This is a genomic window from Streptomyces sp. NPDC003943, from assembly GCF_053605265.1.
Map to the genome: position 1 here is coordinate 1 of NZ_JBSGIW010000067.1, position 45,720 is coordinate 45,720.

Below are 45,720 nucleotides of genomic sequence, written 5' to 3' on the forward strand. Positions count from 1 at the left end.
AGGGCTGCCCCGCGCGCGCGGCCCCGGCCCACCGCCGGGGGCGGGCGCACCGCGCAACTCACACGTACACGCATACGAACACGTACACCGGAGGTTCGGGGACGATGCCCCGCCGCAACCCGCTCTCGCGCGCGGCCGCCCGGACGGCGCCGCTTCTCGTCGCGGCCGGCGTCCTGGCCGGTCTGACCGCGTGTTCCGGCCCGACCGGCCCCACCGTGTCGTCCGGCCCGACCGCCGCCCCGGCGCAGGACGGGCTTCCGCAGCGCCCCGCCCCCACCGCCACGGTCCCGGTCACCTCCGCGATGCCCGCGGACGTCGCGGACATGGTGCTTCCGACGACGGGCGCGCAGACCCGCTGGACGCAGGGGCTCGACGCGTTCGGGCGCCTGGCCGCGGACACGGCCGTACGGGACTGCCTGGCCGAGCAGGAGACGCCCGCCCCGCCGCACGAGCCGCCGGCCTTCGTGCGCTTCTCCGACATCCCCGACCTGCCGTTCATCGCGCGCAACGGATTCAACGGCGTGATCGTCCCCGGCGCGGCCGACGGCTCGAAGGACCGCCCCGCCGAGGGCTCCGGGCAGAAGGTCCAGGAGCGCTGCATGCGGACCGGCATGGCCGTGGACCAGAGCCTGCGGTCGCTGTACCTGAAGGTGCAGGGCCAGTGGTTCCAGGAGGAGTCGTCGCTGCGCAGCAACCCCCGGGTCGTCGCCGCGCTCCGGAGCTTCGGCCCGTGCCTGGCCGCGCACAAGGTCGAAGCACGGGACGAGAACGCCTTCTTCGCGCTCGTCGACCGGCGCCTGCAGGCGGGCGACACCGCAGGCGAGCACGCCCTGGCCGGCACGTACGCGGTCTGCATGAAGCCGGTCGAGGACCTCCGAGCCGAGCTGCGCAAGCCCCTCGCCGCGCGCTTCCGCGCCGCCCACCGCGAGGACATCGCGGCGCTGAACACCACGCTGCCCGCCAGGATCCACGAGCTGGAGCGGCGCTACTCCGTCCGGATCTCCTTCCCCGCGCTCTGACGCGTGGCCCTCCGGTGCGGGTCAAGGGCGTTGCGCCGGATCGGCGAGGCCGCTGCACCGGGGCCCGCCCGGCCCGTGGGATCCGGCCCGCGGGCCTGGCCCGTGGGTCAGCCCTCGACGCCCGTGGCCGAGTGGGCCGAGCCGACGGGCTTGGACTCCGGGGAGCCGCGCTGTCGGAGGTAGACGGACAGGATGGCCATGGCGCACACCGCCAGGAGTTCGGACTGCCAGTTCTGCAGCGAACGGTTCCAGAAGTCGGCGGAGGCGAGATAGGCGCCCCAGTCGATCGGGGCCTGGAGCTGACGCAGCCGCAGGTCGTTGTAGGCGGAGACGCCGGAGACGGACTGCGCGAACCAGGACAGCACGAAGAAGACGGCCATGGTGAGGCCGAGCGAGCGGGAGTAGACGGCCTGCCGCCAGTCCTTCGTCCCCGCCCAGTGGGGCGACTCGGGCTGGGCGTGATCGCCCATCCGCTGCTCGCGCTCGGTCTCCACGCCCGCGTTGTCCAGGGGCTTCGACTCGGGCGAGCCGCGCTGGAGGAGATGGACGGTCCCGAAGATGTAGAGGAAGAACTGCAGGAACTCGGACTGCCAGTTCTCGGTGACGTCCACCGCGAAGTCGGAGGACATGAGGTAGTCGCCGAGGCCGATCTGCTGGAGGCCCTGGACGGCGAGCTGCTCGTTGAACTCCGCCCGGCCGGAGACCGCCTGGGCGGCGAGCACGATCAGGAAGGCCGCCCCGAACGCGAGGGACAGGCTGTTGGCGCGCCAGAAGGACATGCCCTCCGTCCGGTCTGCGCCCCGCTCCGCCGTCACCGGTGCAGCGCTCCGATCACGGTGAAGTAGCCGAGCCCGCCCAGGATGGTCAGGACACAGGTGACGAACATGATCCTCATGGTCAGGATCCCTTCAGAGAGCACTGGTACGGCTCGTCTTCCGAGGCGGGGACGCAACCGGCCGCGGTGACCTTCCAGCCGCGGTCGAACTGCGAGAGGAACAGGGTGTCCCGCTCCATCCGCAGCAGCGCCTGACGCCCGTAGACCTGCATGCCGCGCGCGGCGCCCGGGCGCGGCAGGCCGAGCGAGCGCAGGGCCGGGCCGCAGGGCCCCTTGCCCTCCTCCTCCACCTGGTCCCGGGTGTCGGGGGCGAGCAGCTCGCAGCCCGCCCGGTAGTCCCCGACGGCCAGCGCCGCCGCGAACTTCAGGCCGGCATCCGTGGCACCGTCCTCGCGGGCCGCCGAGGCGCCGCATCCGCACAGGACGGCGCCGGCGAGCAGCGCACCGGTCAGGGCCCGGGCCGCCCCCGGCCGTAGGGACGAGAGGACGGTCAGGGGCCGGGCCGCCGCCCGCGGCCGTAGGGTCGAGAGGATCGTCACCACGGCCCCACCCTGCCCGGACGGGGCCCGGCAGGGTGGGGCCGCGCGGCCGAATGCGCGATCCCCGCCACCCGATCGGGGGCGGCTCCGCGGCGGCGACGGCCTCGACCCCGGGAGTGATCCCCCACCGCCGTGTCCTGGACTGCTTCTGCGAACTCCACTGCGGTGGAAATGAAGGCGTCCTCTGGGGAGCCGACGGGCCGCGCAGCACGCGGATCGGCTCAGCCCAGGGCGATCCGCGCGATGACCGGCAGATGGTCGCTGCCTGTGCGGGGCAGGGTGCGAACGCGGCCCACGGTGGCCGGGCGAGCCATGACCTGGTCGATCCGGGCCAGCGGGGCAGCGGCGGGGAAGCTGAAGGCGAAGCCCCGTGCCGGCACGTTCATCCGCGAGGTCAGCGGGGTCAGTCCACGGTCGTCGACCGTGCTGTTGAGGTCTCCGAGGAGTATCACCGTGTCGAGCTTCTCGGCGGCCACGGCCTTGCCCAGCAGGCCGGCGCTCTCGTCCCGCAAGGACGAGGCGAGGCCGGTCGTGCCGAGGCGAACCGACGGCAGGTGCGCGACGTACACCGCGATCTCGCGCTGCCGCGTGCGGACCACGGCACGCAGGCCACGGCTCCAGGGCTCGGTGATCCCGGCGGGCCTGATGTCCAGCTTCCGGGCATCCGTGAGCGGGTGTTTCGACCACAGTCCGACGGTGCCCGCCACCGCGTGGTACGGGTAGCGCGGGGCGAGGACTCCCTCGTAGACCGGTAGCGCCGACGGCACCAGCTCCTCCAGGGCGATGAGGTCCGGCCCTGCGTCCGCCAGGGAGCGGGCCGTGCCCGCGGGGTCGGTGTTCTCGTCGCTCACGTTGTGCTGCACCACGACGAGGTCGTCCGCACCGGGCTCCGCACCGGGCAGCAGCAGCCCCCCGAAGAGATTCGTCCACACCGCCACCGGAAGGAGCAGGGTCAGCAGCGCGAACGTCGAGCGGCGCAGCAGCGCCAGGCCCGACAACACCATGATCACAACGCCGGACCAGGGCAGGAAGGACTCCAGGAGACTGCCCACGTGCCCGGGGGAGTTCGGAACCAGCCGATGGAACGTCAGTACCACCGCTGTCAGCACCGCCAGCCCGCCGAGCACCCGGCCACGCGTGCGGGACGTCCGCTCGCTCGCCTTCCCGCTCACGGCCTCCGCACCGGTGTCCGTACCGGTGTCCGCGCCGGTGTCCCGCTCCCCCATGGCTTCCCCTCCACGCATCGGACCGGAGATCACCGGCCCGGGCCTGACGCATCCTCCCCATCGGATCACGCCGCCGGAACGAGTATTCAGGAACGAGCTTCAGTACTCGTGCCGCGGCCCAGCTCGGCTGAACCCGTCGGCGTGCGCCATGGTGCGTGGCGATCTGTCGCACCGGGCGGATCTGCTGGACGATGCGGGGCATGGAGGCCATGGGGGGACGCGAGCTGGCCCCGTTCCGGGACGCCGAGGCGTCCGATCCCTTCTTCCTCGCCCTGGCTTCCTCGCCCTGGTCCACCACAACGCGGCCGTCTTCGACGCCTGCGCGGGGCCGCGGCCCTCCCGCCTGGGAGGTCGACGCCCATCTCGTACGCGTCACGGCGCGCCCAGGCTCGCCCGGCCTGCCCTCGCCCGAGGTCGGCACCGCGACGGATTCGACTCCATCGCGCTGCACCACTTCGCCCGCCACAACGTCACCGGCGGCCGCACGACCGTCTACGCCGCGGAACCCGGGTCTCCGGCCTCCCCGCCCCTCACCGAGCGCACCTTCACCGCGCCGCTGGACAGCCTGTACGCGGCGGACGCCCGCGTCCTGCACGACGTGAGCCCGCTCGGACAGGGCCCGCGGCAGGGTCCGGGCCACCGGGACATGCTGATGAGCTTCACCGCCCGCGCCGGGGCCCAGCGCGCCGCCTTCGCGGGCTGAGGCCCCGCCTGAGCGCGGACGGCGGACGGCAGTAAGGTCCCTGGTCGTGGAGATATCGACGCTGTGGCGAAGGGCGGTACGCCGCACGCCGCTCGTGCCCGTCCGGTGCGCTGACGGCCACCACGTCCTGCGCACCGCGCGACTGGTGCTGCGTACGCCCCGGGATCTCCTGGACGCGGCGATCGGCGAGGCGGTCGCGGCCGACCCGGAGGCGCAGCGTTGGCTGGGCTGGACCGCGGACACCGTCATCGACAGCCGGGTGGCCGAGCATCTCCTCGGCATCGACGACAGCAACCGCGCGGAGCGCCTGCGCTCCTTCCGCGCCCCCGTTCGCCGCCGGCTGGCCCGACGGCTCGTGCCCGGCGACCACGTCCAGCGGCACGCGCTGCTGGCCGTCGACGCGGTGACCGGCCGCGCGGTGGGGATGGGCTCGGTCATGCTGGACGAAGGGACCATCGGCCTCCAGATCGCCCCGGCCTACCGGCGTCAGGGTCTCGGCGTCGAACTCGCCGAGGCGACCGCCCGGTTCGCCCACGACCACCTCGGCCTGGAGGTGGTGCGGGCCGGCACCGAGAAGTCGAACGACCGCTGCCGCCGAGCGCTGAGCGCCGCCGGCTTCCTCCCCTGCGACGGCCCGACCCGCCACACCCTCCCGGACGGCAGGGTCATCGACTCCGTCTGGTACCGGCACGGCCCGAGCGAGACCTCTCGCTGAGGAGCCGGTCCCGTACCGGCTGCTCCTGCACTACTCCGGCTCTACTCCGGCAGCGGCCGCTCGTCGATCACGTTCTTCATGACGAGGGTGGAGGTCAGGCGCTGGACGCCGGGCAGCTTGGCGAGCTGCTGGTCGTAGAGGTGCTGGTAGGCGACGAGGTCGGTGGTGGCGACGCGCAGCAGGTAGTCGGGTTCGCCGAACAGGCGCTGGGCCTGGATGACGTGCGGGATCTCGGTGACGGCCTCCTCGAAGGCGGTGACGGTCTCGGGGGACTCCCAGCGCAGGGTGGCGAAGACGAGCGCCTCGAAGTTCAGGCCGATGGCGGCGGGGTCGACGACCGCGCGGTAGCCGCGGATGGCGCCCTCGCGTTCGAGGTCGCGCAGGCGGCGGTGGCAGGGCGAGACGCTGAGCTGTACGCGGGCGGCCAGTTCGGTGACCGTCAGACGGCCGTCCAGCTGCAGCTCGGTAAGAATCTTCCGGTCCAGGGCATCCATGGAGAAGATTCTCCCTCAGGGAGCGCGATCATGGAGTAAGAACGCAAACACTTTCGGGCATATGCCGCCTAGCCTTCCCTCTCGGACGCACGGAACGTGAGAGGGAACCATCGATGGACACGACGACACTGGCAGCCTTCCTGGCGGTGGATCTGCTGCTGGTGTTCACGCCCGGCGCGGACTGGGCGTACGCGATCTCCGCCGGACTGCGGGAACGGTCCGTCGTCCCGGCGGTCGCCGGGCTGATCGCCGGCTACGCCGGGTACACGCTGCTCGCCGTCGCGGGCCTGGTGATGATCGTGGCGGGCTCGCCGGCCGTCCTGACGGCGCTGACCGTCGCCGGGGCCGGGTACCTGGTGTGGCTGGGCTGGGGCATGCTGCGGAAGCCGGCCGTGCCGGCGGCCTCCGAGGAGGCGATCGGGCCCGGGGGCGCCGCCGGGTTCTCCGGGGCCGCCGCATCCTCGGGGATCGCCGGATCCTTTGGGGCCGCCGCCTCCGCCGGGACTGCCGGGTCCTTCGGGGCCGCCGCCTCCGCGGACGCCACCGGGCCCTCCGCCTCCACCGCGTCCGCCGGAGCCGCCGGGAACGCCGGAGCCGCCGGGAACGCGGGGGCTTCCCGTGCGCGGCTCGTGATCAGGGGCATGGGGATCAGCGGTCTCAACCCGAAGGCGCTGCTCCTTTACTTCTCGCTCTTCCCGCAGTTCATCGACACCTCGGGCGGCTGGCCGGTCGCCGCGCAGACCGGGCTGCTCGGCACGCTCCACATGACGGCCTGCGCCGTCGTCTACCTGGGCGTCGGCGTCCTCGCGCGCACGGTACTGAAGACCCGGCCTTCGGCCGCCCGGGCCGTCACCCGCGCCTCCGGTGTCATGATGATCGTCATCGGCGGCTTCCTGCTCGTGGAACGTCTGGCCGGCTGACCCGGCCCCGCCCCACCTCACCCGGCCCCGCCCGTACGCGGACGAAGGAGAGCACGTGGACGACCCGACGCAGCAGCAACAGGGGAGCCATGCGGTGCGAAAGCGGATACGGGCGAGCTCGCCGGCCGCCGGCGACCGCATCGAGGCGATCGGGACGGCGCTCAGGTCCGGACGCACCCTGACCGTCTGCGAGTTGAAGGTGTACGGGGCCGGGGGCGGCGGAGCTGAGGGCGGCGGCGGGCGGACGCCCGTCGCGACCGGCCGGCGGACGCCGGTCCGCGTGAACGGGCGCGTGAACGGGCCCGCGCTGTGAGCGCGCGCACCTCCCCCGCGCTGCCGTCCTGGGCGACGTGGTGGCAGCGGCCCTTCCCCGACGCCAACACGCTGCTGCTGCACGGGCAGCAACCGGCCCTGGTCGACAGCGGGTTCGTCGGTAGCGCGGCGGACACCGCCGACTGGGCCCGCGAGCGGGCCGGGGGCGTCGAACTGGTCGTGAACACGCACTGGCACTCCGACCACGTCGGCGGCAACGCCCTCCTCCAGGCGCGCGGCGCCGCCGTCGCGGCCGGGGCGCCGGAGGCGGAGCTGATCGCGCGACGGGATCCCGGCTGCTGCGCGGCCGAGTACCTGGACCAGCCCGTGGCCCCGTACACCGTCGACATCCCGCTCGACGACGGCCAGATCGTCAGGCTCGGCGACGCCGACTGGGAGGTCGTCCGCACGCCCGGGCACACTCCGGGCCATCTGGCGCTGTGGCAGCCGGAGGAGCGGCTGCTCGTGGTCGGGGACGCGCTGTCGGACTACGACGTGGGCTGGGTGAACCTCGCCCTCGACGGCCCCGAGGCCGCCGCCACCGCGCTCGCCTCCCTGAAGCGCATGGCCGACCTCGCCCCGCGCGTGATCCTGCCCTCCCACGGCCCGGTCCCCGCCGCCCCGGAGCCGGCCTTCGCCGCCGCGCTGCGCCGGGCCCAGCGGCTCGTCGACGACCCGCACGGCGCCGTCTGGTACGGGGCCAGGCGGATCTTCGCGTTCGCCCTGATGATCCGCGGCGGGATCCCGGCCGGCCAGGTCGAGCCGTATCTGCACGCGCGGGCGTGGCTGACCGACGCGGCCCGGCTCCTGGGCAGGACGCCCGAGGCGCTCGCCGACGAGCTGGTCACGACGATGCTCGGCAGCGGCGCCATCGTCCTGCGCGACGGGCGCCTGCACGCGGCCGCCGAACACGGGGCGACGGCACCGGAGTCGCTGCGGGTGCCCTTTCCGCGTGCGTGGCCGTGAGGTGCAGGTGGGTACGGGACCGAGGGCGGTGAACGAGGCGGGCAGGCACGGGTGTTAGCGTCCTTCCGTGGCGGAACACCAGGACGAGACCAGGGCGGCCTACGACGGCGTCGTCGAGCTGTACGCGTCGATGTTCTCCGACCGGCTGGAGACGCGGCCGTTCGCGCGGGCGATCATCGGCACCTTCGCCGAGCTGGTGCGCGGGAACGGGAATCTCCGGACCGCGGACGTCGGGTGCGGGCCCGGGCATCTGACGGCCATGCTGCACGACCTGGGCCTCGACGCGTTCGGGCTCGACCTCTCCCCCGCCATGGTCGCCCACGCCCGGCGGAACCGTCCGGCACTGCGCTTCGACGAGGCGCGGATGGAGGACCTGCCGGTCGAGGACGGCGCGCTCGGCGGCGTGCTGGCGCACTACTCGATGATCCACACCCCGCCCGGTGAACTGCCCGCACTGCTCGCCGAGCAGGTGCGTGTCCTGGCGCCGGGCGGCCTGCTCCTGGTCTCGTTCTTCGGGACCGACGGAGCCGACGGAGCCGGGCCCGTCCGGTTCGACCACAAGGTGACGCCGGCCTACGCCTGGCCGGTCGACCGGTTCGCCGAGCTGCTGAGCGACGCCGGCCTCGTCCCGTTCGCCCGGCTGGTCCACGATCCGGCCTCCGAACGGGGCTTTCTCGACGCCCACTTGCTGGCGCGTCGTGACCAGGGCCCACCCCACCCGACCCTGATCCGCCGGACAGGCCCGGGTGGGTCTGGGCGGTAGCCTCGCGAGGTCTGCCCCTTTCGCTGCCCGATAGGGCTACGGGCAGGCCCGCGATGCGCGTCACGATCGAGGGATGGGAGACGCGGTCGAGCGCGAACGGCAGGAGGCCGGCGCAGCGGCCCCACGTCGTCACGGCACGACCCCCGCCCCCGGCACCGAGGACCGGGCCACGGCCGTTCCCGCGCCGGCGGTGCCGGATCAGGCCGGTCCTGGCTCGCCGTTGAGCCGGGTGACCGCGCAACGCCTGCAACGGGCGGCGGGCAACCGCGCGGTCGCGGGGATGCTGGCCTCACGCCGCGCCGGGCCCAAGGCGGGTCCGCCGGGGCCGGCGCGCGTCGTGGCGCAGGCGTCGTCGGCGTCACCGTCCCCCGCGGCAAGTGAGGTACGCGCCGGTGAGGTACGCGCGGAGATGACGGACGCGGCGCCCGTGCAGCGTCTCGCGGCCGGCGCGCGGGCTCCCGCCGCGTCGTCGGCGAAGTTCTCCGCGGTGGCGTCGGACGTACGGAGCAAGAAGTCGGCCCTCGCGGCGCATCCGCCGCCGGCCACGACGGCGAACGCCGCGCAGGCCGCGGCGAAGCCGCCCGCCGACGACAGGCTCGCGCAGGGCAAGGCGGCGAACGCGGAGAAGATGAACGCCGCCCAGCCGGGCACCTTCGACAAGGCCGCCTTCGTGCGCGCCGTCAACGAGGCCATCAGCGCGCAGGCACCCAAGAACCTCGACGAAGCGGACAAGTTCAGCCGTTCGGGCAAGGCCGACGCGGTGAAGGGGCAGGTGCAGGGCCAGGTCGCGGACGGCAGGAAGAAGTCGGCCGACGCCATCGAGACCACGACGAAGGCGGCGCCCGACACCTCCGCGGCCAAGGAGAAGCCGGTCACGCCGCTGGCGCCGCAGCCCGCCGTCACCAATCCGGGTGCCCCCGACGCGTCCCAGGCGGTCCCGGACAAGGCCCCGGCCGCGGCGACGGACTTCTCGGCCGGGCCGAAACAGGTCGATCAGCAGATGGCCGACGCACAGGTCACCGAGGACCAGCTCGCCAAGTCCAACGAACCGGAGTTCACCACCGCGCTGAAGGACAAGAAGGCCGGAGAGCAGCACGCCGCCACCGCCCCCGGGCAGGTGCGGGCCGCCGAGGACAAGACCCTGACGACGGCGAAGGCCGCCGCCGCCACGGCCGGGGCCACCGCGATGAGCGGCCTGACCGCGGTCCGGCAGCAGACCGACACCCAGGTGCGGCAGGGCCAGCAGACCACCCAGACCGGCGACGAGAAGAAGCGCGCGGACGTCACCGCGAAGCTGCAGACGGTCTTCGACGCGACGAAGACCGAGGTCGAGGCCATCCTGTCCGGCCTGGACAAGAAGGTCGACGAGGCGTTCACCGCGGGCGAGAAGGCCGCGCGGGACGCCTTCACCGCGGACCACAAGCGCCGCATGGACGCGTACAAGGACAAGCGGTACTCGGGTTTCACCGGGAAGCTGAAGTGGGTCAAGGACAAGTTCGCCGGGCTGCCCGCGGAGGCCGACCAGATCTTCGTCGTGGCACGGCAGGGCTATGTGACCCGGATGCAGTCGGTGATCTCCGGGGTCGCGGACATCATCGGCGCCGAGCTGAACCGCGCGAAGCAGCGGATCGCGACCGGACGTCAGCAGCTGCAGGCCGAGGTGCAGAAGCTGCCTGCGGACCTGCAGGCGATCGGCAAGGAGGCCGCGGGACAGTTCGCGGGCAGGTTCGACTCCCTCACCGAGAGCGTGGATGCCAAGGGTCAGGAGCTGGTGCAGACCCTGGCGGACAAGTACAACTCCGCGCTCAAGGAGGTGGACGCGGAGATCGAGGCGGAGAAGGAGAAGAACAAGGGCCTGATCGCCAAGGCCGTGGACGCGGTCAAGGGCGTGATCACCACCATCCTCCAGCTCAAGGACCTCCTGCTCGGAGTCCTCGCCAAGGCCGCGCACGCGGTGATGGCGATCCTCAAGGACCCGATCGGCTTCCTCGGTCACCTCGTCTCCGCCGTCGGTGCCGGCCTGAAGAACTTCCTCGCCAACATCGGCACCCATCTGAAGAAGGGACTCATCGGCTGGCTGCTCGGCGCGATGTCCGGCGCGGGACTGCAATTGCCGGCGAAATTCGACCTGCGCGGCATTCTGACGATGATCGCCTCTTTGCTCGGGCTGACCTGGGGGGCGATCCGGGGCCGGATCGTCGCGAAGGGCATACCGGAGCAGGCCATGAGCGCGGTCGAATCCGGCGTGCCGATGGTGGCGAAGCTGCAGTCCGAGGGCGTCGCCGGAGTGACGGAGGAGATCAAGGACCAGATCGGGGACCTGAAGGAGAACCTGCTCGGCAAGATCTCCTCGTATCTGATCCCCACCGTGCTCATGGCCGGCATCACCTGGATCATCAGCCTCCTGAATCCGGCGAGCGCGTTCATCAAAGCCTGCAAGATGATCATCGACATCGTCACCTTCATCGTCGAACGCGGCGCCCAGATCATCGAATTCGTCAACGCCGTACTCGACGCCGTCATCGCCATCGCGGGCGGCGGTGGCGGAGGCGTACCCGAACTGATCGAGAACGCCCTGGCCAGGTCGATCCCCGTGCTGATCGGCGCGCTCGCGGCGATTCTCGGCATCGGCGGCATCGCGAACAAGGTCAAGAGCTTCTTCCAGGCCCTGTCGAAACCGGTGATGAAGGCCGTCGACTGGATCGTCGGCAAGATCGTGAAACTGGGCAAGGCCATCTGGGCCAGGCTCAAGGCGGCCGGAAAGAAGGTCAAGGACAGGTTCAGCGGCAAGAAGGGCGCCGACCGGAAGGCGCCGGGCAAGGACGCCGGGCCGGCCGCCGACCTTCCCCTCCCTTCGAAGCCGTTCTCGACCCGCGACGGGGAGAAGCACCAGGTGCTGTTCACGGGGCGCGGCGCCTCGGCGGAACTGAAGGTGCACAGCGTCGAGCAGCGCATCGAGGACTTCTTCCAGGCGTGGGCCGCGGAAGTGGCCAAGCTGCCCGATTCGAGTCCGGAGAAGGCCCAGCAGGCCCAGGCGCTGGCCGCCGCGAAGGCGAAGTCCGACGACGTCGGGAAGCGGAAGGACGCGCTGGGCAGGAACGGCACGGCCGACCCGCCGCGGCAGGCGGCGTACGACGCGCTGGTCGGCGACATGAGCACCCTCGCGCGACTCCTCGCCGCCCGCAGCCCGAAGCCGCCGATGCCGCCGCCCGTGCTGCCGCCGTTCGCCAACGGGGTCAAGGCCACCGGGTTCAAGGCGCAGTACCTCCCCAAGGACATTGCGAGCATCCATCCCGGCGAGGACGCGGCGAAGAATTCCGGTGCGACCCTGACCGGCTGGAGCTACGTCAGCCTGAACGGCCTCAACCCGCCCAATTCCACCGTCTGGGTGAAGATGCATCTGCTGCCCGCACCGCTGGGCGGCAAAGCCACCGACTCCAACCTGGTTCCGGCCCGCGCCACGACGAACACGAGCTTCCACTACGGCGTCGAGGACCCGGCCGCGCAGGCGCTGAGCGGTGGCCGTGAGGACATGATCTGGTACGAGGTCGACGTCAGCACCCATGCGAACCCCGACGGATTCCTGCAGAGCATCACGGTGCGCTGGGCAGGATACGAGGTGAAGGACGGTGACTGGCATCCCAAGTCGGCGAATTCCTCACTGAAGCAGGTGCTTTCGTCGGGCACGCAGACGACGCCGACCGGGGTGAACCCGCTGATGCTGAACGCGATCAGCCCGCACGGCTGGAAGGGTCTCAGTAATGCGATATTCGGCTCGAAGGACGAAGCGGCGTTCTGCCAGATGGTCATCGGTGAACTCGCGAACGGCGGCGACTTCACGAATGACATGTCCAAACTGAGGATGCGACTCACGGTCGCGAACAATGGCCGGAGGAACGGGATAGACGGAATTCAGGTGAAGATAGGCAAGCTGGTCGACGCCATCAAGGCGGGACGAATCCAGATCTGAGTCCAGATCTGAGTCCAGATCTGATTCCGGATCCAGGTCCGGATCTCAATCCAGATGCAGCGGACGGAGCAGTGAGCGGACATGGTCGATCGTGACCCCACCCCCATCGAGCGCCGGTTCCTCGACATGATCGAGTCGCTGAGGACGAACGACGCGATCGACGTCAGCGGGGTGAGGCGAGAGGACATCAGCGAGGTGGTCGAGGACTCGCTGGCCGGCTTCTCCCAACTGGAGGAGGTGTTCGGCATCGCTCTCGATCCCGCCCTCAAGGACCATCACGTCCGCTACTGGGAGCTCGGCATCCACTGGTACGCGGCCGGCGCCTCCGTCGGCGCGGGCGGCGAGTTCGTCCTGCACGAGCTGGTCGACGCGGTCATGTCCGGGCCGCCCGACGCGGGCGGCGCGCGCGACGAAGAGGAGCGCGCACTCTTCGAGGAGCTGCGCGTGGTCGACCACCAGCCGGAGGGCGGCGTCGCCGCCTTCGCGGCCGTCCGGCTCTCCGGCGACACCCTCGCGCCGCGGATGTGGGTGTACCGCTTCCCGCACGGCACCTTCGAACTCGAGCTGGACTACCCCGGATACCTGGAGGCACTTCTCCTGACCAGGGGGTTCTACGGCTGGCAGTTCCTCTACGCGGACGTACGCCTCGCCGACCCGGCGTACGCCCCGCTGGTCGACCTGATCCGGACCGGCCTCGACTTCCTGGCGGAGACGCTGCCGGATCCCCGCTACGAGGAGCTGGAGACCCGGCTGTCGAACCGGCTGCGCGGCTAGGTCGTGGCCGGAAGGACGCACAGGAGCGGCGCCCTCCCGGCCGGGGTGAGGTCCCGCCTCACAGCAGGCCGCTCCAGTAGTCCCAGAAGCGTGTCGCGATCAGCATCACCACACTGCCGCACCAGACGGCCGGCACCGCCCAGTGGAACTCCGTCGCCGCGGCGACCAGTCTGCCCGGCGCGCGCAGGATGCCGTGCTTCAGGTTGTGCACGGTCGTGTAGCAGAACATGACGACGGTCGCCGCCCAGGCCAGGCAGCACCACAGGCACAGGGCGCCGATCTCGTACAGCGCCTGGCTCATCAGCCACATGCAGAAGCCCGCGCCGAGCAGGGTGCCGAGGTTGAGACCGAGCCAGAACCAGCGTGGGTGGCGGGCCCCGGCGAGCGTGGCGAGGCCGATCGTGACGACGACGGCGTACGCGGCGAGGCCGAGCATGGGGTTGGGGAAGCCGAACACCGAGGCCTGCTCGCTCCGCATGACGCTGCCGCAGGAGAGCACAGGGCTCAGGTTGCAGGAGGGGACGAAGCCGGGGTCCGCGAGGAGGAGGAACTTGTCGAGGGTGATCACCCAGGAGGCGAGCAGCCCGAGGGCGCCGGTGACGACGAGGAGCCACGCGAAGGCCCGGCTCGCTGCCGTCCCGGCCGGCCGGTCCGACGGCTTGGTGTGCCCGCGCGTCACCCGGCGTCCACGAGCCCGAGCACCTCGTCGGCCGCACGCCGGCCGCTCGCCACGCAGTTCGCGATGCCGACGCCGTCGTACACGGCTCCGCACAGCCGGATCCGCGGCAGCTTGCCGACCGCCGCCCTGACCCGTTCGATCCGGGCGGCGTGGCCGACGGCGTACTGCGGCAGTCCGTCCTGCCAGCGGCTGACCTTCGCCGCCACGGGCGCGGCGGTCAGACCGAGCACGGTCCCCAGGTCGCGCCGGGCGGCCGCGACGAGTTCCGTGTCGTCCAGGTGGAGCGCCCGCTCGTCCCCGTGCCGGCCGATGGAGACGCGCAGGACGAAGAGCCGGGTGGCTGACTCGCGCAGCCAGCGCCATTTGTGGGTCAGCAGGGTGGCCGCCTTGATCGTGAGTCCTTCCACCGGCGGTACGAGGAACCCGCTGCCACCGGGCAGGACAGGCAGGTCGGTACGGCGGAAGGCGAGTGTCACGAGCGCCGGTGAGGCGTAGTCGACGTCCGACAGTTCGGCCGCGGCGGGGCACTCGCCCTCCAGCAGGCCGGCGGCGGTCCACGCGGGTGCCGCGAGGACCACGCCGTCGGCCGCGAGCGGGCCGCCGGGGGTGCGCACGCTCCATCCGTCGGGAGTGCGTTTCAGCGCGAGCGCCGGGGTGTCGAGAAGGATCCGGCCGCCCTTCTCGCGTACGGCTTCGGCAACGGCGCCCGGCAGCCTGCCGATGCCGCCGCTGATGCCCATGAACACCGGCCCGGCGGGCGCGGCCTGTGACGACGGGCCGTGCGCGGCGGTGACGGAGGCGACCGCGTCGAGCAGCGAAGGGTGCGTGCGGGCCGCCTCGAAGAGGGCCGGAACGGCCGAGCGCATGGAGATGCGGGAGGCGTCGCCCGCGTACACGCCGTCGAGCAGCGGCTCCAGGAGCCGGTCGACGACCTCCTGGCCGTACCGCTCGGCCACGTACGCGCCGATGGACACGTCTCCCGGGACGGGCGTGCGCGGCAGGGTGCGGTCCTGCTCCATGCGGGCGATGCCTTCCGGGGAGATCAGCCCTTCCAGCGCCGCGGCGTCGCCCGGCACGCCCAGGACGGTGCCGCGCGGCAGCGGGTGGAGGGCGGCCCGGCTCCACACGGCCGCGGAGGTCGTCACGGCCGGCTCCAGGCATTCGCCGAGCCCGACGGCGCGGGCCAGGTCGACCGCCTCCGGCCGGAGGGCGAACAGGGCCTCCGCTCCCAGGTCGACGGGAACGCCCGCGATCTCTCCGGCGCGGAGCTTGCCGCCGAGCCGTCCGGACGCCTCCAGGAGCGTCACGCGCGTCCCGGCCTCGACGAGCCGGTGCGCGGCTGCCAGGCCGGAGACGCCGCCTCCCACGACGACGACGTGTTCCGGATCCGGTGCGGTTCGAGCGACCATGTGCGGTGCCTTTCGTGCGAGAGCGGCGCGGTGGATCCCCGGCCCGGTTCCCGGAGCGTCGGCGGGCCGGGGATCCACCCGCAGTCAACGCGCGCGGGCCCGCACCCGACAGGGCCGAACGGCCCCACGGGGTCCCTACCGGGTCCCGGCCGGGTCCCGGCCCGCCCGCTCCGCGCCGGCAGATCGGCCGGCGAACTGCGGAGGCTCTCCCGCCAGTTGCGGCTCGTCGGCTTCGACCCGGCCGACCGCGACTCGTGCGTGGGCGCCGACGGGTCGGTCCCGGCCCGGTGGCCGGGACGCGACCCTCGCGCCCCGGCCACTGCCGGTCACCACTGCCTCAGGCGAGCTCGACGAGCAGGTCGCCGCCTTCCACCTGCTGGACACGGTTGATGGCGAGGCGTGACACCCGTCCACTCCTCGGAGCCGTGATCGAGGCTTCCATCTTCATCGCCTCGATGGTGGCCACCGTCGCGCCGGCTTCGACCTCGTCGCCCTCGGCGACCGCGAGCGTGACCACACCCGCGAACGGCGCGGCGACATGGCCGGGGTCGGAGCGGTCGGCCTTCTCGGTCACCGGGAGGCCGGCGGCCGCGGCCTTGTCGCGTACCTGGATGGGACGCAGCTGGCCGTTGAGCGTGGACATCACGGTGCGCATGCCGCGTTCGTCGGCCTCGCCGATGGCCTCCAGCTCGATGAGCAGCCGCACGCCGGGCCCGAAGTCGACGGCGTACTCCTTGCCGGGGCGCAGCCCGTAGAAGAAGTCCTTGCTGTCGAGCACGCTGGTGTCGCCGAACGCCTGGCGGTGGGCCTCGTACGCCTTCGTCGGGCCGGGGAAGAGCAGCCGGTTCAGCGTGGCGCGCCGGTCCTCGGCGAGGCCCTCGCGGTCCTCCGCCGTCAGCTGCGGGATCGGCTTGGGACCGGCGCGGCCCTGCAGGGCCTTGGTTCGGAAGGGCTCCGGCCAGCCGCCTGGCGGTGTGCCCAGCTCGCCGTGGAGGAAGCCGACGACGGAGTCGGGGATGTCGTACCGGTTCGGCGCCGCCTCGAAGTCCTCGGGCGCCACCCCGGCGCCCACGAGGTGCAGCGCGAGGTCGCCGACCACCTTCGACGAGGGCGTGACCTTCACGAGCCGGCCCAGCATCCGGTCGGCGGCGGCGTAGGTCGACTCGACGTCCTCGAAGCGGTCGCCGAGGCCGAGCGCGCGGGCCTGCGTGCGCAGGTTGGAGAGCTGCCCGCCGGGGATCTCGTGGTGGTAGACGCGCCCGGTCGGCGAGTCGAGACCGGCCTCGAAGGGGGCGTAGATCCTGCGGACGCTCTCCCAGTACGGCTCCAGGTCGCCGACCGCCTGCAGGTCGAGTCCGGTGGGCCGGTCGGAGTGGTCGGTCGCGGCGACGATCGCCGACAGCGAGGGCTGCGAGGTGGTGCCGGCCATGGAGGCCACGGCGCCGTCCACGGCGTCCGCGCCGGCCTGGATCGCCGCGAGGTAGGTGGCGAGCTGGCCGCCCGCGGTGTCGTGGGTGTGCAGGTGCACCGGCAGGCCGAACTCCCGGCGCAGCGCGGAGACGAGCGTGGCGGCGGCGGGGGCGCGCAGCAGGCCGGCCATGTCCTTGACCGCGAGCACGTGGGCGCCCGCGGCGACGATCTTCTCGGCGAGCCGCAGGTAGTAGTCGAGGGTGTAGAGCTTCTCCGCCGGGTCGGAGAGGTCGGAGGTGTAGCAGAGCGCGACCTCCGCGACGGCCGTCCCGGTCTCCCGTACGGCGTCGATGGCGGGCCGCATCTGGTCGACGTCGTTGAGCGCGTCGAAGATCCGGAAGATGTCGATCCCGGTGGCGGCGGCCTCCTGCACGAAGGCGTCGGTCACCTCGGTCGGGTAGGGGGTGTAGCCGACGGTGTTGCGGCCGCGCAGCAGCATCTGCAGACAGATGTTCGGTACGGCTTCGCGCAGCGCGGCAAGACGCTCCCAGGGGTCCTCGGCGAGGAAGCGCAGTGCGACGTCGTAGGTGGCGCCGCCCCAGCATTCGAGGGAGAGCAGCTGCGGCATGGTGTGCGCGACGGTCGGGGCGACGGCGAGCAGGTCCTTGGTGCGGACCCGGGTGGCGAGGAGCGACTGGTGGGCGTCGCGGAAGGTGGTGTCGGTGACGCCGATGGTCGGCGAGGCGCGCAGGCCGCGCGCGAAGCCCTCCGGGCCGAGCGCGGTGAGCCGCTGCTTCGAGCCGGCCGGCGGCGCGCCGGCGGGCAGCGGGGGCAGCTTGGCGGTCGGGGCGATCAGTTCGGGCCGCTGGCCGTGCGGCTTGTTCACGGTGACGTCGGCGAGGTAGGTGAGCAGCTTCGTGCCGCGGTCGGCCGAGTGGCGCGCGGTGAGCAGGTGCGGCCGCTGCTCGATGAAGGCGGTCGTGACGTGCCCGGCCTGGAAGTCCGGGTCGTCGAGCACGGCCTGGAGGAAGGGGATGTTGGTGGACACGCCCCGGATGCGGAACTCGGCGACCGCGCGCCGGGCCCGGCCGACGGCGGCCCGGAAGTCCCGGCCACGGCAGGTCAGCTTGACCAGCATCGAGTCGAAGTGGGCGCTGACCTCCGTGCCGGCGTGGGTGGTGCCGCCGTCGAGCCGGATGCCGGAGCCGCCCGGCGAGCGGTAGCCGCTGATCATGCCGGTGTCCGGGCGGAAGCCGTTGGCCGGGTCCTCGGTGGTGATGCGGCACTGCAGCGCGGCGCCGCGCAGCACGACGGACTCCTGCGTCAGGCCCAGGTCGGCGAGGGTCTCGCCGGCGGCGATGCGCAGCTGGGACTGCACCAGGTCGATGTCGGTGACCTCCTCGGTCACCGTGTGCTCGACCTGGATGCGCGGGTTCATCTCGATGAAGACGTGGTTGCCGTCGCGGTCGAGGAGGAACTCCACGGTGCCCGCGTTGCGGTAGCCGATCCGGCGGGCGAACCGCACGGCGTCGTCGCAGATGCGCTGCCGGACGGCCGGGTCGAGGTTCGGGGCGGGCGCGAGCTCGATCACCTTCTGGTGGCGGCGCTGCACGGAGCAGTCGCGCTCGTACAGGTGGATGACGTTTCCCTCGCCGTCGGCGAGGATCTGCACCTCGATGTGGCGGGGGTCGACGACGGCCTTCTCCAGGAAGACGGTGGCGTCGCCGAAGGCGGACTCGGCCTCGCGGGCCGCCGCCTCGATCGACTCGCGCAGCGTCGCCGGGTCCTCGACCCGGCGCATGCCGCGGCCGCCACCGCCCGCGACGGCCTTGACGAAGACGGGGAAGCCGATGTGCTCGGCGGCGGCGACCAGTGCGTCCACGTCGGTGGAGGGAGCCGAGGAGCCGAGCACGGGTACGCCGGCGGCGCGGGCGGCGGCCACCGCGCGCGCCTTGTTGCCGGTCAGTTCCAGGGTGCGCACGTCCGGGCCGACGAAGGTGATGCCCGCCTCCTCGCACGCGCGCGCGAGTTCCGGGTTCTCGGACAGGAATCCGTACCCGGGGTAGACCGCGTCGGCGCCGGCCAGGCGGGCCGCCCGGATGATCTCCGGCACGGAGAGGTACGCCCGTACGGGGTGCCCTTCCTCCCCGATCTCGTACGCCTCGTCGGCCTTCAGCCGGTGCAGCGAGTTTCGGTCCTCGTGCGGGAACACGGCGACGGTGCGCGCCCCCAGTTCGTAGCCGGCGCGGAACGCGCGAATCGCGATCTCCCCGCGGTTGGCTACCAGCACCTTGCGGAACATTGTGATCCCTTCACCAACCAGTGACTTCCTCGAGTTCGCGACGCAGGACTGCGTCGATGCCTCCCCTGCTCCAGTACCACCGGCACAGCCGCGGTACGCGCACCGCGGCCGTTTCCGCGCCGGCGCCGGCGTCCCCGTCGGCGTCGTACCAGGCGAACTCGGTGCGGTGGGCGGCGTGGGCGTGGGCGCCGAGGACGTTGAACTCGGAGAAGCCCCCAGGCGGCCGCCCTGCCACGTAGCGGTCCAGCGGGATCCCGTGACGTTCCAGGGACAGGGCGCGCACTTCCGGGTAGAGCAGCCGCGGATAGGTGAAGGGCGGCTGCTGCATGAAGTCGTAGGCGACCGGGCGGCCCAGGAACTCCTCCGTCGGGGCGAGCCAGGGGCGGTGCCGGCCGAGTCGGGAGACCGCCCGGCGGACGATCCACGGCCGGCCGGCGTCGAGCAGATCGGCAGGCGAGACAGGACGGGTGAAGACGACGTCCGAGTCGACGTGGCAGATCAGGTCGGCGTCCGTGATCTCGTCCGCGTACAGCTTGCTCACCTGCTGCCCCAGGTAGTCGTCCCGGTAGTCCGGGCAGACGCTCAGCCGTACGTCGCCGCCGACCGCCCGGCGCACCGCGGCCGAGCCGGTGCGCGGCGTGACCACGACGACCTCGGCGAAGCCGTGGCACCACCGCTCGATGGCCGCCAGGGCGTACCTCAGCCAGGTGACATCCCGGTGGTAGGTACGGATGAACAGGGCCGTCCGCTGGCTACAGTGACCGACGTGTCCGAGACCGTAGCCGCCTTCTGGTGCCGGGTGCCCAGCCAGGGCAACGTCGGTGACCGGCTCACTCCGTGGCTGATCCGCAGGATCGCCGGCGCCCCGGCCCGATGGGTCGCTCCGCACGCGCCCGGTCGCAAGCACTTCGTCACGGGCAGCGTGGTCGCGCTCGCGGGGCCGGGCTGCGTGGTGTGGGGAGCCGGGGTGATGGAGGCCGGCGAGTACGTCGACCCCCGGGCCGAACTGCTCGCCGTCCGGGGCCCGCTCACCCGGGAGGCGGCCCTGCGCTCGGGTGCGGTGTGTCCCCCGGTCTACGGCGACCCGGGGCTGCTCGTGCCGAGGTTCCTGCCGCGGCGTCCCGTCCGGGCGGGCGGCCGGCTCGCGGTCGTCCCGCACTTCGCCGACAAGGCCCGGGCCCGCCGCGGCGTTCCGGGGGGCTGGCGGATCGTCGACGTGCAGGGCGGCGTCGAGGACGTCGTGGAGCAGTTGACGGCTGCCCGTCTGGTCGCCTCGTCGAGCCTCCACGGCATCGTCCTCAGCCACGCCTACGGGATCCCCGCCGTCTGGATCAGGTTCCGTGACCTGCCCAGCGGCGACGACAGCAAGTTCCACGACTACTTCCTCTCGGTCGGAGTGCCGGTGCCGCCACCGGTGTCCGTCGGCCCCGTCGGCGCGGGCCTCGACCCGGTCGCGCTGGGCGATTTCGCGACGCTCCCGGCGGACCTGCCGGACCTGGACCTGCTCCTGGAGAGGTGCCCCTTCCGATGACCGGCCACGGCCACACCCATGACGGCGATCCGGATCCGCTGCTGGTCCTGCGCGGCATCCGGGACGCGAACTACCACCGCCCCGGCGTCCGTTGCCTGCGGCTGTTCCACGCGGACGCCCCGACCCTCCGCGGCCTCGTCGCGGAGGTGGAGCGGCTCCGCGCCCGGCACTCCCCCTCGCTGGCCGGCGCGCCGGGCCATGTGACGGCCTGGGCCGGTCCGCGCGGCCGGGTGGAGCAGTTCAGTCTGCTCAACGCGTCCGGCCGCTGCGACGACTTCTCCCGGGATCACGACCTGTCCTGCTTCGGCAAACGCTTCCACGACCGCACGCGCTACCCCGCCCTGGCCTCGCTGGCCGGGGCGCTGCCGCACCTGGTCAACTTCCGGGTCAACGTGCTCGGCGCGGGGGCGTCGCTCGCGCCGCACGAGGAGCACAGCGTGGTGCGGTCGCGGGCCGGGACCGTGGGTGTGCGGGCCCGCTTCCATCTGCCGCTGGTCACCGGCCCGGCGGCCACGCTGCTGCTCGACGGCGACGTCCACCGCCTGGAGGCCGGAACCGTCTACCTGGTCAACCACGGCTGTGTGCACGCGGCCACGAACGCCGGGGCCACGGCCCGCGTCCACCTCGTGTGGGACATGCTGGTGACCGCCGCTGCCGCCGAGGTGATGTTCGGTACGGGAGCGGTGCCCGACGGCTTCACCCGTGCCCGGACACGGGCCGTGCGGCCGGCGGGCCGGCGGACGGTCACCCGCTGGGAGCGGATCGCCCCGCAGGTGGCGGAGGCCGAGGCCCGGCACGTCGGCCTGCTCGACCCGCAGTAGCCCGTTCAGTACAGGGTCCTGGAGAACTCGGCCGGGACGTAGTGGAACAACAGGGAGGTGTGGGTGCTCCCGTCCGGCAGGGGCGGGCGCCAGTGCGGCACCTGGGTGCCCCTGAAGAGCACGGCCTCGCCGGGGCGTTGCACCAGGGACAGCCGTCCACGGGCGCTGTCGAGGAGCAGCGGCCAGCCGCCCGGGATTCCCGGTCCGGACTCGCCGAGCAGCAGGGACACCGTGAACTCGCACTGCTCGCGGTCGACGTGCCGGTCCAGGACGGCGCCGCCGCGGTACGCGGAGACGTAGGAGTAAGACGGCCGTACCGGCCGGCCGGCGAGGCGGCCCACCAGAGCGCTGAACTGATGGTGGAAGAAGCGCGACAACGACTCGTTGTACCAGCCGTACCGGCCCCTCACCTGCGCGTCGCCGAGCGGCCACGAGCCCTCCGCGATGAGCCGCTCGTAGTAGTCGAGCAGCGCCTCGCGGTGCCCGGGGCGTACGAGGCGGCCCATCCCGCAGACATCCGTGCGCCCGAACTCCTCGGCGCCTTCGGCCTGCGCCGCCTCGGCCCGCGCCGTCCGTCGCGCACGCGTCTCCGCCGTGCCCAGCGCACCGGCTCCGGCGAGGGCGGCGCGCAGCGGGTCCGGGAAGCCGGGCGGCAGGGGACGCCCGGGAGTGAGTTCGCGCAGCGCCCAGAAGTCCTCGAACCGCACCCAGTACGGGACGAGGGCGCCGGTCTCGGGCTCGTCGGTCCACAGGATCGGGCGGCCGGGCAGGAAGCGGTCGCGGAAGCGGGTCCGGCGCGCCATGCCCAGGGGGATGGTGACGCCTGCCTGGAGCACCGCCGCCGGATCGAGCACCGTGCCGTCTCCGGCGCCGTGGTCAGGCAGTTCGCCGTGGTCCGGGAGCCCGCCACGGTCCGGGAGTTCGCCGGGGTCGGTCTCGTGAAGCCAGCAGGCGAAGGAGGGGTTGTGGCCGGGGGCCTCCGGAGAGGCGCGGTCAGGTCGGGCCGGGCGGGATGTCTGGGGCATCGTTCTCTCGGGCATCGTGGTGCGTCCGTTCGTGAGGCGGCGCAGGGTGTGCCGCACGGCGTCGAGCGCCGACGGGTCGAAGCCGGGTGTGGTGCGCCATTTGCCGGGGCGCGGCGGGCTGATCGTCGTGGCCGACAGCGGCAGGTCCCGGCCCTGGGGCCCGGCGGGCAGGCCCAGGGCCGACTCCAGCCATCGCAGCGTACGGGCCGGTGCGGCGCGCAGTTCGGCGTAGTCGACGTCCACCCAGCGGCCGGCGGGCCGGAGGTCCCGGGCGTCGAGGATCGCCTCCACGGCGGCGGCCCACTGCCGGGCCGCGATCCGCGCGAGGTCCTCGCCGGCCCAGTCGCGCCAGCCCGGTGGCAGCAGCAGGTGCCAGGCCCCGCGTGGCCAGCCGGGCAGATCAGGGATGTTGACGAAGCCCGGATGCCGCCAGGCCCGCACCATGCTGGCCACCGTGTCGCGGGCGTCGCGGCGCAGATGGACGACCGTGGCATCGGGGAACAGCCGCAGCAGGAAGGGAAGCCGCAGGCTGTTCTCCGGGGTCTTCTCCAGGAGTCGGGGCGGCGGCGCGGTCCCAGGACCGCCGGTCCCGGGCCGGCGGCTTCCTCCCGCATCGCGCAGTTCGGCCAGGAACCCGGCCCGCACGGCCTCTCCCCAGGCCGTGGCGTCCTCGGCGTCCAGCGCGTGCGAGGCGTAGCCACGGGCCGCCGGATGGAGTCCGGGCACGCCCTCGATCACCCCTTCGCTCTCGCCGCCGACCGTCCAGAGGGCGGGGTTTCGGGCCAGGGCGTCGAACAGCGCGGTACTGCCAGAACGGGGCGGGGACACGATGATGACGGGCGCCGCCAGCGGGTCCGGGGGGAGCGGGCGGGCGTGGAACGAGGCCGGGGGAAGCGGGCCGGCGGGGAACGTGGCCGCCGGGAACGAAGCCGCGGGAAGCGGGGCAGCGGGCAACGGGGCCGCCGAGCATGCGGCCGACGGAAACGAGTCCGCCGGGACGGCGCGTACCGGGCCGGTGGCCGGTGTCCCCAGCCGGGCCAGAGCGGGGTCGCGGCCGGCGGGGAACGCGGAGAACTCCGCGGCCGCCCCCGCCGAGGCGAAGAGGTAGCGGGCGCGCACTCCCCGGGCGTCGGCCCGCACGGCGCGGGCCAGCAGCTCCGGCACGTCGGGGAAGGGGCCGTGGTGGGCCTCGCGCGCGGCCCGCCTCGCCGGGCCGGGCGGGAGCGCCACGTGGCCCACCACGGACCACGCCGTGACCTCGCCCCGCCCGTCCGGTCGGCCGCTCACGTCCGGTGGATCCAGCCGGTCACGCTGAACCGGCTGTCGGCGAACGCCTTGCTCGGCACGCGGACGGGCAGCACCTCGTGGTCGTGCCGGCTCGGGAAGAAGACGGCGAGGTTCGTGCGCGGCACGATGGTCTGGCTGCGGTCCGTGGGGACGATCCGCCCGTCCTCGACGACCGTCTCGAAGACGCGCAGCTCCCCGCCCGAGAACTGGCGCGGTTCGGTGGAGAAGAAGTAGACGAACGTGAGCTCGCGGGTGTCCCCGTCGTCGCTGTCACGGTGCATGCCGAAGTAGTCCCGGTCGCCGTTGGCCGTCACCTGGAGCTCGATGGGGCCCAGCGGGAACGCCGGGAAGCCGAGGCGGGCCCGTACCGCCTCCAGCTGCTCCTTGATGCGCTCCGTGAACAGTGCCTCGAAAGGACCGAGATCACGGAGGACCGAGCTGCGGCGGACCCGCTCGTCCACCACCGCCGCGCCCGGCCCGCGCGGCTGGATCGTGGCCGCCTTGAAATCGGACTCCCGGTCGAGGACGTACCGGAGGAGGTCGTCCTGCTCCGCGACGGTGAGGAATTCCCGTACGCCTTGGGCGACCTCGTCGATGACGTCGCGCTCGTACCGCCCGGTCCCCGTGGGCACGCCCGCCGGCTTGCTGTAGTGGCCGCCGCGCACCAGTCGGGCGATCTCCGACGCGACGGTGACCCGGTCCACCGTCCACTCCGCCCGCGATCCCAGATAGACCGTCCCGTGGAAGGCCGCGTTGCGCTCGAACACGTCGTCGGCGACCGCGCCCGCGAGCACGTCGACCGAGTCGGCGCCGGCCAGGCCCAGGTTCTTCAGCAGTTCGCGGGCCGGTGCGCGGTACGTCAGATAGCGCGCCGCCTCGGTGAGGAAGACGTCCTCGGTGCGCTCGAAGCCGGCACGGCGCATGGCCAGGTCGACGAGCCTCGACTCCTCGGCGACGAGGTAGTGCACCTGGGCGCCGGGGTCGACGGCCAGCGTCTCGAGCGCCTCCTTGTACAGGGCGGCGTGCAGGCCCGTGTTCGTCAGGTCCTCGTCGGCGACGTGCACCGGGCTCAGTCCCCAGCATCCGTCGGAGACGAGGTGCGTCTGCAGCACCGCGACGATGTTGCGCGCGCCCAGACCCCACGGCGGCCACGGCCGGTCACGGACCGCGGCGAAGATCTGCGAGTCTCCGTCGTGGAACAGCGGCAGCACCACCTCGTCCATGAGGTGCGGTGCGCCCGTGCGCCGGAAGAAGGCGTACAGGGCGGCCTTCGCGGTGTCGCTGAGCTCGTCGAAGATCTCGATCCGCGTGGCGCCGTTGCGATCCGTGAAGAAGTCGCGTCTGATGGGCTGGGTCATGGCCTCTCCTGTCATCTCGCTGGGTCGGTCCTGATGGGGCCGGTGTGACCTGTGCGGCCGGTGAGGCCTGTGTGGTCGCCGTGAACTCTGCGGCCGGTGGTGCCTCTGCGGCCTGTGTGGAAGGACGACGGGTGGACCTCGCCTCGGGGGCGCCGTTTCTGCGGGTGACCGGGCCGGGTGGCGAGGCACTGCCGTGGGTGGTGGTCCGGGCTCCCGTCGTCACGCACGCCCAGCACGCGCGGCTGAGCCGGCTCGCCCGCGAGGGCTGTCGCTTCGTCGGCGCCACGAGCTATCTGGGTTTCCCGGGCGCGGAGTTCCGTGACGAGCGCGACTACGGGCTGCTCTGCGAAGCGTGGCTGCACTGCTTCCGGGACCCGGACCGCTTCCTGCCGCCGAACGGGCCACGGGCCCTGGTGAGCGAGTCCGACTTCACCGACCCGCTCCGCGTCGACCCGCGCCGGGTCGGCCTTCGCCCGGCGACCGGGGCGCTGCCGCCGGAACTGCTCGCGGACGTGGTCCACGTATCGGGTGCGGAACCCTGGCGGCAGCGGGCCAAGAACTGGCCGCTCGCCGCACGCTGCCTGCGCCGGCTGGCCGCGGAGACCGGCCTGCGGATCCTGGTCGTCGACGCCCCGCCCGACGCGGACCCGGCGCCCGGCGTCACCTTGACGGGGCCGCTGGAGTGGCACCTGCTGCTCGCCGTGGTCTCGGCCGCGCGCTGCCTGTTCGTACCGGCCGTTCTCGACGCGTCGCCGAGGGTGCTCGCCGAGGCGCTCTGCCTGGACGTGCCCGTCGTCGTCAACCGGGCGATCCTGGGCGGCTGGCAGTACGTCAACCCCTTCACCGGCGTCTTCTTCGACGGCGAGGACGACGTGGTGCGCGCCGTTCTGGAGGCGGTCGGCGGCGCGCGCCGGCCGCGCTCCTGGTTCCTGGCCCATCACGGGCCGGCCCGCGCGGGCGCCCGCGTCCTCCGGCTGCTGCGCGCCCTCGATCCATCGCTGCCGGCCCTCAGCCATGTGCTGCTCGCCTCCGACCGGGGCCTGCCGGAACCCGCTGAGCCGGGGACACGTTGAGGACCAGCCGCGACGGTCCCTCCATGGGTGACCGGTGGATCCACGCGTCCGTCACGGGATGCGGCGACCAGTGCCGTCGCACGTCGATGTGCCGGAAGTACACGGTCGCGTCCGGCGGCACCCGGTGCACGACGGCCCGCGGCCGCAGGAACGACGGCGTCTCGTCCATGGCGACCAGCGGCCCGAGCGCCGCACCGGGCGTCGCCTCGCCACAGGAGCCGCAGGCCCCGGCCCCGGCCTCCCGCGCCATCCGCTCCCGGCGGGACAGATACGCGTAGAAGTCCTTCATGCTCACGACGTCGTCGCACGCCACGTACTCGGTCGTCGGCCCGTTGTAGACCCGTACGGCACCGGTCGTGGGCGCCTGCGGCGGAACCGTGTCGACGTGGAACCCGCAGCGGCGGGTGGGTGCCTCGGTGAAGACCCGCACCATCACGCGCCGCACCCGCGTCGTGGCCGTCACCTGCTCCACGATCCCCGTCATGTCGTCGAGCAGCGCCCGAGCGACCGCCCCGTCCGTACGGGCCAGGGCCGTGCGGGCCCAGTCGGCGAACTCGTCGCGGGAGACCGCGGCCAGCGTGGTACGGGCGATGACGAGCCGACGTGCGACCACCAGCTCGGCCAACTCGTCCAGCCAGCACGGACGTTCACCCCGGGCCAGGATGACGGCGGTCGGGCCGGGGTCCGACAGTCGGGCGATGTCCTGCGCCGTCTCCCCGCGGAGGACACCGCTGGGAAACGTCTCCTCGTCGATGGGGACCACGGACGGGACCGTAGTCGCGGTCCGGGCCGGATCCCGGCCCGACAGGCAGGGCCGGGTCCGCGAGAACCCGTTCGGCCGAGACGCGGGGCTGCGGCGCGGCTGCGGCACGGCGTCCAAGCAGCGCGTCCCCGGCACCGTCCCGGCACCGCGCCGCGGTCACCAGTCGACGTGCGCGGTGATCCAGCGGATCAGGCCGTCCTCGTCGTCCGCGGGCGGCAGTTCGGGAGCGGCGGTGAGCGGGGTGCACGACAGCTGGAGGTGGGTGAGATAGCCGTACGGGCCGTTGTCGGCGGCCGGGCCCAGAACGACGGCGTGGGTGGCGGTGCGCCAGATGCGCTGGGTCAGGTCCGGTCCGGTCGCGACGGCCGCCGAGGACAGCACCGTACGTTCGGGAGGCGCGCCGAGATGGGCGCTGACCACCTGGGCGGCCTGGGCGAGGACTTCCTCGCAGTCCTGCTCGGTGCAGGGCCGGCGGCCGGTCCAGCCGGGCTGCTTCTCCCAGGCGTCGAGCAGGCCGTTCAGCCATGGCCCGTTGGCCATGCGCTCGTCGTGCGGGTCCACCGGGTACAGCTCGCCGAAGACGAGGAAGGCGCGGGCGTCCGGGTCGCCGAACGGGCTGAACGTCTCGCTGCACATCACATGCCCGTGGGCGGTGCGATAGGACTCGCAGACCAGCTGGTCCTCCCACTCCCATCCCCGCCGCCGCGCCTCCTCGTCCACGGCGTCCGCGTCCTCGGGGACCGGCGGGGCGGCCGGCAACCCCAGGAATTCGGCGACGGCTTCGGCGGTCAGGGGCCGGTGGGCGAGGGCATGGACGGTCGGCTGCATGCCCCTCACCATAGATGCGCTGGTCAGGAGGGCTCGTCCAGGGGTTACGTCAGTGTCACGCAGGCTCCGTCCGGGAGTTCCGTCTTCGTCAGGCGACTCCGCGGATGCGGCGGACGAGGAGGCCGCCGGCGAGGGTGACCACGGCGGCCGCGGTGTAGAGGCCGGTGTAGCCGCCGAGGTGGGCGATGACCGGGGAGGCGAGGGCGGGGGCGAGGACCTGGGGGCCGGAGTTGGCGATGTTGATGACGCCCAGGTCCTTGGCGCGGTCCGCGGCCTCGGGCAGGACCTGGGTGACCAGGGCCTGGTCGACGGCGAGGTAGATGCCGTAGCCGGCGCCCAGGACCGCCGCGGCGGCGAGGGCGGACGGCCAGGTGTGGACCAGGGCGAGCAGCAGCGCGGCGGCGGCCATGACCAGGGAGCAGGCGACGACGAAGGTCTTGCGGCGGCCGGCCCGGTCCGAGAGGACCCCGACGGGGATGGCCGTGGCCGCGGCGCAGAGCGTGTAGACGACGGTGAGGATCAGCACGCCCGTGCCCGGGTCGTCGTAGTGGACGGCGTCGGCGAGGAAGTAGAAGAGGTAGAGGGTGCCGAGGGCGTTGCCCAGGTTGATCAGGAAGCGGGTGAGCCAGGCCCAGCCGAAGTCGGGGTGCCGGCGGGGGCTGACCCAGAACGAGCGGGCGAAGGCGCGGGCGTCGAAGGCGGGGCGCAGATCCCGGGGCAGCGCGGGCTCGCCGTGGCGCAGCACGAACGGGAGGGCGAGGGCGACGGTGAGCACGGCGAGGGTGGCGTAGCCGGAGGTGACGCCGGTGATCAGCAGAGCGGTGATCAGTGCGCCGAGGACCAGGCCGAAGGACTGCATGAGGCCGGTCCAGCCGGAGACCTGCGCGCGTTGGGCGAGGGGCACGCGGTCGGCGACGGGGGTGGTGACACCGGCGAGCATCGCGTTCAGGCCGGCCTGCGCGAGGCACCAGCCGACGGCGACCCCGGCGACGGTGTGCTGCGCGGCGGTGACCGCCAGCCCCGCCGCGCCGGCGAGGGCGCCGCCGAGGATCCAGGGCCGGCGGCGGCCGAAGCGGCTCGTGGTCCGGTCCGACCAGGCGCCGGCGAGCGGATTGGCCACCACCGCGACGAGTGCGCCGAGGCCGGTGACGAGCGAGAGCGCGGCGTTCTTGTCGTGCGGGTCGATGTGCTCCAGCTGGAGCGGCAGGAGAATCTGGATGGGCGTCATGAACGCCATGAAGACGGCGAGCGTGGCCAGCGAGAGGCCTGTCGTCCAGCCGGGCGTGACCGGGAGGCTGGGCTCGGCGAAGACGGCGGCACCGGCTTCGCCGGCCGAGCCGGCCGGGTCCGTCGAGCCTGCCGGGTCCGCCGGGTCCCCCGCGAGGGCCTGGGCCATGGTGACTCCGTCGGTCAGGGCCGCTGGGCGGCGATCAGGTTGCGGTACCAGTCGAAACTCGCCCGGGGCGTGCGCAGTCGGGTGGCGAAGTCGACCTCGACCAGTCCGAACCGCTGGTGGTAGCCCTCGGCCCATTCGAAGTTGTCGAGCAGTGACCAGGTGAAGTAGCCGCGCATGTCGACGCCTTGGGCCATGGCCCGGGCGATCGCGGCGATGTGTCCGGCGAGGTAGTCGATACGCGCCTGGTCCTGTGTCCCGGCGGGCTGCGAGCAGCCGTTCTCGGTGATCCACAGAGGCGGGAGCGCATCGCCGTAGCGGGCCTTGAGGCCGGTGAGCAGTTCCGTGAGCCCGTCGGGGACGACCGGCCAGCCGAACGCGGTGCGCGGGTACGACTGTTCCGGCTCGGCGAGGTCGAAGGGCAGCCCGGCGGCCGGATCGGCGGGGGCGGTGACCCAGGTCGGGTTGTAGTAGTTGATGCCGAGGCCGTCGAGCGGGGCGGCGATGGTGGCGAGGTCGCCGTCACGGACCACGCCTCCCCAGGTCGGGTCGGTCGTCCCGTACGCCGACAGGTCGGGATAACTCCCTCTCAGGAGAGGGTCGTTGAAGAGACGGTTGTGCAGGATGTCGTACGCCGAGGCCGCGGCGAGGTCCTCGTCCGAACGCGCGTCGGAGCGGAGGCGGACCGGTGTGCAGTTGTTGGCGATCAACACCTCCACGTCCGGCACGGCGGCCCGCAGCGCCGCGGTCGCGAGGCCGTGGGCGAGGAGCTGGTGGTGCGCGACGGGCAGGGCGTCCAGCATCAGGGCGCGGCCCGGGGCGTGGACGCCGAATCCGTAGCCGAACGACATGTGCACGAAGGGCTCGTTCAGGGTGATCCACCGCTTGACGCGGTCGCCGAGCCGCTCGGCGGCCACGGCCGCGTACTCTCCGAAACGGTGCGCGGTCTCGCGGTTCAGCCAGCCGCCCTCGTCCTCGAGCGCCTGCGGCAGGTCCCAGTGGAACAGGGTCGGGGTGGGTTCGATCCCGGCGTCGAGCAGCGCGTCGACGAGGCGGTCGTAGAAGTCGAGGCCACGCGGCTCGACCTCGCCGGCGCCGGTCGGCAGGATCCGCGGCCAGGAGAGCGAGAAGCGGTACGCGTCGAGCCCGAGCCGCCGCATCAGTGCGACGTCCTCGTCGAGCCGGTGGTAGTGGTCGCAGGCGACGTCGCCGGTGTGCCCGTCCCGGACGGCGCCGGGGCGGCGGACGAAGGTGTCCCAGATCGAGGCGCCCTTGCCGTCCGCGTCGGCGGCGCCCTCGATCTGGTAGGCGGCGGTGGAGGCACCCCAGACGAAGTCGGCGGGGAATCGGGGAAGTCGGGGCGGTTCGGTGGAGCCGGTGGAGCCGGTGGTCATGGGCGCAGCCTTCCGTCCGGGGCGGGCGGCACCATAACATGAACAAATGTTCACGTTCTATGGGCGTGAAGGGCCGCCTCGGTGGACTCCGCGGCCCTCAGTCGCCTGCGGTGGCCAGCCGGCCGCGCAGGTCCTCCCAGTAGGAGTTCAGCATCCGCTTGAGCTCGTCGACGGTTCCCAGGTCCGGCTCGCCGCCGCCCTTGAACACCTCGTGCAGCACGGCATTGGCCGCCCACACCACCATCCGCGCCGCCCGCCGGAGCGGCTCCCCACCGGGCCTGCCGGTCACCTGCTCGACGATGCGCTCCAGGCCCTCGGCGATGAGCGCGTTGCTGGCCTCGTCGGCCCTGGCCAGCTCGGGGCTGAGATGCCGCCCGGCCCACAGCGCCATGCCGCCCGGCTGGGACCGGAACAGCTCGGCGTAAACGTCGACCATCGTGCCGACCAGGTCGGTCAGTTCACCCTTGACGGCCCGCTCGACGAGCCCGTCGATGGCCGTCTTGAACCCGTCCAGATACCGCTGCCCGAGCGCGTCCACGACAGCGCCCTTGTCCGGATAGAACTGGTAGATGCTCCCGACCGGGGCCCCCGCCTCCTCGGCGACCCGCCGCATCGTCAGCGCCTCGTATCCCTCGCGCGCCAGGATCCGATCGGCCGCGGCAAGAATCGCCTCGACCCGAGCCCGGCTCCGCGCCTGCTGCGGCTGCCTCCGCACCCGGGGCCTGGGCTTGGCCTCGGGCTTGGCCTCGGATTTCGCCTGCGGACTCGTCGCTTCCGTCACCACACACGCTCCCGGTCGTCCGAAGCCGCGAACGTAACACGCGGCCGTGGACGCACCGCCGGGGTCGACCCGCCCCCACTACACCCGCGGCGCGAGGTCCGGGTGTTCCTTCAGCAAGCGGGGCGGTGCCGCCTGTTGCCAGGAGTCGAGGACGATCGCCCGCAGTTCGTCCGCGTCGTCGACGGCGGCCAGGCGCACCCGGACCCAGGCGAAGGACGCCTCGTGGCCGGCGATCCAGAACTTGTCGGGCTCGGCCAGGACCAGTTCGTCGCGTTCCACCTTGGGGCAGCGGACCGCCATCGAGGTCTCGTTCTCGGGGAGGGTCAGGAACATCTTTCCGGCGACGCGGAAGGTGGGCATGGACCATGCCTCCTTCTCGGTCGTCTCGGGCAGCGCGAGCGCGAGCGCGCGGACTTCGTCGGAGGTGCTCATGGTCAGACCGTACGACGGCCCACTGACATCGACCCCCCGTGGCGGCATAGGGTTCGATCGGCACGGTCGGCACGGAAACGGCGGTGGGGCGGGGAGATGACGGTGGAGTCGGCGCGGCGGTGGGATTCGGTCCTGGACGCGGTGGTGGTGTACGCGCAGGGCGCGCTGTGCCGGCGGCTGGCGTGGGGTGTCGTACCGACGGACGGACGGCGGGTGCGGGTCGCGGGGCTGCCGAGGGCGCTGGATCCCGGCTCGCTGCGGGCGCGGGTGCTCGGCGGGTCGGGCACCCGGGTCACCGAGGCCCGGGTGGAGGTGGAGGCCGGGCCGGCCGGCGGTGCGCGGAACGGCACGGGGCGGCGTGAGGTGGAGCGGCTGCGTGACGCGTACGCCGCGGCGCGGGCCCGTCGGGACCGGCAGTTGGGGCTGATCGAGGAGGTCGGCGGGCTGCGGCCGGTGCCGCCGGGCCGCAAGCGCGAGGACCCGCACCGGCGTACGCCCGTCGAGGCGTGGCTGGAGCTCGCGGACTTCGTCGACGCGCGGCTGACGGGTCTGCACGCCCGGCTGGCGGAGCTGGAGGAGGCGCTGCGGCGCGCCGAGCACGAGCTGGGCGTCGCCGAGGACCGGCTCGCCCGCGCCTCGACCGACGCGCCGTCCGGGTATGTCGACGCCACCGTCTGCGCGGTGCTGACCCTGAACGGTGAGGCGGGCGACGAGGTGGAGCTGGAGGTCGAGTACGGCGTGCCGGGCGCGGTCTGGGTGCCGGCCTACCGGCTGAGCCACCGTCAGGGCGACGGCAGCGGCCGTCTGGTGCTGCGCGCGTCGGTGGCCCAGCGGACCGGCGAGGACTGGACGGGCGTGCGCGTGGCGTTCGCCACGGCCGACCTGCGGCGCCGCACCGACCTGCCCAGGCTCGGCTCGCTGCGGATCGGGCGCAGTCAGCCCGCTCCGGCGCCGGCCGGCTGGCGGGAGCCGCCGGCGGGGCTCGTGGATCTGTTCACGGGGTACGACGCGCAGGGCCCCCGCCCGCTGGACCGCGGCCGTCCGGGTGCGGCCGCCGCCGCGCCGGTACCCGTCGGCGGTGCCGCAGGTGGCCCCGCCATGCCGGTCCCGCCACCGCCGCCCCCGCCGCCGTTGGCCGCGCCGGCATCCGTGCCGGCAGCCGCGCCCGTACCGGCACCGGTGCCGCAGGGGTACGGCGGCCCGCCCCCGCCCGGTGGTGCGTACCGGGCCGCTCCCCGCGGCCCGGCGGCTCCCGGCGGCCCGGCGGCCCCCGGCGCCGCTCCCCCGCCGCCACCGGTACCGGCCTCCGTCGTGGTCCCTGCCCCTGTCCCGGCCCCCGCCGCGCCGCCGCCGGCCGGTCCGCCGCAGCCGAGCGGCGCCGAACTGGACTACACCGCCCTCGAACTGTGCGGTCCGGACGAGCCGGGGACCCGCCGCGGCCGGCTGTTTCCCGGTGCGCCGTTCGACCCGGTGGCCGCCGAGTTCCGGCGGCGCGCCGAGGCCGTGGCGGCGCTGCCGCTGCCCGGGCACGCCGTGCGGCCACGGGAGTCGGCCGGTTCCTTCGACCACCGTTTCGACGCCGCCGCCCGCGCGGACATCCCGTCGGACGGCACCTGGCACACGGTCACCGTGGGCGAGATCGCGGTCGGTCTGCGGACCGAGTACCTGTGCGTGCCGTCCGTGGAACCGGCCGTGTACGCGACGCTCGTGCTGTCCAACGCCTCCGACCAGGCGCTGCTCGCCGGCCCGGTGGAGGTCACCGTCGACGACGACTTCCTGCTGACCGCCGCGCTGCCCACGCTGGCGCCCGGCGGGGTGCGGCGGGTGGGGCTCGGGCCGGCCGAGGGCATCCGGGTGACCCGCCGTACGCACATGAACGAGTCGACCGCGGGTCTGCGCAACAACACGACCGTCCTCGACCACCGCGTCCACGTGGAGCTGGCCAACCGGCTGCCGCGGCCGGTCACCGTGGAGGTGCGCGAGCGGGTGCCGGTCACGTCCGAACCGGACGTACGGATCGAGGAACGGGCCGACTGGGCGGCGCCCGACGACGGGGCCGGGCCCGAGCAGCACGCCCCGGGCACCCGCCTCTGGCGGGTGGACCTGCCCGCCGGCGGCACCACCGCCCTCGACGGCGGCTACGAGATCCGCATCCCGGCGGGCAAGGCCCTCGTCGATGGCAACCGCAGGAGCTGAGCCTTCATGTCCACGATGAACACGCCCACGCCGGCCGACCCGGTCGACCCCAACGGGCCCGTCGACCCGACCGGCCCCGCCGATCCGGTCGCACCGGTCACCCCGGTCGGCCCCCTCGCGCTGCCCGTCACCGCAGTCACCTGTCTGGAGGACCGCGCGCTCATCGAGCGCGCCGCCGTGCTCGAACTGCGCCCGGGGGTGCAGCGGCTGCGGCTCGGGCCGGTCAGCGCGCTGGCCGTCGACCGTACGCTGCACGCCGAACTGACCGCCGATCACCCCGCCGCCGTGCTCGACGTCCGGATCGTCCGCACCTGGACTCCGCGCGGTCCGCTGCCGGACGCGGACGAGGACTCCGCGCTGCGCCGGCGTCTGCGCGCCCTGGCGGAGGAGCGGTTCGCGCTCGACGGGCGGCGCGACCGGTTGCGGACCCGGCTGGAGCTGCTCGGCCGGCTCGCCGCCGACCTGCTGCGGGAGATCGGCGAGGGCGCCGGGGCCGGTGAGACGGACCCGGCGCGCTGGGCCGGCGAGCTGGACCGGGTGGACGAGGAGCGCGACACGTACGCCGAGGAGCTCCGCGTCGTCGAGGCCCGGCTGGTGTCGCTGGGCGCGGAGCAGGCGGACACCGAGCGGGCCCTCGAAGTCGCCGAAGAGGAACCCGCCGAGCTGCTCGGACATGTCGAGCTGACCGTCGAAGCCACGGCGACCGGACCGGCCCGGCTGCGACTGACCCACCTCACTCCGTGCGCGCTGTGGCGGCCCGCCTACCGCGCCGTGCTCGACGGGGACGGGCTGACGCTGGAGACCGACGCGGTGGTCTGGCAGCGGACCGGCGAGGACTGGTCGGACGTACGCCTGACGCTGTCGACGGCCCGTTCCGCGCTGGCCGGTGAGCCGCCGCGGCTCGTCGAGGACCGGCTGACCCTCAAGGACCGCACGGCGGCGGAGCGCCGTACCGTCGACGTCGAACTGCGTGAGGAGCGGACCGCGGACCTCGGTCCGCTGCCGGTGCTGGGCCTGCCGGGCGTGGACGACGGCGGCGAGACGCGCGTGCTGCACTCCCCCGCGCCCGTCTCCGTGCCCTCGGACGGGCGCGCCCACCGGGTGCGGCTCTCCTCCTTCACCACGCCCGCGCGCAGCGAGAACGCCTGCTCGCCGGAGCTTTCGCCGCTGGTCACCCAGGTCGTACGGTTCGACAACCAGTCGGGCCACGCACTGCTCGCCGGGCCGGTCGACCTGGTTCGCGGCCACGGTTTCAGCGGGCGCGGCACCCTGGACTTCACCCCTCCCGGCGCCCCTGTCGAGCTCGCCTTCGGCAGTTGCGACGACCACCGGGTCGTCCGCCGCGCCGAGGAGTCCCGCGAGACCGCGGGCCTGTCCCAGCGGACCGTCGTCACCCGTACGGTACGGCTGCACGTGTCCCGGTTCTCGGCGCCCGGCGAACAAGGCGACCGCGTGATCGCGGTGCGGGAGCGGATCCCGGTCTCCGAGGTGGCGTCCGTGGAGGTACGCCTCCTGAAGGACTCCTGCTCGCCGGTGCCGGACGCGGTCGACGCCGACGGCATCGCCCGCTGGGACGTGCCTCTCGCGCCGGGCGGCCGGCGGACGGTGACCCTGGCGTACGAGATCGCGGCGAAGGCGAAGGTCAGCGGGATCTGAACCAACGGCGGAGGTCGCTGGGCGGGGGGCGCTGGGCCGAGGGTGAACGGGCCGGCCCGGCGCCTGGCGGTCAGCGGGCCGCCGCGGCCGCGTTCGGGTGGTAGTCGTCGTGGTCGTCGTAGTCGTCGTAGTCGATCGTCCCGGACGTGATCTGGCCCGCGAGTCCCAGCAGGAGGAAGAGCCAGACCAGGACCTTCGCGGAGGTGTCCAGGAGCAGGGGGCGCGTGGCGGAACGCTGCCGGGGCGCGGCAGGTGCCGGGGCCGGGATCGGCGCGGGGGCCGGGACCGGGGACGGGGCGTCGTCGCCCAGGATGCCCTTGGGGTAGACGGGGGTCAGCATCATCGCGTACGCGGACAGCCGCATCCGGTAGCGGACGACGGCCGCGGTGGCGCCGAAGACGGGTTCGGGGAGACGTCCCAGGACGATTCCGATCAGCCAGAACACCCAGCTGACCGCGAACCAGCCGGACTGCGCGAGGCTGCTGACGATCTGTGCCGGGATCATCAGGAACAGCCGGAACAGCACGGCGAGGCGGTTGAGCGGGGTGCCGCGGAGCTCGATGCGGACGGGGTAGTCGGGCGCGTCGAAGGCGAACGGCGGATATCGGTCGACGAGCAGGGCGGAGCTCGCCATGACCCGGGTCTGATAGGCGAGCACCGCACCGAGGAACGACCCGATCCCGTCCGGCAGACGGCCCAGGACCAGGGCGCTGAACCAGCCCGCCACGGTGACGAAGAACGCGGCGAAGGACAGGACGGCGACGACGACGAACTGCGGCAGGAGCAGCAGCCAGCGCAGCAGCACCGTCCAGCGGCGCTGCCGCCCCGGAGGGGGGATGTCCAGGGGCGGCCGGAACTCGTCCTCGTCGGTGTACTCCGGAGGCCGGGGCTCCCATCCTGCTGCCATTGGCCGCCTCCTTCGTATCCCGCGTGTCCCGGTGTCCGCCCGGCACTCCCCTGCTGCGCCCGTGCACCTCGATGGTGGCGCGTCGGTACGGACACCGCACCGCCACCGGGGCCACAGGAGTTACCGCGGGCCGGACGGGGCCGGCCGGACAGGCCCTAGCCCAGCCAGCCCCGCAGCAGCTCCTCCCGCTCGGTCTTCCTGGGCGCCGACCCGCCTTCCCAGGCACGGCCCCACTCCGACATCGCCGCCAGCGTCGTCTGCATCGTCGCGGCGCCCTCGGTGAGACGGGACAGCAGCTCGCGGGAGAGATCGGCCTCGGTCTGGGAGTAGCCGACGGCCGCGGCGGAGTACGCCCCCAACTCGTACTCGCCGTCGGCCGCGTCCACGCACACCGTCATCAGCGGAGGCGCCTCGACCTCCGGGCCCATCCCCATGGGCAGGGCCAGCTCCTGCACGGTCGCCAAGGCCACTTCCGCGACCGCGCCGACCTGCCGCATCAGCGACTTCACGGGTACTCCGCCCACGGTCAGGGCCCGCACGTCCTCCCACAGATGCAGGCCGGACTGCCCGTCGCCGAGCCCCACCACGCCTTCGGAGGTCAGCCGCACCCCGGGGGCGGGCCCGGACGGCTTCGCGCCCACGTACACGTCGCCCTCGACGATCCAGAACAGGCCCACCATGGCCATGGGTTGCTCACTTCCCCCGACGGCGGCAGCGCCGCCGTCCCACACATCAAACGATCAGGTCACCTCCGGCAACGCGGCAAGCGGAGGGAAAGTTCCCGCACCCCGGCCCGGTGCTCGTCGCGGACGCAGTGCTCTACTTGCAGTTCCTCCCCGCTCGAACGACAGGTGTGAAGACGTGCAACTCGCCGACAGCAATCGGCTCTCGCTGAAAGGGCTCCTCCAGGAACGCCGCGCGGCCATCAGTCCCGAATCCGCCGGGTTTCCGCGGCGGACGTCCGGGCGTGGGCGGCGGGCCGTCGGGCTGAGTCAGGAGCAGATGGACTGTCTGCTGCACCGTGCGCCCGGTACGTACAACCGGTTCGAGAACGGGCAGCTGGCCAAGGTGTCGAACGAGTTCCTGACCGCCGTGGCCAAGGCGCTGCGGCTCAACGAGCAGGAGTGGACGATCCTGTGGCGGCTGGCGCGGCGGGAGAATCCGCCGTATGCCCTGCACGAGGACTCCGGGATGACGGTGCCCGGGGTGTGGCGGGGCGTGATGGAGCGGATCAACGGGGCGATGGCGTATGTGACCGACGCCGAGTGGAACGTGCTGGCGCACAACGAGGACTACCGGAGCCTGTTCCCGCGCGGTGAGCCGCCGGCGAACACGATGCGGTGGATGCTGCTCGACGACGAGGCGCGTACGGAGGTGCTGACGGACTGGGAGGGCCGGTGGGCGCCCCTGGTGATGCCCCAGTTGCGGCACGCCCGGGAGATGCGGCCGGACAACGCGACGCTGGCGCGGATCGAGGCGGACGTTCTGGCGGACCCGGTGGCGGGGCCGATCTACCGGGAGGCGGCGACCGCGCCGATCCCGTACCCGGACGGGTCCGAGCGGCCCATCCACCATGCCGTGCACGGTCCCGGCTGGGTGACGACGTGTGTGGCCGAGCCCGTCACCTCGCCCGGTTCGCGGGTCATGCTGCTGGTCTACACGCCGGGCAGGTCGCTCGCCGAGCGGCATCCGGTGCTGTCGGCGCCGCTGAGGTCCTGAGGGGTACCGGACGGGGGAACAACCGGCACCCATCACGTACGTTTTCCCCTACCCCGACCCGAGGAGTCTCAGCCGTGGCTCACATAGCCCGCCCCGCCATAGCCCTGCCCCCGAACCTGGTCACCACCGACGAGCTGTGCGCCGACATCCGTGCCGCGCACCCCGAGCTGCCCCGGCTGGAGGCCTATCTGCGGATCGCCCGGGCGACCACCGTGGAGAAGCGGTACTTCACGCGCCCGCTGTCCGCGCCGACCGTCTCCGGCACCGCACCGATCGAGGAGCGCAACGGCGCGGCGTTCGAGGACGCGCTGCGGCTGGCCGTCGCGTCGGGCCGCCAGGCCCTGGCGAACGCCGGGCTCGCGCCCGAGGACGTGGACTGTGTCATCACCAGCCACACGACCTCGTGGGCGGTGCCCTCGCTCGACGTGTCGCTGGTGTACGAGCTCGGGCTGCGGGCCGACGTACGGCGGATCCCGATGGCCAGCGTCGGCTGCGCGGGCGGCGCCCAGGCGATCGTGTACGCGCGGGACGACATCAGGGCGCATCCCGGCGCGAACGTCCTGATCGTCGTCGCCGAGTGCCTGTCGGCGGCGACGTACAACCACGTCGACACCAGCCGTGAGTCCATGATCTACAAGGTGCTGTTCGGGGACGGCTCCGGTGCCGTGGTCGTGTCGGACACCCCGCGGTGGGACGGCCCGAGCATGGAGATCGGCGACACGTTCCAGTACGTGCTGCCGGAGAGCATCAGCCGCTACAAGGGGCGGCTGACCGCCGAGGGGCTGCACTTCGACTCCACCGACGCCGCCACCCGCGCACTGAACGACTCCCTCCCGGAGCTCCACAAGTGGCTGGACGGGCGGCCGACCGACTTCGTCGTGGTGCACCCCGGCGGGCCGCGCATCATCCTCGACGCCGCCGACGGTCTCGGGCTCGACCCCGACAAGGCCACGGGCGACCTGACACACTCCTGGGCGAGCCTCGCGGAGTGCGGAAACCTCGGGGGCTCGGCCGTCCTGGACGTGCTGGCCCGGACGTTCGACGCCCCTCCGGCGCACGACAGCGAGGGCCTGCTCGTCGGCTTCGGCCCCGGTTTCATCCTCGCCGCGGCGTACGGGCGCTGGCACCACCCCGGCGCCTGACGCCCGGCCCCGGACACCACGCCGGCGGCGCCCGCCGACGACCGTCGACGAACGGCGCCGTGCGGGGCGTCGTACCGGGGCCGTCCGGCGAACCGGCCGGCATGTGGTGCTGTCGGCCCGGGCGTGGTGTACCGCCGCTTCGGCGAATGGGGCCTCAACTCCTCCTGCCGCCCTGCCACTTGAGCCGATTTGAGCGCAGGGGATTGACGGTTACATGATCACCGGATTTCCTGTGACCCGCAACGTTTGATTGCGCGTGATTCTGGTCGATTGTGTCGCACTCGCAGGTCACTTCCCACCACAGGAGCCTCCACATGCCCACCCCGCGCTCCCGCCTCGCCCCCGTTGCCGCGACGGTTCTCGCCGCCGCTCTCGGCCTCACCGCGTGTTCGAGCGGACAGGCGCCGTCCGGCTCGTCCGGCGACGTCGCCAAGGTGGAGGGCAAGATATCCCTGACGTACCTGCAGAAGCAGGGCGACCAGGAGTACTTCATCGGCGAGGCAGCCGGCGCGAAGGCGAAGGCGGCCGAGCTCGGCGTCGCCCTGAAGGTGGTCAACCTGGGCAACGACGCCAACAAGACCGTCAGCGAGGTCCAGTCCGCGATCGCGCAGAAGAGCAACGGCCTGATCATCGTGGTCCCCGACCCCGCGGTCGGACCGCAGGTCGTCCAGGCCGCCCGGGACGCCAAGGTCGCCCTGCTCACCTCCGACGACCAGATCTGCACCACCGGCCCGGCCCCCGAGTCCTGCGCGAAGAACGATCTGGTGCCGCGGATCGGCTTCAGCGGCGAGCAGATGGGCGGCGAGGTCGGCAAGCGGGCCGCCCAGGAGTTCAAGAAGGCCGGCTGGAACGCGGCCGACACCCGGATCATCGCCGCCTGGAAGCAGGACGTCACCGTCTGCGGCGACCGCGTCAAGGCCGCCACGGCGGCCTTCGACTCGGCCGTCCACGGCGTGCGGGGCCTCGACGTTGCCACCGACAACACCCCCACCGGCGCCCAGGACAAGGTCGCGGCCACGATCACCGCCAACCCCGGCGTCAAGCACTGGGTCGTCTGGGGCTGCAACGACGAGAACGTCCAGGGCGGCGTCACCGCCCTGCAGAACGCCGGCATCGACGCCGAGGACATCATCGGCGTCGGCCTCGGCGCCTACCTCGCCTGCAAGGACTGGCAGTCCGGCAAGCCGTCCGGCATGAAGGCGGCGCTGTTCATCAACGGCAAGGACGTCGGCGCCCTCGCCGTCCAGACCATGTACGACCGCCTCAAGAACGGCAAGGACTTCCCGGCCGAGGCGTTCGCCCCGACCAAGATGGTCGACGCCGCGAGCTGGCAGGCCGCCGGCGTCTCCTGCAGCTGACGCGTCCCCGCTCCCGTCCCGCCCCTCCACGCGTGAGTGAGGCCCCATGACCAGCACCGCGGCCGCCGGCCTGTCCGCCGAGAACGTCTCCAAGCGCTTCGGCGCCGTCCACGCGCTGCAGGACGTCACCCTGCACTTCCCGCCCGGCCAGGTCACCGCCCTGATGGGTGAGAACGGCGCCGGCAAGTCCACCCTCCTGCGCGTCCTGACCGGCGACCACCGGCCGACCGAGGGGCGGGTCCTGCTGGACGGAACGCCGCTCGACCTCGCCTCGCCGATCGACGCGCGCCGGGCCGGGATCCGGATCATCCCGCAGGAGCCGGAGATCATCCCGCACGTCTCGGTCGCCGAGAACGTGTACGCCGGCTCGCTGCCCCGTCGCCCCGGGCGCCGCCTCGACCGGGCCGAGCTGCGCCGCCGGATCACCGCGGACCTGGCGGCGCTCGGCTTCGCCAAGGTCCTCGACCCCGATGTGCCCGGCTCCCGGCTGACCGCCGCCCAGCGCCAGCTGGTGGAGATCCTGCGCGCCTTCACCGGCGCCACCCCGCCCCGCGCGATCGCCTTCGACGAGCCGACCTCCTCCCTCTCCGAGCACGAGACCGAGGCCCTGTTCGCCCTGATCGGACGACTGCGCGAGCAGGGCGTCGCCGTCGTCTACGTGTCGCACCGGATGAAGGAGATCTTCCGCCTCGCCGACCGCATCGCCGTCCTGCGCGACGGCCGGGTCGCGGGCGTCGTCGACGCCTCCGCCACCACCGAGGCGGACGTCGTCCGCCTGATGGTCGGCCGCGACCTGGCCGGCCTGTTCGCCCGGCAGGAGGTCGCCACCGACCGCGTGGTGCTCGACGTCCAGGGCCTCACCACCGACGACGTACACGACGTCACGCTCCAGGTCCGGGCCGGGGAGGTGGTCGCCCTGGCCGGGCTGATCGGCGCCGGCCGCTCCGAACTCGCCCTCGCCCTCGCCGGGGACACCCCGATCCGCTCCGGCACCGTCACGCTCGACGGCAGGCGTCTCGACCTGCGCAGCCCGCGCGACGCCATCGCCGCCGGCATCGGTCTGGCGCCGGAGGAGCGCAAGGCCCAGGCCCTGTTCCTGCACCGCACCATCCGCGACAACACCGCGCTGGTGAGCCACCGCCGGCTGCGCCGCCGGCGCTTCGTCAGCAAGTCCCGGGAGCGGGCCCTCGCCCAGGAGTTCGCCGACCGCCTGCGGGTGCGCGCACCCTCCGTCGAGACCGAGGTCCACACCCTGTCCGGCGGCAACCAGCAGAAAGTCGTCCTGGCCCGCTGGCTGGCCCGCAGGCCCGCCCTGCTGATCCTCGACGAGCCCACCCGCGGCGTGGACATCGGCGCCAAGGCGGAGATCTACCAGATCATCGCCGACCTGGCCCGCGAGGGCGTGGCCATCCTGGTGGTCTCCTCCGAACTGCCCGAGGTCCTCGGCCTCGCCGACCGCGTCCTCGTCCTGCAGAACGGCCGCATCACCGGCGAACTCGGCCGGTCCGAGGCCTCCGAGGAGGCGATCCTCGCCCTCGCCATGGCCGACGACCTCACCGCCGCTCCCCCGGGCGGCGCCGACACGGAAGCCGACGCCGGCACCCAGGCCACCCCGACCACGCCGACCCCACCGACCACCGCGACGGGAGCCGCCCGATGAGCGCCGCCACCGCCCCGAGCACCCAGCGCCCGCCGAGCGGGACCGGGCCCGAGCCGCGCCCGCGCGGCCCGCGCACCCTCCTCGCCTCGATCGGCGGGCAGAACGTCGGCCTCCTCGGCGCCCTCGTCGTCGTGGTCGCCCTGTTCGGCACGCTCGACCCCAACTTCCTCGGCTGGGACAACATCCGGGTGATCGGCGAGGCCGCCACCATCGCCGGGCTGCTCGCCGTCGTCCAGACCGTCATCATCATCTGCGGCGGCCTCGACATCTCCGTCGGTTCCCAGGCCGGCCTCGCCTCCGTGATCAGCGCGATGGTCTTCACCGCCACCGGCTCCAGCGCCCCGCTCGGCATCGGCGCCGCCCTGCTCGCCGGCGCCGCCGTCGGCCTGCTCAACGGCGTCGTGATCATCCACGGCCGGGTCAACCCCACCATCGCCACCCTGGCCGGCCTCGCCGCGTACAAGGGACTCGCCCAACTCGTCTCCGACGGGCGGGCGCAGGGCTACGTGCTCGGCGACCCCGTCTTCGTCTTCCTCAGCCGGGGAAGGATCGCCGGGCTGCCGACCATGGTCTGGATCCTGGCGCTGGTCGCGGCCGCGGTGCACGTCCTGCTCACGTACACCGACATCGGCCGCAACATCTACGCTCTCGGCGGCAACGACACCGCCGCCCGGCTGGCCGGCATCAACCTCAACAAGTACCTGATCTCGGCCTACGCGCTGACCGGCACGGTCGCCGCCCTCGCCGGTGTGCTGCTCACCGCGCGCACCGGCTCCGGGCAGCCCGTCTCCGGCAGCGAGGGCCTGGAACTCCAGTCGATCACCGCGGCCGCGCTCGGCGGCTGCGCCCTCAAGGGCGGCAAGGGCACCATCGGCGGCACTCTGCTCGCGGTCGCCCTGCTCGGCGCCCTGCAGAACGGGCTCACCGTCCAGGGCATCAACACCTTCTGGCAGAACGTCGCCCAGGGCCTGCTCCTGGTGGCCGCCGTCGTCATCCAGCAGCGCCGCAACCGCGGCCGCGCCGTCGGCCTGCCGGCGTAGCTCCGCTCCGGGCTCCGGCCACGGCACCTGCACCTGCACCTGCACCTCCGGGTCTGCTCACCTCCCAGACAGGAGTACTCACTTGCCTCCGTCCACACGCGGAATCAGGCACGTCATCACCGCGACGACCACCTCGCTGGCCATGCTGTTCGGCGGTGGCGCCCTCGCCGCCACGGCAGTCGCCGGCGTCCAGCTGGCCGCCGCGCCACCGGCTGCGGCCGTGGAGAACACACTGGCCCGCACTCCCGCCATGGGCTTCAACAACTGGAACTCCACCCACTGCCGGGCCGAGTTCAACGAGTCGATGGTCAAGGGCATCGCGGACATCTTCGTCTCCCAGGGACTGAAGGACGCCGGCTACCAGTACGTCAACCTCGACGACTGCTGGGCCCTGCCGAACCGCGACGCCTCCGGCAACCTGGTGCCGGACCCGGTCCGTTTCCCGAACGGGATCAAGGCGCTGGCCGACTACGTCCACTCCAAGGGCCTGAAGTTCGGCCTCTACTCCAGTGCCGGCACCAAGACGTGCGACACCCTCGGCTTCCCCGGCGGACTCGGCCACGAGCAGCAGGACGCCAACCTGTGGGCGTCCTGGGGCGTCGACTACCTCAAGTACGACAACTGCAACAACCAGGGCGTCGACGCGCGGCAGCGCTACCGGGCGATGGGCGACGCGCTGAAGGCCACCGGCCGCCCCATCCTCTACAGCATCTGCGAGTGGGGTCAGAACCAGCCGTGGACCTGGGCGCAGGACGTCGGCAACTCCTGGCGCACCACCGGGGACATCTCCGACTCCTGGTCCAGCATGATCGGCATCGCGCACGCCAACCAGCCGCTCGCCCCGTACGCCGGGCCCGGCGCCTGGAACGACCCGGACATGCTGGAGGTCGGCAACGGCGGCATGACCGACACCGAGTACCGCACCCACTTCAGCCTCTGGGCCGAGATGTCCGCGCCGCTGCTGATCGGCAGCGACCTGCGGACCGCGAGCGCGGCGACGCTGGCGATCCTGAAGAACACCGACGTGATCGCGGTCGACCAGGACCCGCTGGGCGTGCAGGGCACCGTGCTGTCCAGCAGCGGCGGCCTGGTCGTCATGAGCAAGCCGCTGGCCGACGGCAGCCGCGCGATCACGCTGACCAACGAGAACAGCGTGACCCGGACCGTCGCCACCACCGCGGAGGCCGCCGGGATCGGCGGCGCGCCCTCGTACACGCTCAAGGACCTGTGGTCCGGGCAGAGCACCACCTCGACCGGCGCGGTCAGCGCCTCGGTGCCGCCGCACGGCACGGTGATGTACCGGGTGACCCCGAGCGCGCCGATCGCGCTGCCCGCCGGCCTGTACCAGCTCGGCGACCTGGCGTGGACCTCGGCCACCAACGGCTGGGGTCCGGTGGAGCGCAACAGGAGCAACGGCGAGAGCGGCTCCGGCGACGGACGCACTTTGACCGTCGGCGGCACCGCGTACGCCAAGGGCCTGGGCGTCCACGCCTCCTCCGACGTCCGCTACCACCTGGGCGGGACGTGCCGGAACCTCACGGTGGACGTCGGCGTCGACGACGAGGCCGGCAACAACGGCTCGGTGGTCTTCCAGGTGTACCGCGACCAGAGCCTGGCCGCCGACAGCGGGGTGCTCCGGGGCAGCGATCCCGCGAAGCGCCTCAGCGTCGACCTCACCGGTGCGAACGACCTGCGGCTGGTGGTCACCGACGCCGGGGACGGCAAGGACTACGACCACGCGGACTGGGCGGGTGCGCGTCTCGCCTGCGGCGACGGTCCGTCGGCCGGCGGCCACGCCCTGAGCGACCTGGCGTGGGCGAGTGCCGCCAACAGCTGGGGCCCGGTGGAGCGCGACCGCAGCAACGGCGAGCAGGCGGCCGGCGACGGCCGCACCCTGACCATCGGCGGTACGCGGTACACCAAGGGCCTGGGCACCCACGCCGTCGCCACCGTCACGTACTACCTGGGCGGCTCGTGCACCGGCCTGAGCACCGACGTGGGTGTCGACGACGAGGTCGGCAACAGCGGCTCGGTGGTCTTCCGGGTGTACGCGGACGGTGTGAAGGTGGCCGAGAGCGCCACCCTGACCGGCAGCGCGGCCGCCGCCCACCTCGACGCCCCGCTCACCGGCGCCTACGAGCTCACCCTCCAGGTCGCCGATGCGGGCGACGGCAACGCCTACGACCACGCCGACTGGGCCTCCCCCACGCTCACCTGCGCCTGATCCGACGGCCTGGCGGGTCGGCGCGGCGGACTCGGCGAAACCCCCCGGCCGCCCGCTCTACCCCCGGCTTGGGGTAAGCATAATGGACTCGGGGGC

At 73.1% G+C, this 45,720-nt stretch carries 37 protein-coding genes and 2 pseudogenes; 21 read left to right on the forward strand and 18 right to left on the reverse strand.

The genetic code is table 11. The features are described from left to right. Positions 1 to 104: 104 nt before the first annotated feature. A complete protein-coding gene (locus tag ACWEV0_RS24955; protein WP_453151673.1) occupies positions 105 to 1,019 on the forward strand; it encodes a hypothetical protein in 915 nt (304 codons plus the stop codon). Between the two features lie 107 nt (positions 1,020 to 1,126). On the opposite strand, the gene ACWEV0_RS24960 is transcribed toward ACWEV0_RS24955, so the two are convergent. From ACWEV0_RS24960 to ACWEV0_RS24970, 3 genes are all read right to left on the reverse strand, one after another. Further along, positions 1,127 to 1,798 carry a DUF6766 family protein gene (locus ACWEV0_RS24960; RefSeq protein WP_453151674.1) on the reverse strand — a complete coding sequence of 224 codons (672 nt, stop codon included), beginning with the start codon at positions 1,796 to 1,798 and terminating at the stop codon, positions 1,127 to 1,129. Between the two features lie 118 nt (positions 1,799 to 1,916). After that, on the reverse strand, positions 1,917 to 2,396 hold the full coding sequence (locus ACWEV0_RS24965; RefSeq protein WP_453151675.1) for a hypothetical protein: 480 nt from the start codon (positions 2,394 to 2,396) through the stop codon (positions 1,917 to 1,919). Between the two features lie 218 nt (positions 2,397 to 2,614). Then, positions 2,615 to 3,619: an endonuclease/exonuclease/phosphatase family protein gene (locus ACWEV0_RS24970; protein WP_453151677.1), complete on the reverse strand. Its 1,005-nt coding sequence runs from the start codon at positions 3,617 to 3,619 to the stop codon at positions 2,615 to 2,617. Positions 3,620 to 3,767: 148 nt separating this feature from the next. Here ACWEV0_RS24970 and ACWEV0_RS24975 point away from each other — a divergent pair, with 148 nt between their 5' ends. Beyond that, positions 3,768 to 4,322: a 2OG-Fe dioxygenase family protein gene (locus ACWEV0_RS24975; RefSeq protein ID WP_453151678.1), complete on the forward strand. Its 555-nt coding sequence runs from the start codon at positions 3,768 to 3,770 to the stop codon at positions 4,320 to 4,322. Positions 4,323 to 4,368: 46 nt separating this feature from the next. Continuing rightward, positions 4,369 to 5,037, forward strand: coding sequence for a GNAT family N-acetyltransferase (locus ACWEV0_RS24980; protein ID WP_453151680.1), 669 nt, complete (start codon positions 4,369 to 4,371; stop codon positions 5,035 to 5,037). A 41-nt stretch (positions 5,038 to 5,078) separates the two neighbouring features. Here ACWEV0_RS24980 and ACWEV0_RS24985 read toward each other — a convergent pair whose 3' ends face one another. Beyond that, the gene (locus tag ACWEV0_RS24985; RefSeq protein ID WP_451610190.1) at positions 5,079 to 5,531 is read right to left on the reverse strand and encodes an Lrp/AsnC family transcriptional regulator; all 453 of its coding nucleotides are present in this window, start codon (positions 5,529 to 5,531) and stop codon (positions 5,079 to 5,081) included. Between the two features lie 113 nt (positions 5,532 to 5,644). Here ACWEV0_RS24985 and ACWEV0_RS24990 point away from each other — a divergent pair, with 113 nt between their 5' ends. The 6 genes from ACWEV0_RS24990 (at position 5,645) to ACWEV0_RS25015 (ending at position 13,236) form a co-directional block, all read left to right on the forward strand. Next, on the forward strand, positions 5,645 to 6,451 hold the full coding sequence (locus tag ACWEV0_RS24990; protein WP_453151681.1) for a LysE family translocator: 807 nt from the start codon (positions 5,645 to 5,647) through the stop codon (positions 6,449 to 6,451). A gap of 55 nt (positions 6,452 to 6,506) precedes the next feature. Next, positions 6,507 to 6,764 (forward strand): hypothetical protein, encoded by a 258-nt coding sequence (locus ACWEV0_RS24995; RefSeq protein ID WP_453151683.1) that lies wholly within the window; start codon positions 6,507 to 6,509, stop codon positions 6,762 to 6,764. Further along, the gene (locus tag ACWEV0_RS25000; RefSeq protein ID WP_453151684.1) at positions 6,761 to 7,729 is read left to right on the forward strand and encodes an MBL fold metallo-hydrolase; all 969 of its coding nucleotides are present in this window, start codon (positions 6,761 to 6,763) and stop codon (positions 7,727 to 7,729) included. Before ACWEV0_RS24995 ends, ACWEV0_RS25000 begins: the two co-directional genes overlap by 4 nt. A 67-nt stretch (positions 7,730 to 7,796) precedes the next feature. Beyond that, on the forward strand, positions 7,797 to 8,492 hold the full coding sequence (locus ACWEV0_RS25005) for a class I SAM-dependent methyltransferase (RefSeq protein WP_453151685.1): 696 nt from the start codon (positions 7,797 to 7,799) through the stop codon (positions 8,490 to 8,492). Positions 8,493 to 8,901: 409 nt separating this feature from the next. Continuing rightward, a complete protein-coding gene (locus ACWEV0_RS25010) occupies positions 8,902 to 12,462 on the forward strand; it encodes a phage tail protein (protein ID WP_453151686.1) in 3,561 nt (1,186 codons plus the stop codon). Positions 12,463 to 12,543: 81 nt separating this feature from the next. After that, positions 12,544 to 13,236: a hypothetical protein gene (locus tag ACWEV0_RS25015; protein ID WP_453151687.1), complete on the forward strand. Its 693-nt coding sequence runs from the start codon at positions 12,544 to 12,546 to the stop codon at positions 13,234 to 13,236. Positions 13,237 to 13,294: 58 nt separating this feature from the next. Here ACWEV0_RS25015 and ACWEV0_RS25020 read toward each other — a convergent pair whose 3' ends face one another. From ACWEV0_RS25020 to ACWEV0_RS25035, 4 genes are all read right to left on the reverse strand, one after another. After that, on the reverse strand, positions 13,295 to 13,915 hold the full coding sequence (locus tag ACWEV0_RS25020; protein ID WP_453151688.1) for a vitamin K epoxide reductase family protein: 621 nt from the start codon (positions 13,913 to 13,915) through the stop codon (positions 13,295 to 13,297). Next, on the reverse strand, positions 13,912 to 15,324 hold the full coding sequence (hemG, locus tag ACWEV0_RS25025) for a protoporphyrinogen oxidase (RefSeq protein ID WP_453151689.1): 1,413 nt from the start codon (positions 15,322 to 15,324) through the stop codon (positions 13,912 to 13,914). The genes ACWEV0_RS25020 and hemG overlap by 4 nt, the downstream gene beginning before the upstream one ends. A 337-nt stretch (positions 15,325 to 15,661) precedes the next feature. After that, a complete protein-coding gene (locus tag ACWEV0_RS25030) occupies positions 15,662 to 19,036 on the reverse strand; it encodes a pyruvate carboxylase (protein ID WP_453151690.1) in 3,375 nt (1,124 codons plus the stop codon). A gap of 10 nt (positions 19,037 to 19,046) precedes the next feature. Further along, a complete protein-coding gene (locus tag ACWEV0_RS25035) occupies positions 19,047 to 19,682 on the reverse strand; it encodes a hypothetical protein (RefSeq protein ID WP_453151691.1) in 636 nt (211 codons plus the stop codon). A gap of 120 nt (positions 19,683 to 19,802) precedes the next feature. On the opposite strand from ACWEV0_RS25035, the gene ACWEV0_RS25040 reads away from it, so the two are divergent. Both ACWEV0_RS25040 and ACWEV0_RS25045 read left to right on the forward strand, forming a co-directional pair. After that, entirely contained in the window at positions 19,803 to 20,567 is a 765-nt protein-coding gene (locus ACWEV0_RS25040; RefSeq protein WP_453151692.1) for a polysaccharide pyruvyl transferase family protein, read from the forward strand. Continuing rightward, positions 20,564 to 21,388 (forward strand): aspartyl/asparaginyl beta-hydroxylase domain-containing protein, encoded by an 825-nt coding sequence (locus tag ACWEV0_RS25045; protein WP_453151693.1) that lies wholly within the window; start codon positions 20,564 to 20,566, stop codon positions 21,386 to 21,388. The genes ACWEV0_RS25040 and ACWEV0_RS25045 overlap by 4 nt, the downstream gene beginning before the upstream one ends. Positions 21,389 to 21,393: 5 nt before the next feature. On the opposite strand, the gene ACWEV0_RS25050 is transcribed toward ACWEV0_RS25045, so the two are convergent. Together ACWEV0_RS25050 and ACWEV0_RS25055 are read right to left on the reverse strand one after the other, a co-directional pair. Then, positions 21,394 to 23,700 carry a sulfotransferase family protein gene (locus ACWEV0_RS25050; protein WP_453151694.1) on the reverse strand — a complete coding sequence of 769 codons (2,307 nt, stop codon included), beginning with the start codon at positions 23,698 to 23,700 and terminating at the stop codon, positions 21,394 to 21,396. Further along, complete coding sequence (locus ACWEV0_RS25055) at positions 23,697 to 25,058, reverse strand: 2OG-Fe(II) oxygenase (protein ID WP_453151695.1); 1,362 nt, start codon at positions 25,056 to 25,058, stop codon at positions 23,697 to 23,699. Before ACWEV0_RS25055 ends, ACWEV0_RS25050 begins: the two co-directional genes overlap by 4 nt. Positions 25,059 to 25,189: 131 nt before the next feature. Between ACWEV0_RS25055 and ACWEV0_RS25060 the strand changes: the two genes are divergently transcribed. Continuing rightward, positions 25,190 to 26,131 carry a hypothetical protein gene (locus ACWEV0_RS25060; RefSeq protein WP_453151697.1) on the forward strand — a complete coding sequence of 314 codons (942 nt, stop codon included), beginning with the start codon at positions 25,190 to 25,192 and terminating at the stop codon, positions 26,129 to 26,131. On the opposite strand, the gene ACWEV0_RS25065 is transcribed toward ACWEV0_RS25060, so the two are convergent. The 6 genes from ACWEV0_RS25065 to ACWEV0_RS25090 form a co-directional block, all read right to left on the reverse strand. Then, a complete protein-coding gene (locus ACWEV0_RS25065; protein WP_453151699.1) occupies positions 26,067 to 26,894 on the reverse strand; it encodes a DUF1826 domain-containing protein in 828 nt (275 codons plus the stop codon). The two genes, ACWEV0_RS25060 and ACWEV0_RS25065, sit on opposite strands and share 65 nt — an antisense overlap. A gap of 156 nt (positions 26,895 to 27,050) precedes the next feature. Then, positions 27,051 to 27,722: a hypothetical protein gene (locus ACWEV0_RS25070; RefSeq protein WP_453151700.1), complete on the reverse strand. Its 672-nt coding sequence runs from the start codon at positions 27,720 to 27,722 to the stop codon at positions 27,051 to 27,053. Between the two features lie 88 nt (positions 27,723 to 27,810). After that, positions 27,811 to 29,118 (reverse strand): MFS transporter, encoded by a 1,308-nt coding sequence (locus tag ACWEV0_RS25075; RefSeq protein WP_453151701.1) that lies wholly within the window; start codon positions 29,116 to 29,118, stop codon positions 27,811 to 27,813. A gap of 14 nt (positions 29,119 to 29,132) precedes the next feature. Continuing rightward, positions 29,133 to 30,509, reverse strand: a complete 1,377-nt coding sequence (locus ACWEV0_RS25080) for a GH1 family beta-glucosidase (RefSeq protein WP_453151703.1) — start codon at positions 30,507 to 30,509, stop codon at positions 29,133 to 29,135. 97 nt (positions 30,510 to 30,606) lie between these two features. Next, a complete protein-coding gene (locus ACWEV0_RS25085; protein WP_453151704.1) occupies positions 30,607 to 31,290 on the reverse strand; it encodes a TetR/AcrR family transcriptional regulator in 684 nt (227 codons plus the stop codon). Positions 31,291 to 31,368: 78 nt separating this feature from the next. Then, positions 31,369 to 31,722: an MmcQ/YjbR family DNA-binding protein gene (locus ACWEV0_RS25090; RefSeq protein ID WP_453151705.1), complete on the reverse strand. Its 354-nt coding sequence runs from the start codon at positions 31,720 to 31,722 to the stop codon at positions 31,369 to 31,371. A gap of 96 nt (positions 31,723 to 31,818) precedes the next feature. Here ACWEV0_RS25090 and ACWEV0_RS25095 point away from each other — a divergent pair, with 96 nt between their 5' ends. Together ACWEV0_RS25095 and ACWEV0_RS25100 are read left to right on the forward strand one after the other, a co-directional pair. Next, entirely contained in the window at positions 31,819 to 33,918 is a 2,100-nt protein-coding gene (locus tag ACWEV0_RS25095) for a DUF4139 domain-containing protein (RefSeq protein ID WP_453151707.1), read from the forward strand. Between the two features lie 6 nt (positions 33,919 to 33,924). Next, on the forward strand, positions 33,925 to 35,574 hold the full coding sequence (locus ACWEV0_RS25100) for a mucoidy inhibitor MuiA family protein (RefSeq protein ID WP_453151708.1): 1,650 nt from the start codon (positions 33,925 to 33,927) through the stop codon (positions 35,572 to 35,574). 70 nt (positions 35,575 to 35,644) lie between these two features. Here the strand turns inward: ACWEV0_RS25100 and ACWEV0_RS25105 are convergent, their stop codons facing one another. Further along, positions 35,645 to 36,481 (reverse strand): DUF4389 domain-containing protein, encoded by an 837-nt coding sequence (locus tag ACWEV0_RS25105; RefSeq protein WP_453151710.1) that lies wholly within the window; start codon positions 36,479 to 36,481, stop codon positions 35,645 to 35,647. A 155-nt stretch (positions 36,482 to 36,636) separates the two neighbouring features. Beyond that, on the reverse strand, positions 36,637 to 37,167 hold the full coding sequence (locus ACWEV0_RS25110) for a hypothetical protein (protein ID WP_453151711.1): 531 nt from the start codon (positions 37,165 to 37,167) through the stop codon (positions 36,637 to 36,639). 316 nt (positions 37,168 to 37,483) lie between these two features. On the opposite strand from ACWEV0_RS25110, the gene ACWEV0_RS25115 reads away from it, so the two are divergent. The 7 genes and pseudogenes from ACWEV0_RS25115 to ACWEV0_RS25145 form a co-directional block, all read left to right on the forward strand. Next, positions 37,484 to 38,200, forward strand: coding sequence for an MmyB family transcriptional regulator (locus tag ACWEV0_RS25115; protein ID WP_453151712.1), 717 nt, complete (start codon positions 37,484 to 37,486; stop codon positions 38,198 to 38,200). A gap of 74 nt (positions 38,201 to 38,274) precedes the next feature. Beyond that, positions 38,275 to 39,342 (forward strand): PhlD, encoded by a 1,068-nt coding sequence (locus tag ACWEV0_RS25120; RefSeq protein WP_453151713.1) that lies wholly within the window; start codon positions 38,275 to 38,277, stop codon positions 39,340 to 39,342. 314 nt (positions 39,343 to 39,656) lie between these two features. Further along, positions 39,657 to 40,700 (forward strand): substrate-binding domain-containing protein, encoded by a 1,044-nt coding sequence (locus ACWEV0_RS25125; RefSeq protein WP_453151714.1) that lies wholly within the window; start codon positions 39,657 to 39,659, stop codon positions 40,698 to 40,700. Between the two features lie 46 nt (positions 40,701 to 40,746). Beyond that, a complete protein-coding gene (locus ACWEV0_RS25130) occupies positions 40,747 to 42,360 on the forward strand; it encodes a sugar ABC transporter ATP-binding protein (RefSeq protein WP_453151715.1) in 1,614 nt (537 codons plus the stop codon). Then, a complete protein-coding gene (locus tag ACWEV0_RS25135) occupies positions 42,357 to 43,400 on the forward strand; it encodes an ABC transporter permease (RefSeq protein ID WP_453151716.1) in 1,044 nt (347 codons plus the stop codon). The genes ACWEV0_RS25130 and ACWEV0_RS25135 overlap by 4 nt, the downstream gene beginning before the upstream one ends. Before the next feature lie 142 nt (positions 43,401 to 43,542). Then, positions 43,543 to 45,168 (forward strand): annotated as a pseudogene (locus ACWEV0_RS25140) (NPCBM/NEW2 domain-containing protein); the annotation flags it as partial. A 39-nt stretch (positions 45,169 to 45,207) separates the two neighbouring features. Then, positions 45,208 to 45,624 (forward strand): annotated as a pseudogene (locus ACWEV0_RS25145) (NPCBM/NEW2 domain-containing protein); the annotation flags it as partial. Positions 45,625 to 45,720 lie beyond the last annotated feature (96 nt).

Excerpts from the sequence above, each read along its gene's own strand:
- ACWEV0_RS24985 (WP_451610190.1), bottom strand. The coding sequence starts at position 5,531 with ATGGATGCCCTGGACCGGAAGATTCTTACCGAGCTGCAGCTGGACGGC.
- ACWEV0_RS24955 (WP_453151673.1), top strand. The coding sequence starts at position 105 with ATGCCCCGCCGCAACCCGCTCTCGCGCGCGGCCGCCCGGACGGCGCCG.
- ACWEV0_RS25030 (WP_453151690.1), bottom strand. The coding sequence starts at position 19,036 with ATGTTCCGCAAGGTGCTGGTAGCCAACCGCGGGGAGATCGCGATTCGC.
- ACWEV0_RS24990 (WP_453151681.1), top strand. The coding sequence starts at position 5,645 with ATGGACACGACGACACTGGCAGCCTTCCTGGCGGTGGATCTGCTGCTG.
- ACWEV0_RS25130 (WP_453151715.1), top strand. The coding sequence starts at position 40,747 with ATGACCAGCACCGCGGCCGCCGGCCTGTCCGCCGAGAACGTCTCCAAG.
- ACWEV0_RS25080 (WP_453151703.1), bottom strand. The coding sequence starts at position 30,509 with ATGACCACCGGCTCCACCGGCTCCACCGAACCGCCCCGACTTCCCCGA.
- ACWEV0_RS25135 (WP_453151716.1), top strand. The coding sequence starts at position 42,357 with ATGAGCGCCGCCACCGCCCCGAGCACCCAGCGCCCGCCGAGCGGGACC.
- ACWEV0_RS25100 (WP_453151708.1), top strand. The coding sequence starts at position 33,925 with ATGTCCACGATGAACACGCCCACGCCGGCCGACCCGGTCGACCCCAAC.
- ACWEV0_RS25045 (WP_453151693.1), top strand. The coding sequence starts at position 20,564 with ATGACCGGCCACGGCCACACCCATGACGGCGATCCGGATCCGCTGCTG.
- ACWEV0_RS25110 (WP_453151711.1), bottom strand. The coding sequence starts at position 37,167 with ATGGCCATGGTGGGCCTGTTCTGGATCGTCGAGGGCGACGTGTACGTG.
- ACWEV0_RS24960 (WP_453151674.1), bottom strand. The coding sequence starts at position 1,798 with ATGTCCTTCTGGCGCGCCAACAGCCTGTCCCTCGCGTTCGGGGCGGCC.
- ACWEV0_RS25075 (WP_453151701.1), bottom strand. The coding sequence starts at position 29,118 with ATGGCCCAGGCCCTCGCGGGGGACCCGGCGGACCCGGCAGGCTCGACG.
- ACWEV0_RS25095 (WP_453151707.1), top strand. The coding sequence starts at position 31,819 with ATGACGGTGGAGTCGGCGCGGCGGTGGGATTCGGTCCTGGACGCGGTG.
- ACWEV0_RS25090 (WP_453151705.1), bottom strand. The coding sequence starts at position 31,722 with ATGAGCACCTCCGACGAAGTCCGCGCGCTCGCGCTCGCGCTGCCCGAG.
- hemG (WP_453151689.1), bottom strand. The coding sequence starts at position 15,324 with ATGGTCGCTCGAACCGCACCGGATCCGGAACACGTCGTCGTCGTGGGA.
- ACWEV0_RS24975 (WP_453151678.1), top strand. The coding sequence starts at position 3,768 with ATGGTGCGTGGCGATCTGTCGCACCGGGCGGATCTGCTGGACGATGCG.
- ACWEV0_RS25125 (WP_453151714.1), top strand. The coding sequence starts at position 39,657 with ATGCCCACCCCGCGCTCCCGCCTCGCCCCCGTTGCCGCGACGGTTCTC.
- ACWEV0_RS25015 (WP_453151687.1), top strand. The coding sequence starts at position 12,544 with ATGGTCGATCGTGACCCCACCCCCATCGAGCGCCGGTTCCTCGACATG.
- ACWEV0_RS24970 (WP_453151677.1), bottom strand. The coding sequence starts at position 3,619 with ATGGGGGAGCGGGACACCGGCGCGGACACCGGTACGGACACCGGTGCG.
- ACWEV0_RS25055 (WP_453151695.1), bottom strand. The coding sequence starts at position 25,058 with ATGACCCAGCCCATCAGACGCGACTTCTTCACGGATCGCAACGGCGCC.
- ACWEV0_RS25105 (WP_453151710.1), bottom strand. The coding sequence starts at position 36,481 with ATGGCAGCAGGATGGGAGCCCCGGCCTCCGGAGTACACCGACGAGGAC.
- ACWEV0_RS25010 (WP_453151686.1), top strand. The coding sequence starts at position 8,902 with ATGACGGACGCGGCGCCCGTGCAGCGTCTCGCGGCCGGCGCGCGGGCT.
- ACWEV0_RS25070 (WP_453151700.1), bottom strand. The coding sequence starts at position 27,722 with ATGCAGCCGACCGTCCATGCCCTCGCCCACCGGCCCCTGACCGCCGAA.
- ACWEV0_RS25115 (WP_453151712.1), top strand. The coding sequence starts at position 37,484 with ATGGACTGTCTGCTGCACCGTGCGCCCGGTACGTACAACCGGTTCGAG.